Origin of the sequence: Kocuria rosea (genome assembly GCF_023715525.1) — a bacterium.
In the GTDB taxonomy this organism is placed as follows: Bacteria; Actinomycetota; Actinomycetes; order Actinomycetales; family Micrococcaceae; genus Kocuria; species Kocuria rosea_A.
The window spans coordinates 1-44,648 of sequence record NZ_JAMBOG010000024.1 but is presented as its reverse complement, the minus strand read 5'-3'; the positions used below and the strand labels follow the sequence as shown (position 1 = coordinate 44,648).

Annotated in this window: 48 protein-coding genes and 1 pseudogene; 19 read left to right on the top strand and 30 right to left on the bottom strand. The window is 73.6% G+C overall.

What is annotated here, in order from left to right; genetic code table 11:
• Window positions 1-128 precede the first annotated feature (128 nt).
• The 3 genes from M3185_RS14520 to M3185_RS14510 all read right to left on the bottom strand — a co-directional run bounded on the left by M3185_RS14520 (window position 129) and on the right by M3185_RS14510 (window position 2,724).
• Complete coding sequence (locus M3185_RS14520) at window positions 129-1,094, bottom strand: IS481 family transposase (RefSeq protein ID WP_251334393.1); 966 nt, start codon at window positions 1,092-1,094, stop codon at window positions 129-131.
• Between the two features lie 114 nt (window positions 1,095-1,208).
• Window positions 1,209-2,102: an aminotransferase class IV gene (locus M3185_RS14515; protein WP_251334392.1), complete on the bottom strand. Its 894-nt coding sequence runs from the start codon at window positions 2,100-2,102 to the stop codon at window positions 1,209-1,211.
• A 28-nt stretch (window positions 2,103-2,130) separates the two neighbouring features.
• Complete coding sequence (locus M3185_RS14510; protein ID WP_251334391.1) at window positions 2,131-2,724, bottom strand: uridine kinase family protein; 594 nt, start codon at window positions 2,722-2,724, stop codon at window positions 2,131-2,133.
• A 294-nt stretch (window positions 2,725-3,018) separates the two neighbouring features.
• On the opposite strand from M3185_RS14510, the gene dnaK reads away from it, so the two are divergent.
• The 4 genes from dnaK to M3185_RS14490 all read left to right on the top strand — a co-directional run bounded on the left by dnaK (window position 3,019) and on the right by M3185_RS14490 (window position 7,103).
• Entirely contained in the window at window positions 3,019-4,875 is a 1,857-nt protein-coding gene (gene dnaK, locus M3185_RS14505; RefSeq protein ID WP_251334390.1) for a molecular chaperone DnaK, read from the top strand.
• Window positions 4,872-5,504, top strand: a complete 633-nt coding sequence (locus tag M3185_RS14500) for a nucleotide exchange factor GrpE (RefSeq protein ID WP_374238525.1) — start codon at window positions 4,872-4,874, stop codon at window positions 5,502-5,504. The genes dnaK and M3185_RS14500 overlap by 4 nt, the downstream gene beginning before the upstream one ends.
• A 140-nt stretch (window positions 5,505-5,644) precedes the next feature.
• The gene (locus M3185_RS14495) at window positions 5,645-6,652 is read left to right on the top strand and encodes a DnaJ C-terminal domain-containing protein (protein ID WP_251334388.1); all 1,008 of its coding nucleotides are present in this window, start codon (window positions 5,645-5,647) and stop codon (window positions 6,650-6,652) included.
• 1 nt (window position 6,653) lies between these two features.
• Window positions 6,654-7,103 carry a heat shock protein transcriptional repressor HspR gene (locus M3185_RS14490; protein WP_251334387.1) on the top strand — a complete coding sequence of 150 codons (450 nt, stop codon included), beginning with the start codon at window positions 6,654-6,656 and terminating at the stop codon, window positions 7,101-7,103.
• Window positions 7,104-7,224: 121 nt separating this feature from the next.
• Here M3185_RS14490 and trmB read toward each other — a convergent pair whose 3' ends face one another.
• Both trmB and M3185_RS14480 read right to left on the bottom strand, forming a co-directional pair.
• A complete protein-coding gene (gene trmB, locus M3185_RS14485; protein WP_251334386.1) occupies window positions 7,225-8,052 on the bottom strand; it encodes a tRNA (guanosine(46)-N7)-methyltransferase TrmB in 828 nt (275 codons plus the stop codon).
• Between the two features lie 4 nt (window positions 8,053-8,056).
• Complete coding sequence (locus M3185_RS14480; RefSeq protein ID WP_251334385.1) at window positions 8,057-8,665, bottom strand: LOG family protein; 609 nt, start codon at window positions 8,663-8,665, stop codon at window positions 8,057-8,059.
• Between the two features lie 184 nt (window positions 8,666-8,849).
• Here M3185_RS14480 and M3185_RS14475 point away from each other — a divergent pair, with 184 nt between their 5' ends.
• Entirely contained in the window at window positions 8,850-10,295 is a 1,446-nt protein-coding gene (locus tag M3185_RS14475) for an alanine/glycine:cation symporter family protein (protein WP_251334384.1), read from the top strand.
• A gap of 92 nt (window positions 10,296-10,387) precedes the next feature.
• Window positions 10,388-11,260, top strand: a complete 873-nt coding sequence (locus M3185_RS14470) for a D-hexose-6-phosphate mutarotase (protein ID WP_251334383.1) — start codon at window positions 10,388-10,390, stop codon at window positions 11,258-11,260.
• A 171-nt stretch (window positions 11,261-11,431) separates the two neighbouring features.
• On the opposite strand, the gene M3185_RS14465 is transcribed toward M3185_RS14470, so the two are convergent.
• Entirely contained in the window at window positions 11,432-11,827 is a 396-nt protein-coding gene (locus M3185_RS14465) for a hypothetical protein (protein WP_251334382.1), read from the bottom strand.
• Window positions 11,828-12,216: 389 nt separating this feature from the next.
• Between M3185_RS14465 and M3185_RS14460 the strand changes: the two genes are divergently transcribed.
• Window positions 12,217-13,755, top strand: a complete 1,539-nt coding sequence (locus M3185_RS14460; RefSeq protein WP_251334381.1) for a DEAD/DEAH box helicase — start codon at window positions 12,217-12,219, stop codon at window positions 13,753-13,755.
• Window positions 13,756-13,904: 149 nt separating this feature from the next.
• Here the strand turns inward: M3185_RS14460 and M3185_RS14455 are convergent, their stop codons facing one another.
• Both M3185_RS14455 and M3185_RS14450 read right to left on the bottom strand, forming a co-directional pair.
• Window positions 13,905-14,564, bottom strand: a complete 660-nt coding sequence (locus tag M3185_RS14455) for an HAD family hydrolase (RefSeq protein WP_251334380.1) — start codon at window positions 14,562-14,564, stop codon at window positions 13,905-13,907.
• Window positions 14,561-15,274, bottom strand: coding sequence for an HAD family hydrolase (locus M3185_RS14450; RefSeq protein ID WP_251334379.1), 714 nt, complete (start codon window positions 15,272-15,274; stop codon window positions 14,561-14,563). Before M3185_RS14450 ends, M3185_RS14455 begins: the two co-directional genes overlap by 4 nt.
• A 93-nt stretch (window positions 15,275-15,367) precedes the next feature.
• Here M3185_RS14450 and M3185_RS14445 point away from each other — a divergent pair, with 93 nt between their 5' ends.
• From M3185_RS14445 to M3185_RS14435, 3 genes are read left to right on the top strand one after another with little or no spacing between them, the layout of a single operon-like run.
• Window positions 15,368-15,901 carry a hypothetical protein gene (locus M3185_RS14445; protein WP_251334378.1) on the top strand — a complete coding sequence of 178 codons (534 nt, stop codon included), beginning with the start codon at window positions 15,368-15,370 and terminating at the stop codon, window positions 15,899-15,901.
• The gene (locus M3185_RS14440; RefSeq protein WP_251334377.1) at window positions 15,898-16,074 is read left to right on the top strand and encodes a hypothetical protein; all 177 of its coding nucleotides are present in this window, start codon (window positions 15,898-15,900) and stop codon (window positions 16,072-16,074) included. The genes M3185_RS14445 and M3185_RS14440 overlap by 4 nt, the downstream gene beginning before the upstream one ends.
• Before the next feature lie 9 nt (window positions 16,075-16,083).
• Window positions 16,084-16,635: a DinB family protein gene (locus tag M3185_RS14435; RefSeq protein WP_251334376.1), complete on the top strand. Its 552-nt coding sequence runs from the start codon at window positions 16,084-16,086 to the stop codon at window positions 16,633-16,635.
• A gap of 36 nt (window positions 16,636-16,671) precedes the next feature.
• On the opposite strand, the gene M3185_RS14430 is transcribed toward M3185_RS14435, so the two are convergent.
• Window positions 16,672-17,106 (bottom strand): VOC family protein, encoded by a 435-nt coding sequence (locus M3185_RS14430; RefSeq protein ID WP_251334375.1) that lies wholly within the window; start codon window positions 17,104-17,106, stop codon window positions 16,672-16,674.
• Between the two features lie 153 nt (window positions 17,107-17,259).
• On the bottom strand, window positions 17,260-18,798 hold the full coding sequence (locus tag M3185_RS14425) for a SulP family inorganic anion transporter (RefSeq protein ID WP_251334374.1): 1,539 nt from the start codon (window positions 18,796-18,798) through the stop codon (window positions 17,260-17,262).
• A 272-nt stretch (window positions 18,799-19,070) separates the two neighbouring features.
• Between M3185_RS14425 and M3185_RS14420 the strand changes: the two genes are divergently transcribed.
• Window positions 19,071-19,661, top strand: coding sequence for a CDP-alcohol phosphatidyltransferase family protein (locus tag M3185_RS14420; protein ID WP_251334373.1), 591 nt, complete (start codon window positions 19,071-19,073; stop codon window positions 19,659-19,661).
• Window positions 19,662-19,788: 127 nt separating this feature from the next.
• On the opposite strand, the gene M3185_RS14415 is transcribed toward M3185_RS14420, so the two are convergent.
• Entirely contained in the window at window positions 19,789-20,406 is a 618-nt protein-coding gene (locus M3185_RS14415) for a GNAT family N-acetyltransferase (protein WP_251334372.1), read from the bottom strand.
• Between the two features lie 174 nt (window positions 20,407-20,580).
• Between M3185_RS14415 and M3185_RS14410 the strand changes: the two genes are divergently transcribed.
• Both M3185_RS14410 and M3185_RS14405 read left to right on the top strand, forming a co-directional pair.
• A complete protein-coding gene (locus M3185_RS14410; protein ID WP_251334371.1) occupies window positions 20,581-21,186 on the top strand; it encodes a hypothetical protein in 606 nt (201 codons plus the stop codon).
• 89 nt (window positions 21,187-21,275) lie between these two features.
• Window positions 21,276-21,755 (top strand): annotated as a pseudogene (locus M3185_RS14405) (YcnI family copper-binding membrane protein); the annotation flags it as partial.
• Here M3185_RS14405 and M3185_RS14400 read toward each other — a convergent pair.
• From M3185_RS14400 to M3185_RS14360, 9 genes are all read right to left on the bottom strand, one after another.
• A complete protein-coding gene (locus M3185_RS14400; protein ID WP_251334395.1) occupies window positions 21,731-21,901 on the bottom strand; it encodes a hypothetical protein in 171 nt (56 codons plus the stop codon). The pseudogene M3185_RS14405 and the gene M3185_RS14400 overlap by 25 nt on opposite strands.
• Before the next feature lie 62 nt (window positions 21,902-21,963).
• Window positions 21,964-22,803, bottom strand: coding sequence for a hypothetical protein (locus M3185_RS14395; RefSeq protein ID WP_251334370.1), 840 nt, complete (start codon window positions 22,801-22,803; stop codon window positions 21,964-21,966).
• Entirely contained in the window at window positions 22,800-23,594 is a 795-nt protein-coding gene (locus M3185_RS14390) for a ferritin-like domain-containing protein (RefSeq protein ID WP_251334369.1), read from the bottom strand. Before M3185_RS14390 ends, M3185_RS14395 begins: the two co-directional genes overlap by 4 nt.
• A 204-nt stretch (window positions 23,595-23,798) precedes the next feature.
• Window positions 23,799-25,334: an MFS transporter gene (locus tag M3185_RS14385; protein WP_251334368.1), complete on the bottom strand. Its 1,536-nt coding sequence runs from the start codon at window positions 25,332-25,334 to the stop codon at window positions 23,799-23,801.
• A 160-nt stretch (window positions 25,335-25,494) separates the two neighbouring features.
• Complete coding sequence (locus M3185_RS14380; RefSeq protein ID WP_251334367.1) at window positions 25,495-25,953, bottom strand: hypothetical protein; 459 nt, start codon at window positions 25,951-25,953, stop codon at window positions 25,495-25,497.
• 355 nt (window positions 25,954-26,308) lie between these two features.
• Complete coding sequence (locus M3185_RS14375; RefSeq protein ID WP_251334366.1) at window positions 26,309-26,821, bottom strand: hypothetical protein; 513 nt, start codon at window positions 26,819-26,821, stop codon at window positions 26,309-26,311.
• 153 nt (window positions 26,822-26,974) lie between these two features.
• Window positions 26,975-28,333, bottom strand: coding sequence for a copper resistance CopC/CopD family protein (locus M3185_RS14370; RefSeq protein WP_251334365.1), 1,359 nt, complete (start codon window positions 28,331-28,333; stop codon window positions 26,975-26,977).
• Between the two features lie 34 nt (window positions 28,334-28,367).
• Window positions 28,368-29,075: a cation transporter gene (locus tag M3185_RS14365; RefSeq protein ID WP_251334364.1), complete on the bottom strand. Its 708-nt coding sequence runs from the start codon at window positions 29,073-29,075 to the stop codon at window positions 28,368-28,370.
• Entirely contained in the window at window positions 29,072-29,404 is a 333-nt protein-coding gene (locus M3185_RS14360; RefSeq protein WP_251334363.1) for an ArsR/SmtB family transcription factor, read from the bottom strand. Before M3185_RS14360 ends, M3185_RS14365 begins: the two co-directional genes overlap by 4 nt.
• Window positions 29,405-29,626: 222 nt before the next feature.
• On the opposite strand from M3185_RS14360, the gene clpB reads away from it, so the two are divergent.
• Together clpB and M3185_RS14350 are read left to right on the top strand one after the other, a co-directional pair.
• Window positions 29,627-32,242 carry an ATP-dependent chaperone ClpB gene (gene clpB, locus M3185_RS14355; RefSeq protein ID WP_251334362.1) on the top strand — a complete coding sequence of 872 codons (2,616 nt, stop codon included), beginning with the start codon at window positions 29,627-29,629 and terminating at the stop codon, window positions 32,240-32,242.
• 254 nt (window positions 32,243-32,496) lie between these two features.
• Window positions 32,497-32,721, top strand: a complete 225-nt coding sequence (locus M3185_RS14350) for a DUF3073 domain-containing protein (protein WP_251334361.1) — start codon at window positions 32,497-32,499, stop codon at window positions 32,719-32,721.
• Between the two features lie 185 nt (window positions 32,722-32,906).
• On the opposite strand, the gene purM is transcribed toward M3185_RS14350, so the two are convergent.
• From purM to M3185_RS14320, 6 genes are read right to left on the bottom strand one after another with little or no spacing between them, the layout of a single operon-like run.
• On the bottom strand, window positions 32,907-34,067 hold the full coding sequence (purM, locus tag M3185_RS14345; RefSeq protein ID WP_251334360.1) for a phosphoribosylformylglycinamidine cyclo-ligase: 1,161 nt from the start codon (window positions 34,065-34,067) through the stop codon (window positions 32,907-32,909).
• Between the two features lies 1 nt (window position 34,068).
• Window positions 34,069-35,841 carry an amidophosphoribosyltransferase gene (gene purF, locus M3185_RS14340; RefSeq protein ID WP_251334359.1) on the bottom strand — a complete coding sequence of 591 codons (1,773 nt, stop codon included), beginning with the start codon at window positions 35,839-35,841 and terminating at the stop codon, window positions 34,069-34,071.
• Between the two features lie 16 nt (window positions 35,842-35,857).
• Window positions 35,858-36,250, bottom strand: coding sequence for a hypothetical protein (locus M3185_RS14335; protein ID WP_251334358.1), 393 nt, complete (start codon window positions 36,248-36,250; stop codon window positions 35,858-35,860).
• 10 nt (window positions 36,251-36,260) lie between these two features.
• Window positions 36,261-36,626, bottom strand: a complete 366-nt coding sequence (locus M3185_RS14330; protein ID WP_251334357.1) for a sterol carrier family protein — start codon at window positions 36,624-36,626, stop codon at window positions 36,261-36,263.
• A gap of 3 nt (window positions 36,627-36,629) precedes the next feature.
• Window positions 36,630-37,661, bottom strand: a complete 1,032-nt coding sequence (locus M3185_RS14325) for an asparaginase (protein ID WP_251334356.1) — start codon at window positions 37,659-37,661, stop codon at window positions 36,630-36,632.
• 55 nt (window positions 37,662-37,716) lie between these two features.
• Complete coding sequence (locus M3185_RS14320; RefSeq protein WP_251334355.1) at window positions 37,717-38,040, bottom strand: hypothetical protein; 324 nt, start codon at window positions 38,038-38,040, stop codon at window positions 37,717-37,719.
• 167 nt (window positions 38,041-38,207) lie between these two features.
• On the opposite strand from M3185_RS14320, the gene purD reads away from it, so the two are divergent.
• Together purD and M3185_RS14310 are read left to right on the top strand one after the other, a co-directional pair.
• Entirely contained in the window at window positions 38,208-39,530 is a 1,323-nt protein-coding gene (purD, locus tag M3185_RS14315; protein ID WP_251334354.1) for a phosphoribosylamine--glycine ligase, read from the top strand.
• On the top strand, window positions 39,527-40,507 hold the full coding sequence (locus M3185_RS14310) for a phosphoribosylaminoimidazolesuccinocarboxamide synthase (RefSeq protein WP_251334353.1): 981 nt from the start codon (window positions 39,527-39,529) through the stop codon (window positions 40,505-40,507). The genes purD and M3185_RS14310 overlap by 4 nt, the downstream gene beginning before the upstream one ends.
• Here M3185_RS14310 and M3185_RS14305 read toward each other — a convergent pair.
• The 3 genes from M3185_RS14305 to M3185_RS14295 are packed head-to-tail and all read right to left on the bottom strand — an operon-like array spanning window position 40,501 to window position 42,257.
• Entirely contained in the window at window positions 40,501-40,842 is a 342-nt protein-coding gene (locus M3185_RS14305; protein WP_251334352.1) for an MGMT family protein, read from the bottom strand. The two genes, M3185_RS14310 and M3185_RS14305, sit on opposite strands and share 7 nt — an antisense overlap.
• The gene (locus M3185_RS17450) at window positions 40,839-42,071 is read right to left on the bottom strand and encodes a sensor histidine kinase (RefSeq protein WP_251334351.1); all 1,233 of its coding nucleotides are present in this window, start codon (window positions 42,069-42,071) and stop codon (window positions 40,839-40,841) included. Before M3185_RS17450 ends, M3185_RS14305 begins: the two co-directional genes overlap by 4 nt.
• A 30-nt stretch (window positions 42,072-42,101) precedes the next feature.
• Window positions 42,102-42,257: a hypothetical protein gene (locus tag M3185_RS14295; RefSeq protein WP_251334350.1), complete on the bottom strand. Its 156-nt coding sequence runs from the start codon at window positions 42,255-42,257 to the stop codon at window positions 42,102-42,104.
• A gap of 240 nt (window positions 42,258-42,497) precedes the next feature.
• On the opposite strand from M3185_RS14295, the gene M3185_RS14290 reads away from it, so the two are divergent.
• Window positions 42,498-43,175 carry a response regulator transcription factor gene (locus tag M3185_RS14290; RefSeq protein ID WP_308222216.1) on the top strand — a complete coding sequence of 226 codons (678 nt, stop codon included), beginning with the start codon at window positions 42,498-42,500 and terminating at the stop codon, window positions 43,173-43,175.
• Between the two features lie 403 nt (window positions 43,176-43,578).
• Here M3185_RS14290 and M3185_RS14285 read toward each other — a convergent pair whose 3' ends face one another.
• Window positions 43,579-44,328 carry a FadR/GntR family transcriptional regulator gene (locus M3185_RS14285; protein ID WP_374238524.1) on the bottom strand — a complete coding sequence of 250 codons (750 nt, stop codon included), beginning with the start codon at window positions 44,326-44,328 and terminating at the stop codon, window positions 43,579-43,581.
• A 204-nt stretch (window positions 44,329-44,532) separates the two neighbouring features.
• Here M3185_RS14285 and M3185_RS14280 point away from each other — a divergent pair.
• Window positions 44,533-44,648: heterodisulfide reductase-related iron-sulfur binding cluster (locus M3185_RS14280; RefSeq protein ID WP_146200278.1), on the top strand; the 116-nt coding region annotated here is incomplete at its 3' end.

Genomic DNA, 44,648 nt, shown 5'->3' with positions numbered 1-44,648 from the left:
GGACATCGAGGGCCTCCTCGTCGGATGCGGAACCTAGACACTTCCACTCCAACGCAGGAGGCCCTCCTCATGCATCAACCAGCGCAGATAAGTCGCCGCACCTCAACCAACCACCCTGGGCAGTACACCTAGGTGTATTTCCCAGGGAGGTTGTGAACGCGGGCTGCGGGGACGAGGCCTCCGATGCCGGTGTGGGGTCGGTGGTGATTGTAGTGATGCACCCAGTCCGGGTAGGCGGCCGCCCGGGCCTGTTCTGAACTGTAGGGCCGGGCATAGGCCCACTCGGCGGCCAGGGTGCGGTTGAACCGCTCGACCTTGCCGTTGGTCTGGGGCCGATAGGGGCGGGTGCGTTTGTGCGCCACCGCTGGCCCCAGCGCGTTCCGGAAGTCGTGAGAGCGGTAGCAGGCACCGTTGTCAGTGAGCACCCTCGCCACGGTGATCCCGTGACCGGCGAAGAACGCGCTGGCGCGGGTCCAGAAGCCCGCGGCGGTCTCCTTGCGCTCATCGGCGAGGATTTCCGAGTACGCCAGCCGCGAGTGGTCATCCACGGCGTGGTGCAAGAACGCATACCCCAGCCCGGTGCGCGGATTGTTCTTCCGCCCCGCCTCCCGGCCCAGCACCCGGTGCCCGCCACCGTTGGGGATCCGCCCGAGTTTCTTCACATCCACGTGCACCAGGTCCCCGGGCTTCTCGTGCTCGTAGCGCACCACCGCCGGCCGGCGCACCGGCAGGCCGGTGACCTGGTCCAGGTGAGCCAACAGCGGCGCCCGGTGGCGGGCCAGCACCTGCCCGACCGTGGAGTGGGCCAGGCCCAGGTGGTAACCGATCCGGTGCGGGCCCCACCGGCGGGTGACCCGCAGGGCCAGGATCCGCCGCTCGACCCGACGGGGTGTCTGCCGGGGGCTGGTGTGCGGGCGGGAGGAGCGGTCGGTCATGGGTTCCCCGGCCCGGTAGCGGGCGGCCCATTTGGCGGCGGTGGCCGGGGCGCACTGGAAGCGTTCAGCGGCCCGGCGCACCGTCCATCCGTCCTCGACGATCGTACGGGCCAGCCGCAGCCGGCCGGTGGGGGTCAACGGGGCATTAGGGTGAGTCACGAGGACCTCCGGTGGGTCGAGGAAGGTGTGGTAACCCCTTCGATACCGGAGGTCCTCGCCTCATGTGCTCACGCCACGCTGATCACAACCTCCCTGGGAACTACACCTAGGCCCTCAGCTGGCCGGGGCGTCCCCGGTGACCCAGGCGGTGACCAGGCGGGTGAGCTGCGGGTCCACCGGCAGCGGCTGCGCGTCGAGCCGGCGCACCGGCACGGCCAGGCGCACGCTGGAGACGAGCCACACGGCGTCCGCCGTCATGAGGTCCGCGGGGTACAGCGGCCCGTAGCCGAGCTCCCAGCCGTCCCGGCGGGCGGCCGCGAAGATCTTGGCCTGGGTGGTCCCGGGGAGGATCCCGTGCGAGGGCTCGGGCGTCACGAGCGTGCGCGCGCCCTCGCGCACGCGGGCGCAGATCACCGAGGACGTCGCCCCCTCCAGCACCCGCCGGTCCTCCGCGGTGAAGACCGCCTCGTCCGCCCCGAGCGAGCGGGCGTGGCGCAGGGCGGCCATGTTGACGGCGTAGGAGAGGGTCTTGGCGCCGGGCAGCAGCCACGGGTACCCGGCGTCCTGGGCGGGGTCGTGCCCACGCGGCAGCAGGACCGCGTCGACGCCCTCGCGGCGCTGACGGAACGTGGACTCCGGCACGGGGGTCACCGCGATCCACGACCAGGGGCCGTCCTCGGGGGTGCCGCGGCTGACCACGATCTTCACGCTGTGCTCCGCGCCGAGACCGCCCTCCCCGCCGGGGGCGGCGTGGGCGAGGGCCAGCCCGGCCGCCGCCCGGTACACCGCCGCGTCCGGCACCGGCAGCTGCGCCAGCCGGGCGGAGGCGGTCAGGCGCTGGTAGTGGGCCTCGAACTTCTGCACCCGACCGTCGACGGCGCGCATGGTCTCGAACACCCCGTCCCCGCGGGTGAGGCCCTGGTCGTCGATCCGCACGAGCGGGACGGCCGGGTCGACCAGGGCCCCCTCGGGGCGGGCGGCGTCGAGGACGACGACGGTGCTGGTCACGGGCTCTCCTGTCGGTGCGTCCGGTCGTTCAGCTCACGGGGCCCGGGTGCAGGATGTCGACCCGGTCCCACACGGGGTCCTCCGCGAGGTAGGCCTCCTCCTGGGCCGCCCACCGGTCCCAGTGCTTGGCGTAGTAGTGGCCGTCCCGGCTCAGGGCCCGGTCGTAGCGCAGGGCCGTGGGCAGCTCCACCCACACCGAGACGTCCAGCAGCTCGCGGGCCGCGGCGCTGCAGGCGCCCACGCCCTCGAGCACCACGACCTCGGCCACGCGGGTCAGCCGCGGGGTGCCGGGGGTGCCGGTCATCCAGTCCCAGGCCGTCCACTCGGCGTCGCGGCCCTCCCGCAGCGGGGCCAGGACGGTCTCGACGTAGGCGCGGGTCCCGGCCTCGAGCCCGTCCCAGCCGGGGTAGAGGTCCTCCAGGTGGAAGACGGTGACGTCCCGGACGGGCCGCAGCACCGTGCACAGCTGCTCGGCGAGGGTGGTCTTGCCGGCGCCCGAGCGGCCGTCGAGGCCGACGAGATAGGGGCGGCGGCTCGGGCTGGGGAGCAGGCGGGCCAGGTCGATGCCTGCGGCGTTGGACGCGGCGAGCGCCGGGTCCAGCTGGAGGTCGACGTCGATCACCTGCGGTCGCGTCCCCGGGGGCGGGCGGCGACCGCGCGCGGACGTCGGGGGCCGTCCACGCGCACGGGTGCGATCGGATACATAGCGGGCATTGTAAGCCGGGCCGCGCGCCGTCGGGAAGAGCGGGGGCCGTCGACGGGGACGGACCCCTGAATTGAGCGGACCCGACTCAACTTAGGTTGACAATCGGCGCTCATGTGACAGACTTGAGCCAGGAAAACTCAAGCAGTGAGACCTCCGGGTCCCGGGCCCCCGGCCCGCCCGGTACAGCTCGACACGAAGGAGAACACCCGCATGTCCCGTGCAGTAGGAATCGACCTCGGCACCACCAACTCCTGCGTGGCGGTGCTCGAGGGCGGCGAGCCCACCGTCATCGCCAACGCGGAGGGCAACCGCACCACCCCCTCGGTCGTCGCCTTCTCCAAGGACGGCGAGACCCTCGTCGGCGACATCGCCAAACGCCAGGCCGTGACCAACGTGGAGCGCACCATCGCCTCCGTCAAGCGCCACATGGGCACCGACTGGACCAAGGAGATCGACGGCAAGCGGTACACCCCGCAGGAGATCTCCGCACGCATCCTCATGAAGCTCAAGACCGACGCCGAGTCCTACCTCGGCGACAAGGTCACCGACGCCGTGATCACCGTCCCGGCGTACTTCAACGACGCCGAGCGCCAGGCCACCAAGGAGGCCGGCGAGGTCGCGGGCCTGAACGTCCTGCGCATCGTCAACGAGCCCACCGCCGCGGCGCTCGCCTACGGCCTGGAGAAGGGCAAGGAGGACGAGCTCATCCTCGTCTTCGACCTCGGCGGCGGCACCTTCGACGTCTCCCTGCTGGAGGTCGGCAAGGACGAGGACCAGTTCTCGACCATCCAGGTCCGCGCCACCGCCGGTGACAACCGCCTGGGCGGCGACGACTGGGACCAGCGCATCGTCGACTGGCTGCTGTCGCAGGTGCGGTCCAAGACCGGGGCGGACCTGTCCAAGGACAAGATCGCCCTCCAGCGCCTCAAGGAGACCGCCGAGCAGGCCAAGAAGGAGCTGTCCTCCGCGACCAGCACCAACATCTCCCTGCAGTACCTCTCCGTGACCCCCGAGGGCCCGGTGCACCTGGACGAGCGCCTCACCCGCGCCAAGTTCGAGGAGCTCACCCGTGACCTCCTGGAGCGCACCGAGAAGCCGTTCAAGGACGTCATCGCCGAGGCCGGGATCTCCGTGGCGGACATCGACCACGTGGTCCTCGTCGGCGGCTCGACCCGCATGCCCGCCGTCGCCGAGACCGTGCAGCGTCTCGCCGGCAAGGAGCCCAACAAGGGCGTGAACCCGGACGAGGTCGTCGCCGTCGGCGCCGCCATCCAGGCCGGCGTGCTCAAGGGCGACCGCAAGGACGTGCTGCTGATCGACGTGACCCCGCTGTCGCTGGGCATCGAGACCAAGGGCGGCGTGATGACCAAGCTCATCGAGCGCAACACGGCCATCCCGACCAAGCGCTCCGAGACCTTCACCACCGCCGAGGACAACCAGCCGTCCGTGTCCATCCAGGTCTTCCAGGGCGAGCGCCAGTTCACCCGGGACAACAAGAACCTGGGCACGTTCGAGCTGACCGGCATCGCCCCGGCCCCGCGCGGCATGCCGCAGATCGAGGTCACCTTCGACATCGACGCCAACGGCATCGTGCACGTGTCCGCCAAGGACAAGGGCACCGGCAAGGAGCAGTCGATGACCATCACCGGCGGCTCGTCGCTGTCGAAGGAGGACATCGAGCGCATGGTCAAGGACGCCGAGGCCAACGCCGAGGCCGACCGGGTGCGCCGCGAGGCCGCCGACCTGCGCAACAACGCGGAGCAGCAGGCCTACTCCATCGAGAAGCTGCTGAAGGACAACGACGAGAAGCTGCCCGAGGACGTCAAGTCCGAGGTGCGCGGCGACGTCGACGCCCTGAAGAAGGCGCTCGAGGGCGAGGACGACGACGCCGTGAAGTCGGCCTACGAGAAGCTGCAGCAGTCCCAGACCAAGCTCGGCGAGGCGCTCTACGCGCAGCCCTCCGCCGACGGCGCGGAGGGTGCCCCCGGTGCGGGTGCCACGGGCGCGGCCGGCGACGAGGACATCGTCGACGCCGAGGTCGTCGACGACGAGAACGAGAAGAAGTGAGCATGGCCGACCCCACACCCGATCCCGACCAGAACCCGGCGCCCGGCGCCGCGGACGAGGCCGCGCAGGACTCCGGCGCCGACCGGGCCCCCCGGGGCGAGGCCGGCCCGGAGGGGCTGACCGTCGACGACATCCTGGACACCCCCCAGTCCTCCGACGCCGAGTCGGCCGACCGGACGGGGTCCGCGGAGGCCGCGGGCGCGCCGGCGGCGGACGCCCTCGCCGCGGAGCGCCTGGAGGAGCTGCGCCGGCTGCAGGCCGAGTTCGTGAACTTCAAGCACCGCACGGCGCGCGAGAAGGAGCAGCTGCGCACGTTCGTCACGGGCGACCTGCTGCAGGCGCTGCTGCCGGTGTTCGACGACATCGACGCGGCCCGCCAGGCCGGTGACCTCTCGGAGGGCCCGTTCGCGTCCATCGCGAACAAGCTCGAGGAGATCCTGGTCCGCCAGGGCCTGTCCCGCATCGGGGCCGTCGGGGAGAAGTTCGACCCGACCGTCCACGAGGCCGTCCTGCAGCAGCCCACCAGCCAGGTCGAGCCCGACCAGGTCTCCATGGTGCTGCGCTCCGGCTTCAAGATCGGCGAGCGCATCGTGCGGCCAGCCCAGGTCGCCGTCGCGGTCGCCGAGTGAGGCCGGGCACGGCCTGATCCGGGCGACGGGAGGGGAGGTCCGGCAGCGGGCCTCCCCTCGCCGTCCCGGCACCCACCCCAGGACTCCCGTCCGGGCTCTGTCCACAGGGCCCCCGACCGGCCCACCAGAAAGGAGGCGTCATGGCCAGCCAGGACTGGATCGACAAGGACTTCTACAGCATTCTCGGCGTCTCCAAGGACGCGTCCGACGCCGACATCAAGAAGGCGTACCGCAAGCTCGCCCGCCAGTACCACCCGGACCAGAACCAGGGCGACGCGGAGGCCGAGAAGAGGTTCAAGGACATCACGGAGGCGAACTCCGTGCTCTCCGACCCCGAGGAGCGCAAGCAGTACGACGCGATCCGCGCCATGGGCTCCGGCGCCCGCTTCACCGCGGGCGGCCCCGGTGGCGGCGGCGGGTCCGCGAACTTCGAGGACCTCTTCGGCGACCTCTTCAGCGGCGGCGGCGGACGCCGCCGCACCACCTACAGCACCCCCGGCGGCGGCTTCGGGGGCGGCGGCGGCTTCGAGGACCTGTTCACGCAGTTCGGGGGCGCCGGCGGTTACGGCGCCCCGGGCGGCTACCAGGCCCCGCCGGCCCGCGGCGAGGACATCCGCACGGAGACCACCATCCCGTTCCGCTCCGCGGTCCAGGGCACCACGGTCAAGCTGCGCCGCGGCAACGGCCAGGAGACCACGGTGCGCGTGCCGCGCGGCGTGCGCGACGGGCAGAAGCTCAAGCTCGCCGGCAAGGGCCACTCCGGCCCCGGCGGGCCCGGTGACCTCTACGTCACGGTGCACGTGAGCCCCCACCCGGTCTTCACGCGCGTGGAGGGCGCGGACGACGTCGAGCTCACCGTGCCGATCACGTTCCCGGAGGCCGCCCTGGGCGCGACCATCGAGGTGCCCACGCTGGACGGCGCGGCCGTGAAGCTCAAGGTGCCCGCGGGCACGTCGTCGGGCCGGCGCTTCCGCGTGAAGGGCCGCGGCTTCGCCACCGCCAAGGGCACGGGCAACATGATCGTCACCGTCGAGGTGCACGTGCCGGCCGAGCTAGACGAGCCGGCCCGCGCCGCCGTCCGGGCGTTCGCCGAGGCGACCGCGGGCGAGGACCCGCGGGTGGAGCTGGCGCGGAAGGCCAGGGTCTGAGATGGCCCTCGACGCCGACCAGCCGCTGTTCGTGATCTCCGTGGCCGCGGAGATCGCCGAGATGCACCCGCAGACCCTGCGCCAGTACGACCGGCTCGGCCTCGTCAAGCCGTCCCGGGCGCCGGGGAGGGCCCGCCGCTACTCGCAGCGGGACATCGAGAAGCTGCAGCAGATCCAGGTGCTCTCCCAGCAGGGCGTGTCCCTCGAGGGCATCCGGCGGATCCTGCAGCTCGAGAACCAGGTCGCGGCGCTGCAGGCGAGGGTCGCGGAGCTGAGCCAGGAGCTGGAGGAGTCCCGCGAGCGGGCCGAGGAGTCCTCCCGGATCTTCGCCGCCGGCGTCGGGGGGGACATCGTGCGGATGGCCCGCGGCTCGCGCCCGCGCGCCCGCAAGGTCTCCCAGGCCGTCGTGCTCTACCGGCCCCCGCTGCCGGAGCGCCGGCAGGAGCGCTGAGAGGACCGGGCCTGGCGGCCCGGGCTGGGAGGCACGCCGCGCAGACCCCCGCGCCGGGCCTCCGCGCGGGGAGCAGCTGGGGGGACGGCGGCGAAGCCGTCCCCCTCCGGTGCCGCGGCGCTCACGGCAGGCGGCGGTAGGTGAGGTCCCGCGGGATCCGGCCGGCCTCCTGCGCCTTGCGCTCGAAGCTGGTCAGGACCCGGCCCTCCCAGCGCGGGGCCCAGCCCACGTCGGGGTGCTCGTCGTCGGCGAGCGGCCCCGGGTGGAGGTTCTCGAAGCGGGGGGAGGCGTCGAGGACCTCCCGCATCACCACGGCGTACTCCTGCCAGTCGGTGGCCAGCCGCCACAGCCCGCCCGGGCGCAGCACGCGGGCGGCGAGCTCCGCGAACGCGGGCGAGACGAGCCGGCGCTTGTGGTGGCGCGTCTTGTGCCAGGGGTCCGGGAAGAACACCCACAGCTCCTCCACCGAGGCCGGCCCGAGCAGGTGCTCCAGGACCTCCGGGGCGTTGGCCTGCACCACCCGGACGTTGTCCACGCCGGCCTGCCCGGCCTTGAGCAGCAGGTCCGCGATGCCGGGCTTGTACACCTCGACGGCCAGGAAGTCGCGCTCGGGGTGCGCGGCGGCGGCGGCCACGATCGCCTCGCCCAGCCCGGAGCCGACCTCCACCACCAGGGGTGCCTCGCGACCGAAGGCCGCCGCGGCGTCGAAGTCGTGGTCCGGGTGCACCGACGTGTCCGTGCGCACCCGCGGCACGTCCAGCACACGGGTGGGGGCCCAGTCGTCCCAGGCCTTCTGCCGGCGGGCGGTGAGGCGGTCGCCGCGGCGGACGAAGGAGTACGGCTGGCGGTGGAACGCCTCGGGGACGGCACCCGGGACGGGCGCCTGCGCGGGTTCCTGCGCAGGCTCGTCGGCGGGTTCTTCGGCGGGGGAGGGGATCTGCTCGGTCATCGCCCTACATCCTAGGGCCCCGGGCGCCGGAGGCGGCCCCGGGCACGGGCGGCTCCGCCCAACGCCGGCGCGGGGCCTCCCAGGTCGCGAACCGGGCGAGGATGCCGTCGGCGTCCTCGGCGACCACCGCGGCGTCCCGGTACTGCGGGCGCACCAGCCCCGCGGCGGCCATGGAGCCCACCGCCTCCAGCAGCGGCGTCCAGTACCCCGAGACGTTGAGGAAGCCGACCGGCTTGGCGTGCACGCCGACCTGGAGCCAGGTCCACGCCTCGAAGATCTCCTCGAGGGTGCCCAGCCCGCCGGGCAGCGCGACGAACCCGTCGGCGAGCGCGGCCATCTCCGCCTTGCGCTCGTGCATCGTCCGCACGACCCGCAGCTCGGTCAGGCCCGTGTGGGCGGTCTCGTCGTCGACCAGGGACTGCGGCATCACCCCGATCACCTCCCCGCCCGCGGCGAGCGCGGCGTCGGCGACGACGCCCATCAGGCCCACGTGGCCGCCGCCGTAGACGACGCCCACGCCCCGGCGGGCGAGGGTGGTGGCGAAGGCCCGGGCGGCCTCGGTGAACGCGGGGTCGGAGCCGAAGGAGGCCCCGGTGTACACGGCGAGTCTCATGGGGCCATTGTCCCGGGTCCGGCCGTAACAGCCGGGAAACGGCGCGGGACCAGAATGTGGGGGTTCCGGCCGGCCGGTGTCCGGCGCACGGCCCAACGTGTGATTCAATGCCTGCGGCTGAGACGGATATCACAGCCGTTCCGTTCCCGCTTCCCCGATCCACCCGACACCCACGGGAGACCACATGCTCGAGACCATTGAGACCGCCCTCGGCACGCTGGGCGGCATCATCTGGGGGCCCTACGTCCTCATCCCCCTGCTGCTGCTCACCGGCGTCTACCTGACGGTGCGCCTCGGCGGCGTCCAGTTCCGCAAGCTGGGCTCCGCCCTGCGCCTGGCCCTGTTCGACCGCAAGGACGAGGGCGCCGAGGAGGGCGACGTCTCCCAGTTCCAGGCCCTCACCACCGCGCTCGCGGCGACCGTGGGCACCGGCAACATCGTGGGCGTGGCCACCGCGATCTCCATCGGCGGACCCGGCGCCCTGTTCTGGATGTGGGTCACCGGCCTGTTCGGCATGGCCTCGAAGTACTCGGAGGCGTTCCTGGCCGTGCGCTTCCGCACCAAGGACGCCAAGGGCGAGATCTCGGGCGGCCCGCAGTACTACCTCGAGCGCGGCATCCGCAACGGCTTCGGGAAGTTCCTGGCGCTGTTCTTCGCGATCGCGGCGGCCCTGGCCGCCTTCGGGATCGGCAACATGACCCAGGGCAACTCCATCGCCACGAACCTGGAGAGCTCCTTCAGCGTCCCCACCTGGCTCACCGGCGTCGTGCTCACGGTCCTGACCCTGGTGGTCCTCGTGGGCGGGATCAAGTCCATCGGCAAGGTCACCGCCGGCTTCGTGCCGGTCATGATCCTGTTCTACGTCCTGGGGGCGCTCTACATCCTCATCGTCAACGTGACGGAGATCCCCGCCGCGCTGGTCCTCGTCTTCACGGACGCGTTCACCGGCACCGCCGCGACGGGCGGGTTCATCGGCTCCACCCTGGCCCTGGCCGTGCGCTACGGCGTGGCCCGCGGCATCTTCTCCAACGAGTCCGGCATGGGCTCCGCGGCCATCGCCGCCGCCGCCGCGCAGACCACCCACCCGGTCCGCCAGGGCCTGGTCTCCATGACCCAGACCTTCATCGACACCATCATCGTGGTCTCCTGCACCGGCCTGGTCATCGTCACCACCGGCGTGTGGGAGCAGGGCGGGGAGTTCGCCGCGACCATGACCGGTGACGCGTTCACGCACGGCCTGCCCGGCCAGTGGGGGCACGTCGTCGTCACCGTCGGCCTCGTGATGTTCGCCTACTCCACGATCCTCGGCTGGGCCTACTACGGCGAGCGGTGCATGGAGCGGCTCTTCGGCCGTGCCGCGGTGATGCCCTACCGCGTGGTGTTCTCCCTGGTCGTCTACGTGGGCTGCACCGTCCCGCTGGCGGTCGTGTGGAACTTCGCCGACGTCATGAACGGCCTGATGGCGATCCCCAACCTCATCGGCCTGCTCATCCTCTCGGGCCTCGTCGCCCGCGAGACCAAGCACTATCTGAGCAACGACCCGAAGCTGCGCGCCGACCGCCGGCAGGTCGACGCCTTCATGGAGGGCCACCCCGGGGCGATCGACTCCTACGAGCGCACCGGCGTCTGAGCCCGGGCGCGGCGGCGCCGACCGCCGCACCGCCGGGCGCCCGAGGGCCCGGCCTCCTGACGGGGGCCGGGCCCTCCGTCTAGCCTGGGGGCATGAACCCACTCCCCGAGCCCCGCCCCTTCTCCTGCGCGGACGCGACCGGCGCCGTCCACGACCAGGGCGCCCACGTCGTCGAATGGATCCCCACGGGCCACGCCCCGGTGCTGTGGCTGTCCCCGAGCACGGCCCTCGAGCGGGGCCGGCCCATCCGCGGCGGCGTCCCCGTCTGCTTCCCGTGGTTCGCCGACGGGCCCTCGGGCGGGACGGAGCCCAAGCACGGCTTCACCCGGACGCTGCCCTGGCACGTCCTGACGCGGGAGTCCTCCGACCACGAGGCCGTGGTCGTCTACGGGTTCTCCGACGCGGACGTCACGGACCCGGCGCACCGGGAGCTGTTCCCGCACCGCTTCGAGGCCGAGTACGTCGTGCGCTTCGGGCCCGAGCTCGTGCTCGAGCTGAGCGTCACCAACACCGACGACCACGCGTTCGACTTCGAGGAGGCGCTCCACACCTACTTCGTGGTGGGCGACATCCGGCACGTGCGGATCCAGGGGCTGGACGGGGCGACCTACCGGGACAAGGTCACGGGCGAGGACGGGTGCGTGCAGGAGGGGGAGGTGACGTTCGAGGGCGAAACCGACCGGGTCTACGACTCGGCCGGGGAGGTCGCCGTCGTCGACGAGCAGCTCGGCCGCGTCCTGCGGATCCGCAGGACCGGCTCCGCGAACGCCGTGGTGTGGAACCCGTGGGCGGAGAAGGCCGCCGGGCAGCCCGACGTGGGCGACGGCTGGACCGACTTCGTGTGCGTGGAGGGCGCCAACGCCCTGGCCAACGCCGTGCACCTGGAACCGGGCCGGACCCACACCATGGGCTACCGGGTGTCGGTCGAGGCCACGGCCGGGGACGTGGGCGCGTCGCCGGCCTGACGCGGACGGTGCGACCCGGACGGTGCGACCCGGACGGTCGGAACGGCGGGCGGGTCCGGGGCCGTCCTCCCGCCGCCTCCGGCGTCCCGGGCCACGGCCCGCGGCGCGGAAGAACGGGTGCCGCCCGTCCCGCAGGACGAGCGGCACCCGTGGCGGCGCGGGGCGAGGACCCTACTTGGAGACCACCAGGGCCGCGGCGATCGCGGCGAGGAAGACGTCCTTGGACAGGCCCACGCCGGCCTCGCTCGGGCGGACGCCGTCCTCCTGCGTCATGTCCGGGTTGCTGAAGTACAGCGACAGCAGCCCGGCGGAGAACGCGCCGAGCGCCAGGCCGGCCAGGCGCTTGCTGACGAAGGGGGTCAGCAGGGCGGCGCCGATGCCGATCTCGGAGTACGCCACGAACTTGCCGAAGGTGTCCGCGTCCCACTCCTTGAACTGCGGCACGCCGGTCGCGGCGAACTGCTTGAGCCCCTCGGCGGCCTCGGTGGGAAGGTCCTTCTTGCCGTAGCCGGACTGGAGCAGGTAGGCGCCGGAGACGCCGCGCAGGATCGCGTTGGAGAGGCTCATGGTCGGGTCCTTTCAGGAGGGGGCGGGCTCGTGGAGACGTCAACGACACTATCAGGGGCGTTGTTCCCCGGGCCGGGAGAAACCCGGCCCGGCGGGTCCGGGCGGGGCCCGAATGGGGTCGCCACCGTGCTCTCGCCCACACTTCCGCAGCGGTTACCGGCCGGTGCTGTAGGGTGGGCGGTATTGCACATGGCACTGTTGCCCCGACGACGGGGGAACAGGCAGGCGTCGAGCACCCCGTTCTTCTTCGCGCGGCACCGTTCCAGACGGTTTCTGCCCGCTCCTAGGGGCTCCAGGAGTCATTCGGCGCAACCCGGCGCGCTACCCCCTTGCCGGGACATCCGATCGAAAGACGTATCCCAGTTTTGGCTACTTTCACCGACCTTGGCGTGCCCAAGGCCCTTTCCGCCGTCCTCGCCCAGCAGGGCATCGAGTCGGCGTTCCCGATCCAGGAGAAGACCCTCCCCGACTCCCTCGCCGGGCGCGACGTGCTCGGCCGCGGCAGGACCGGCTCCGGCAAGACCGTGGCGTTCGCGCTGCCGCTGGTGTCCCGGCTCGCCGGGCTCACCGGCAACGGCGCCCGCGCCGCCCGCCGCCCGAACCGGCCCACCGGCCTGGTCCTGGCCCCCACCCGCGAGCTCGCCACCCAGATCGACCGGACGATCGCCCCGCTGGCCGAGGCCGCCGGGCTGACCACCACCGTGATCTTCGGCGGCGTCTCGCAGAAGAACCAGGAGAAGGCGCTCGCCAAGGGCGCCGACATCGTCATCGCGTGCCCCGGCCGCCTCGAGGACCTGCTCAAGCAGAACGTCCTCACCCTGGACGACGTCCGGGTGACGGTCATCGACGAGGCCGACCACATGGCCGACATGGGCTTCCTGCCCGTGGTGACCCGCATCCTCAAGCGCACCCCGCAGGGTGGGCAGCGGCTGCTGTTCTCGGCGACGCTCGACGGCGGCGTGGACAAGCTCGTGAAGCAGTTCCTGTCCAACCCGGTCAAGCACTCGGTGGACGCCCCGCAGGCCGCCGTGTCCACCATGGAGCACCACGTGCTCGTCGTGGACGCGGACGAGAAGCAGGAGCTCGTCGAGGCCCTCGCCTCCGGCACGGGCCGCCGCGTGATGTTCACGCGCACCAAGCACCGCGCCAAGAAGATGGCCCGCCGGCTCACGCAGCTGGGCATCCCCGCCGTGGACCTGCACGGCAACCTGTCGCAGAACGCCCGGGACCGCAACCTCGCCCAGTTCTCCGCCGGTGAGGTGCGCGTGCTCGTGGCCACGGACGTCGCCGCCCGCGGCGTGCACGTGGACGAGGTCGAGCTGGTCGTGCACATCGACCCGCCCACCGAGCACAAGTCCTACCTGCACCGCTCGGGGCGCACCGCCCGCGCCGGCGCCTCCGGCTCCGTCGTCACGGTGGCTACCAAGGAGGAGCGCCGCGAGGTCACGCAGCTCATGAAGGCCGCCGGCGTCACGGCGGACTTCGACGCCGTGACCCTCGGCTCGCAGGTCGTCGCCGACCTGATCGGCGAGCGCGCCGAGAAGGTCGACTACGTGCCCCAGCCCGTCCAGGTCCAGGGCGGCGCCCGCTCCGGCGGCGCCCGCACCGGCCAGGGACGCGCCCGCTCGGGCGGCGGCCGCGGCCGCGGCGGCCAGACCCGTGCCGACCAGCCGCGCAGCGCCTCCCGCGATCAGCGCTCCGAGGGCGGCAACCGCGGCGGCTCCCGCCCCGGCACCGGCTCGGCCTCCCGCTCGGCGGCGCCGGCGCGCTCCTCCGCGCCGTCCCGCTCCTCGGCCTCGTCGCGCTCCGCAGCACCGGCGTACTCCACCGAGTCCATGCCGGACCGCGCCACCCAGGCCGCGGCGGCGCGCCGCCGCAGCCGCAGCCCGCGCCGCGCCTCGGCCCCCCAGGGCGCCGCGACGCGCTGAGCCCGCTCCGTCCGCGAGGGCGCACCACCCGCCGACCGGCACCACGCCGGAGCGGGAGGTGCGCCCGCGCGGCCGTCCGGGACACCGGGGACGCCCTCGACGCGGCGGTCGGGTCCTCGCGACGGCCGCGGGCCCGGTGACGGGCTCCGTCAGGCGGAGGGGTCGAGGGAGCGCAGGAACGCCAGCGTGACCTCGGTGTGGGACCGGACGGGCACGAGCCCCGGCGCGGGGTCCACCGTGAGCTCGCCCGGCACCACGACCACCGGCATCCCGGCGGCCGCGGCGCTGGCCGCGCCGGTCTGCGAGTCCTCGACCGCCACGCACCGGGCCGGGTCGACGCCGAGCCGCCGGGCGGCGAGCAGGTAGGGCTCCGGGTGCGGCTTCGCGTGCTCGACGTCCTCCTGGGAGACGACCACGCCCAGCACGCCCGGCGCCCCGGAGGCCGTGCCCTCCGCGACCACGGTGAGGGCGTTGGTGACGACCGCGCCCGGGATCCCGGCCTCCGCCAGCTCGGCCAGCAGCTCGCGCATCCCGGGCAGGAACGGCACCTCGCCCGTGAGCGCGGCCGCCACCTCCCGCCCCAGCTCGGCGGTGATGCCCTCGACCGTGCCGGCCGCGCCGCGCCGGACCATCAGCTCCGCGGACGTGGGGACGGTCTTGCCCAGGGTCGCGAGGTCGTCCTCCGTGCTCCACCCCACGCCGTAGCGGGCGGCGACCGCGCGCTTGGCCACCGCCCACTGCGGCTCGGAGTCCACGAGGGTGCCGTCGTGGTCGAAGAGCACGGCGGCGGGGAATCCGGGGGAGCTCACGGGCGGGCCTCCTGGGCGGGGTGGAAGGGCGACGACGGGGCCTGCGGGTCCAGGGACCGCAGCAGCTCCAGGGTGAGCTCCCGGTGGGAGGACAGGTGCAGCACGCCGGCGCCGGGCTCGACGGGCTGCTCGCCGGGGACCACGACCGTGGGGATGCCCGCCGCGACGCCCGCGGCCGCCCCCGCGGGGGAGTCCTCGACCACGACGCACCGGGCGGGATCCACCCCGAGCCGCCGCGCGGCGGTCAGGTAGGCGTCCGGATCGGGCTTGAGCCGCACGCCCTGCGCGTACTCGTCGGTGCCGATCAGGACCCGGAACAGGCCTGCCGGGGCCATGGACGCGGTGTGCCGGGCCATCGCGGAGGTCGCGTTGGTGACGATGGCCGCCGGGATCCCCGCGGCCGCCAGGTCCTGCAGCAGGGCCTCCACGCCCTCGATGAAGGACAGCTCCGCGCCCTCCAGGACCCGGATGCTGTGCTCGAAGACCGCCTGGAACAGGGCGCGGTCGTCGAGCGGCACCCCGATCCGCTGCATCCGGGAAATCGTCTCGGCGACCGGCCGGCCCAGGGTCGCGTCGGTGTCCTGGGGGGTCCAGACCAGGCCGTGCTCGGCGGCGAGGTTCTGCTTGGCGCGGTCCCACAGGGGCTCGGTGTCGACGAGGGTGCCGTCGTGGTCGAAGAGGACGGCGTGCGGGAAGGCGGGGGACGACATGTGCTCCAGCCTAGCGGGGCGTCCTCCCGGGCCCCCGGCCCGCGCCCGGCAGGCCCGGGCCGGGCGCGCGGGGCCGGACGTAGACTGGCGCGCGTGCACGCACCCCTCGACCCCGTCCCGCGCCGCTCCTCGGGCGTGCAGCGGGCCGTCCCCGTCCTCGCGCTGCCGGCGGCGCTCGTGCTCGGCGTCTGGGTCGCCGCCGGTCGCGGGCTGGCCGGTGCGGCCGGGGACCTCGTGCTCCTCTACGCCGCGCTGCTCGCGGCCCCGCTGACCGTCCTGCTCGCGGCCGCGGCCGTGGTCCTGCGCGGGGACGCCCGGGCGCACGCGCCGGCCGCCGCGTCCCTGCGCTCGACGCTCACGACGCTCACGGCGTGGGGGGTCGTCCTCGCGTTCGGGGCGGTGCTGCCCGACCGGGTCGGCGGCACCGGCGCCTCCCTCCTCACCCGGGTCACCGGCCCCGGGCTGCTGGGGCTGTCCGCCGGGTTCGCCAACACCCTCGGCATCCTCTCGTTCGTGGCGGCGAGCGCCGCCCTGGTCCTCGCGGCGGCCGACCGGCGCCGGACCCGGCGCATCCAGCGCGGGGAACCGCTCACCGAGGACGAGATCCTGGACCGGCAGGGGTGGTGAGCGGCCCGGCCCGCCTCGCCGGGCCGGGCGCGGGGCTGGTCCGCCTCGACGGCCGGCAGTCCTTGCTCCTCAGCGCCGCCCTCATGGCGTTCACCTCGCTCATGGCCGCGGTGGCCGGGAGGCGCCGCCCGTCCCGGCTCCTGCCTCTCGGCACCCGGCGGACGTCCCGGTAGATTGGCCGCATGAGCGCCGAGCGACCCGAGATCCCCGACACCTCGCCCGTTCCGACCGAGACCAAGGACTGGACCGTGGTCCTCACCGAGGGGTGCGCCGACTGCGGCTTCGACCCGGGGTTCGACGTCACGACCACGGGAGAGCGCGTGCGCGCCACGACCGAGCGGTGGGCCGCGGTCCTCGACCGGCTCGGCATGACGGACCGTCCCCGGCCGGGCACGTGGTCCCCGCTCGAGTACGCGTGCCACGTCCGCGACCTCTGCCGCGTGTTCCGGGAGCGGCTGCGGCTCATGCTCACCGAGGAGGACCCCGTCTTCCCCGCCTGGGACCAGGACGCCGACGCGGTCGCGGACCGATACAACCTGCAGGACCCCTACGAGGTCTCCGGGCAGCTGGCCCAGGAGCTGCGCGCCACGGCGGACGCCTTCGACGCCGTCGGCGACGAGCAGTGGTCCCGGCCCGGCCGCCGCGGCGACGGCAAGGACTTCACCGTGGCGAGCTTCGCCGCCTACTTCCTGCACGACGTCGAGCACCACCTGCGCTTCGACGTCCGCGGCTGAGCCGGCGGGGAGGTCCCGGCGCACCCCGGCGGGCGGTCAGCCCAGGTGCACGGTCCCGTCGTCGTCGACGCGCCACCCCGGGTTGTGCGCGATCTCCCACACGACCCCGTTGGGATCCGCGACGTGGGCGTGGAAGACGCCACCGAAGGCCCCGGGCCGCGGGGACGTGAGCACGGTCCCGCCCGCGGCCGCCATCGCCTCGACCACGGCGCGCACCTCGTCGGGTCCGCCCACGTTGTGCGCGAGCGTCACCCCGGACGCACCGGCCGGCACGCCGGCGGGACGACCGAGGTCCGCGGCGAACTTCGCGGCGTCGAACAGGGCGAGCACCTGGCCGGGCGCCACCTGGAAGAACAGGATCTCCCCGGGGACGTCGAGCAGGGGCGCCCAGCCCAGTCCGCGCCCGTAGAAGTCCCGGGCGGCGTCGAGGTCCGGGGTGGCGAGGGTGACGAAGTGGACGCGGGGATCCATGGCGGGCTCCTGGGGTCTCGCATCGGGCCGGGACGAGGGCGCGGGGCGCCTGACGGCCCAGCGTAGGGCGCGGCCGCCCCTCGGCGGCAGGGGCGGCGCCGCCCCGCCGCCCGCGGGCGGTCGGGCACGCTCGGCGGAGCGCTCGCCCCGGGCTCAGCGGCCGCCGGTGTGGAGCGTCCCGGACAGGCGTGCCCGCATCCGGCGGCTGGGCTGGTTCAGGCCCACGATGCGCACGTCCTTGCCGTAGCGGGCGTACTTGTCGGTGACCGAGTCCAGGGCGGCGACGGTGGAGGCGTCCCACAGGTGGGAGCCGGTGAGGTCGATGAGGACCTGCTGCGGGTCGTTGGCGTAGTCGAACATCGTGTAGAGGTCGTTGGAGGAGGCGAAGAACAGCTCCCCGTGGACGGTGTAGACGGCGGTGTCCTTCCCGTCGCGCTGCTCGACGGTCCGGTCCACCGAGACCAGGTGGGCGACCCGGCGGGCGAAGGCGACCATCGCCACGAGCACCCCGACCACCACGCCCAGGGCGAGGTTGTGGGTCCACACCGTCACGGCGACGGTGGAGGCCATCACCAGGGTCTCCGCCACGGGCATCCGGGCGAGGGTGGAGGGGCGGATGGAGTGCCAGTCGAAGGTGGCCCAGGAGACGAAGACCATGACCGCCACCAGCGCGGCCATGGGGATGGCGGCGACGACCTCGCCCAGGGCGACGACGAGGATGAGCAGGAAGATCCCGGCCAGGAACGTGGAGATCCGGGTGCGGGCTCCGGAGGCGCGCACGTTGATCATGGTCTGGCCGATCATCGCGCACCCGCCCATGCCCCCGGAGAACCCGGTGACGACGTTGGCCACGCCCTGGGCCCAGGACTCGCGGGTCTTGTCCGAGCCGGTGTCGGTGACGTCGTCGACGAGCTTGGCGGTCATCAGCGACTCCAGCAGCCCCACCAGCGCCATGGTCAGGGCGTAGGGGGCGATGATCCGCAGCGTCTCCAGGGTGAAGGGCACGTCGGGCAGGACCAGGGAGGGCAGGGAGTCCGGCAGTTCGCCCTTGTCCCCGACGGTGGGCACCTCCAGGCCCAGGGGCACCACGATGGCGGTGATCACCACGATGGCCACCAGCGGTGCCGGCACCACGGTGGTGAGCTTCGGGAAGACGAACACGATGAGCAGCCCCAGGGCCGTCAGGGGGTACACCGCCCAGGGCACCCCGATCAGCTCGGGCACCTGGGAGGTGAAGATCAGGATGGCCAGGGCGTTGACGAAGCCGACCATCACCGACCGGGGCACGAAGCGCATCAACCTCGCAGCGCCGATCAGGGCGAGGACGACCTGGAGGACCCCGGCGAGGATGACGGCGGCGATGAAGTGGTCCAGCCCGTGGGAGGCCACCAGCGGGGCGATCACCAGGGCCACCGCCCCGGTGGCCGCGGAGATCATCGCCGGGCGCCCGCCCAGGACGGCGGTGGTCACCGCCATGGTGAAGGACGCGAACAGCCCCAGCCGGGGGTCGACCCCGGCGATGACCGAGAACGCGATCGCCTCCGGGATCAGGGCCAGGGCCACCACCAGCCCGGCCAGGACCTCGGTCTTCAACCACCGGGGATTCCTCAGCGTGGCCCGCACCGACTGCCGCTGCTCCGGCGAGGGGGCGTGGGGGCCGCCCACCGGGCGGTTCGCTGCGACAGCGGACATGCAGGAGCTCCTGGGGACGAGGGGAGGGCGGGGCGGGCCGCGGGCCCATCGAACCCTAGCCTCAGGTGAGCATCGACGACAACGACGACAAGGGCGAGGAGGACGCAACCGGACCGGCGCCGGAGCGGCGCCGGGGGAAGGTGCCGGGTCTGCCCGGCGTCGCCGACGGGCGCGGACGGGCGGAGCGCGCGGCCCATGGCCTACCCTCGGAAGCAGGGCCTGCGCGGCCCCGACCGGTCCGCGCGGCACGGCGGGAGGAACGGGGCGGACCCATGGAGCACCAGGACACGGCCGAGCCGGTGGAGTCGCCGTACTACCACCGCCGGCTCACGCTGCCGAACGTCGTCTCGGTGGTGCGCTTCTGCCTCATCGTCCCGGCCGTGTTCGCCGTCCTGGACATCCAGGACGAGCCCGTCCGTGCCCTGGTGCTGGTCGCCTCCTTCTCCCTGACCGACTGGGTCGACGGCGTCCTGGCCCGGGCCCTGAACCAGCGCAGCCGGGTCGGGGAGATCATGGATCCCATCGCCGACCGCCTGGGGACCGTGGCGATCGCGGTCGCCGCGAGCGTCGTGGGGCTCTTCCCCTGGTGGGTGCTCGTCGTCGTCGTCGCCGTGGACGTCGTGGTGGGCATCGCCGCGTGGCGGTACAGCTCGTTCGGCGCGCTGCGCGTGACGAAGGCCGGCAAGGTCAAGACCGCGGCGCTGATGGTCGGGTCCGTGCTCATCCTCGCGGGCCCCGCGTTCTCCAGCGCCACGGTGGTCGACGTCGGCCGGGTCCTGGTCCAGGTCGCCGCCGTGCTGCACGTGGTGGCCGGCGTGCAGTACTTCCGCCAGGTCACCGGCCGGCAGGCCCCGCCCGGATAGCACCGTCGCGGCGCACCGGCGCACCGAAACGGCACCGCCCGCGCCGGAACGCGGGCGGCGCCGTCCTGGCGGCGCGGGACGAGCAGGGCCGTCCCCCGGGGACCGCAGGCGCCGGGGCGGGGCCTGCTCAGGGCGCGGGGGGCACCGCCCGTGCCCGTCGGGCCCGCAGCTTCTCGGTCAGGGACAGCCGCACGGTGGGCCACTCGCGGTCGATGACGGAGAAGACGACGACGTCGCGCACGGTCCCGTCACGCCACAGGTCGTGGTTGCGCAGCACCCCGTCCTGCTTGGCACCCAGGGCGGCGATGGCGCGGCGGGAGCGCTGGTTGTGCCAGTGCGTGCGGAACTCCACGGCGATGCAGCCCAGGGTCTCGAAGGCGTGGGCCAGCTGCAGCAGCTTGGCCTCGGTGTTGACCCCCGTGCCCTGGGCGGACGGGGCGATCCAGGTGGAGCCGATCTCCAGGCGCCGGTGGTCGGGACGGATGTTGAGGAACGTCGTCATGCCGACGGCCCGGCCGTCACTGGTGCGGCGGATCGTCCAGGGCACCACCTGGCCTGCGGCGTGCCGGTCCAGCCGGTGCTCGATCTCGGCGACCATCCCCCCGGGGGAGGGCAGGCGGGTGTACCAGAGCTCGTGCAGGTCCTCCTCCGCGACCGCCTGGGCCAGTTCCCCGGCGTGCTCGGGCGCCAGCGGTTCGAGCGTGGTGAGGGCACCGGTGAGCGTGGGGATCGCGAGGAAGTCCATGCCGCCAGGCTAGCGAAGGCCCTCCGGCCGGGGCCCCGTGCCCGGGAGTGCACGGGGCCGCTTTTCCCGCTGCGGCGGGCTGCGGGTAGGTTCGTGGGGGCGGGACCGGTGCGAGTTCCCGCCGGACCTGGTGACGCGCACGGTGGAGGGCAGCGGATGAGGCGGCGTGCCCCTGTGCGACTGCTCCGAGCGCTGCTCGTGACGGCCACCGTGACCTCCCTGGCCGTCGCGGGTCACCTGCTCGGCGGCGGCACCCTCCCGCCCCCGCTCCTCCTGCTCGGTGTGGCGTCGTGCGTGCTGGGCCCGGTGGCCTGGCTGGCCGGGCACCGGCTGACGCCGGCCCGGATGCTGGCGACCGTGGGCATCGCCCAGCTGGGCCTGCACGAGGCGTTCACCGTGCTCTCCGCCCCCACGGCCTGCTCCGCCGGCGGGCACAGCCACCCGGTGGATCCCGCCGCCCCGTCGTGCCTGCCGGGGCTGGCCCCCGGAGCCGGGGGCCACGAGCTGACGGGGCCGGGGCTGGCCATGCTCGGCGGGCACGTCCTGGCGGCCGCGGTCACCGCGGTGCTGCTGTCCCGGGCCGAGGCCGGCCTGTGGTGGGCCCTGGAGTGGCTGCGGCCCCTGCTCGCCCCGTCCCGCCCGCCCCGGCTGCCGCTCGGGACCCCGAGGCCCTGCCCGCCCCCGCCGGAGCCTCCCGCACCGGTGTGGCGGGGCCTGTCCCCGGAGCGCGGGCGCGGACCGCCCGTCCCGGCGGGCCCGTGGGAGACCGGGCGGGCGTGAGCCCGCCGGCTCCGCGACGGGCGCCCCTGCTGCCCCCTGAACTTCCTACGCGCCCCGGGATCCCCGGGGCGGAGCTGAAAGGCACTCCCATGACGAACACCACCACCGCGCGCCTGGTCAAGGGCGCCGGCGCCCTCTCGGTCGCGGCCGGGCTGACGGCCCTCGGGCTGTCCCCGGCCGCCGCCCACGTGACGGCCACCTCGACCACCACGGCGGCCGGGGGCTACACGCAGGTCACCTTCTCGGTGCCCAACGAGTCCGACACGGCCTCCACGAACAAGCTCGAGCTGGAGCTGCCCGCCGGCACGCCCTTCGCCTCCGTGCGCGTGAGGCCCGTCGAGGGCTGGACCGCCGAGCTCGCCGAGGAGGAGCTGGCGAGCCCCGCCACCGTCGGGGAGGGCGCCATCACGGAGGCGGTCTCCACGATCACCTGGACCGCGGACGAGGAGCACACGATCGGCCCGGGCGAGTTCCAGACCTTCACCATCTCGGTGGGCCCGCTGCCGGCCGAGGGGACCGAGATCCTCCTGCCGGTGACCCAGAGCTACACCGACGGACGGACCGTGGCCTGGGAGGAGCCCGCCGTCGAGGGCCAGGAGGAGCCGCAGCACCCGGCCCCCTCGCTGACCACCACCGCCGCCGAGGAGACGGGCCACGACCACGGCACCACGCCGGCGGCCGGCGCGCAGGAGACCGTCTCGCAGGAGGCGTCCACCGGCACCGCGCTGGGCCGGGCGGCGCTGGTCGCCGGCCTGCTCGGCCTGGCCGCGGGCGGGGTCAGGGCAGCACGAGGGTCCCGCGCACCGCGTGCGCGGGACCCTCGGCGGACCGGGGCGCCAGGCGCCCGAGCGCGGTGCGCACCGGGCGGATCCCGGCCAGGCCCGGGAACGCGGCGGCGCCGCTGTCGATCGCGGCCACGCGGGCGCGGCACGCCGGGTCGGCGAGCAGGAGGCCCGCACCGGCCCGGGCCGGTGCGGGCCCGGCGTAGCGGGTGCCCGGCCAGGACCACCGCGCGGTCGCGACCCGGGCGATCCGGCGTGCGCCCGCGCGGGCGGCCAGGCGGGTCGCGGCCTCCTCGGTGTAGAACGCCAGGTGCCGCTCCTTGAGGGCGGCCACGGCACCGGTCAGCTCGCCCAGCGCCGGCTCGGCCGAGCCCAGCCGGCGGTAGTGCAGGGCCAGGACGGCGGTGTCCAGCCAGCTGGTGACCATGTGCGCGCCGGTGACGTCCGCGCCCAGGAGGTTGGTGCCGACCGCGTCCACGGTGGGCCGCAGCCGCTCGTCCCACGCGCGCAGCAGCCCTCCGGGAACCGTGTCCGCCGGTTCCTGCGGGGCGGGGCCGTGGGCGGCCAGGACCGCGCGCAGGGTCTCGGCCAGCCAGTACTGCTCGTAGGACCACGTGGTGAGGAAGGCGGTCACCCGCGACTCGGCATGGGTGGGGGTGAGCAGGACGTCCCGCAGACGCCCCAGCAGGCCGCGTTCGGCGCACCACAGGTGCGCCAACGTCGCGAGCGTCGCGGGGGCGGGCGTGGGCACGGCCTGCGGGTCGAGGTGCGACGGGCGCAGGACGTGCGGGGCGCGCATGTAGGCGCGCACGTCGAAGCCGCTGCCGGCGCTCATGCCGGCACGCCCCGGGCGTCCATGGCGTCGGCGACGACGGTGAGTCCCTCCATCCCCGGCAGTTTCGCGATCTGCCGGTCGATGGCCTCGATCTCCTTGCGCCCCTCCGGGCCGGAGAACAGGTGGGCCATCACGTGGGTGACCTCGTCCTCGTCCGAGACCCCGGACCCGACGGGCTGCCACGCCGTGCGCAGCGCGAGACGGGCCAGCTTCTGCGCCTTGGGGCTCTCCTCCAGCCGGGCGCGGGCCTGCGTGGTGTAGAAGGCGATGTGCTTGGTCTCCTGGGCAGCGATGCGCCGCAGCAGGGGGGCCAGCACGGGGTGGTCCTCGAGGGCGGCCAGCCGCTTGTACCCGGCGTGGGCCGACCGTTCGTTCACCGCGCCCCAGAGCATGTGGACCGCGACGAAGTCCTTGCCGACGAGGTTCGAGAGCACGGACTGCTTGACCGGGCTGATCCGGTCGCGCCAGCCGAGCTTGACCCGCCTGGCCTTGACCTCGTCGAAGGCGACGGTGACGCCGTGCAGCGCCAGGACGTGGGCCAGCGCCTCCCCGTGCCAGAACTCCTCGTGGTTCCACATGGTCATGAAGGTGCTGACCTCGGGGTCCCGTCGGGAGGGGCTGACGAGCATGTCCCGCAGATAGCACACGGTGTGGAACTCGATGTCGCACATGTAGCGCAGCGTGCGCAGGGTGTCCGGGGGCAGCGGATCGTCGCGGAACGCCTCCAGCCCCAGGTCCTCCCAGTTCATGCTCACGGACTCGCGGGCGTATCTGTCGATGTCGAAAGCCATGGTGTCTTTCTCCCTGCTCCGGGTGCGTGCCTGCCGTGTCACCAGGAGTTCGGAGCCGGCGGGGTGCCGGACGGGTCGAGGCACCACGAGTTCTCCCCGCCGCCGTGCCGGGCCGCCCCCCCCGGTGCGGCCCCGGGGACGGGCCGTGATGGCAGGAGCCGCCGCGGACGTCGTCCGCGGCGGCTCCTGCCATCCGGTCCCGGCTCACCGCGCCCTGGACGCCGCGGCCTCCGGCTCGGGCGGCAGCGGCAGCGCCGCGACGTCCAGGTCCGGGTTGGAGTCCTGGGTCTCGACCAGGTCGTGCGCCTCCTGCTCGGTGGCCACGCTGGGCAGCGACCCGGGCAGGGGCCGGTTGGCGGACTCGTGCATGAACCAGATCGCGATCGCTCCGGCCACCGACGTGAACATCAGGTAGAACGCCGGCATGAGCTCGTTGCCGGTGAGCTGGATGAGGCTTTCGATGATCAGCGGGGCGGTGCCCCCGAAGATCGCGACGGCGAAGTTGTAGGCGATGCCCATGCCGCCGTAGCGGCTGGCCGTGGGGAACAGCGCCGGCAGGGCGGAGGCCAGGTTCGCGACGTAGAAGGTCACCGGCAGGGCGATCAGCGCCAGGCCGGCCAGGGTGGTCCACACCTCGCCCACTCCGATGAGCAGGAAGGCCGGCAGGGAGAGCACGATGGTGCACCCGGCTCCGAGCCACAGCACCGGGCGGCGCCCGATCCGGTCCGACAGGCGGCCGGCGAGCGGGATGCACAGGGACATGCCCACCAGCACGGGGATCGTCAGCAGCGTCCCGTGCACCGGGTCGTAGCCCATGGCGTCGGTGAGGTAGGTCGGCATGTAGGAGGTGAGGGCGTAGCCGACGGTGTTGGCCGCGGCCACCAGCACGACCGCCAGCGTGATCTGCCGCCAGTAGGTGCGCACCAGCGAGACGGTGCCGTGGGCGACGCCGTCCGCGTCCTGGCCGTTCGACGACTCCTGGGCGTCCAGGGTGGCCTGGAAGGCGGGGGACTCCTCGATCTTCAGCCGGAAGTAGACGGCGATCAGGCCCAGCGGACCCGCGGCCAGGAAGGGGATCCGCCAGCCCCACTCGAGCATGGCCTGGTCGGTGAGGCTCAGCTGCAGGACGGAGACCACGGCGGCGCCGGCGGCGAAGCCCAGGTAGCTGCCGAGGTCGAGGATGCTGGCGAGGAAGCCGCGCCGCTTGTCGGGGGCGTACTCGCTGACGAACGTGGTGGCGCCGGCGTACTCACCGCCGGTGGAGAAGCCCTGCAGCAGCTTGAGCACCAGCAACAGGACCGGGGCGAGGAACCCGAGGGTGGCGTAGCCGGGCAGGGCGCCGATCAGGAACGTGGACGCGGCCATCAGGATCAGCGTGGTCGCCAGCACCTTCTGCCGGCCCAGCCGGTCGCCCAGGCGTCCGAAGAACACCCCGCCCAGCGGGCGGGCGATGAACGTGGCGGCGAAGACGCCCAGCGAGAAGAGGACCTGCACGGAGCTCTCGGCGTCCGAGAGGAACACCTGTCCCATGGTGACGGCGAGGTAGCCGTACACGCCGATGTCGTACCACTCCATGGCGTTGCCCACCACCGTTCCCGCGACCGCCCGGCGCAGCATCCGCTCGTCGACGACGTTCACGTCGCTCACGCGCAAGCGGCGCGATCTCGGGCGGGTCCGGGCCGCGGGAGCGCTGGTTCGGGGGTGCGGCTGGTGGGGCGGCTGGGAGGTCTGTGTCGGCATGGAGCTGTCTTCCGTCGGGGGCACGGGCACGGTCGGCGGCGCGGAGCCGCACGGACCAGCCGTCCACCCTAGCGGAGTGCGCAGTCCCCTGATGGTTCCCGGCGCCGGTCCCGGGGGCCCACCGGCGCGGGGCACCCGGCCGGCGCCGGGCGGCGTGCGCTCAGGCGCCGTGCTGGAGGACCGGGGCGTGGACGTCGTAGAGGCTCAGGCGCCACCCGCCGCGGTGGTGGTCGAGCCGGGCCGACTTGGTCCCGTCCTCGTCGGTCCAGCGCAGCGCGCCCTCGGCGACCGACAGCGCGTAGCCGCTCTGGCCGGCGACCCACGCGGCCTCCGCGCCGGCGCGGTCACGGCTGGTCGACCACCACCAGCGGCTGATCGCGAGGCCGAGGGCGGCGACGTAGCCGGTGAGGGCGACGAGGAACCCGGTCATGGGGGGAAGGGAGGGGACGACCGTGAGCACGCACGCGCACAGCGTGGCGGTCACGGCGACCGTCATGGGGTGGTTCCACCACCGCGGGGCGGGGGTCCAGGGGGTGTCGGCCACGTCGTCGAAGACCCGCACGGGGACGGGAGCGGTGCGGGTGCGGTCGTGGTCGTCGAGGGACTGCTGCGAGCTCATGAGGATGCTCCTGACGCGCGGAAGTAGGGGAGGGAGGCAGGCGGAGGCGGCTGTCGACGGGCCTGGCCCGGCGCCCGGATCCGCACGGGGCGCCGGTGCGGCATGCCGGGTCCCGGGCAGTGCCTGACTGCCGCGCGGGTCCGGCGTCGCTCGCGCCTTCCTCTCCATTTTCCGGCGGACGGGGCCGTACTCCCCAGTCAAGGCACTATCTGATTGGTCACACCGCGCGGCCGGCGAGCGGAGGACCAGGTCAGGCCCAGGTTCCGGCACCGACGGTGAGGGATGCCACGCCGCCCCGCCCGACGACGGGATCCCCGTGCCCGCGTCCTGGGCACGGGGACCCCGGCGGCGGCCGTCACCCGCCGATGTACTCGCCGGTGATGCTGTCGACGGTGCCGAGCTCGATGCCCTCGCACTGGGAGATCCCGGCCGGGGTCGTGGGGTCGTAGTTGAGGCAGAAGGCGTCGTAGTAGGGCATCCCGTTCTGCCAGGCCGCGTAGGCCTCCTCGTAGGTGAAGTTCTGATCCGGCATCGCACCGGGCATGTCGACCTCGGCGGACGGGTCGGGGGCACCGGCCGAGCCCGGGACCTGGCCCGCGTCGCCGGGGGCGTCGGTGGCGGCGGTGGCCTCCTCCTCGGGGGCGCCGGTCGCGGTCGTCGCCTCGTCGCCGGGGGTGCCGGTGGCGGCGGTGGCCTCGTCACCGGGCGTCTCGGCGGCGGTGGTGGCCGCACCGGCCCGCGAGGCGGTCGCGGAGGCCGCCGGGGGCGTCGTCGGGCTCTGTCCCTCGGCCTGGGGGGAGCCGGAACAGCCGGCCAGCGCGAGGCCGGACGCCAGGGCCAGGGCGGTGAAGACGATCTGCTTGCTCATGGGGGTGCCTCTTCGCGTGGTGCTGTCGGGGAGTTCCAGCGTAGGTCTCCGCCGTGCGGAAACGGGGAACCGGCGCGGGTGCGTCCCGGCCGGACCGCTGCTGTCCCCCCGCCGCTCACCTGGCGGAGCGGATCGGGATCGGCGCGCAGGCCGTCAGGGGCTCAGCGAGGTGAGCACGCCGGTGACGGCCAGCACCAGCACCAGCAGGGCGCCCTCTCCCTGGATCGTCGACTGCAGGTCGGCCAGGACCCGGGAGTCGGGCCGGGTGAGGACGCGGGGGAGGTGGACGAAGCGGTTCCAGGCCGCGACGGCGACCACGCCCAGGACGACGGCGATCTTGAGCAGCAGGATCCGGCCGTACCCGGTGGACACCAGGGCCCCGGGACCGCCCAGGATGCGCCAGCCCAGGAGCAGACCGGTGGCGGCCAGGGCCAGCACCACCCACCCCGCGACGGCGGAGAAGCGGGACAGCGTCAGGGTGGCCTGGCGGGGGGAGGTGTCGGAGGTGCGCCCCAGGACGGTGACCAGCCCGAGGATCCCCCCGACCCACACGAGCCCGGCGGCGACGTGCACGGCATCGGCGGGCACGACGAGCCATGCCGGCTCGGCGCTGCGGGTGTGGCCGATGACCACCAGGGAGGCGCCGGCCAGCCCGGCTCCGCCCAGGGCCGCTCCCCGGGCCAGGCGCCCGCCGCCGCGGCCGGCGGCCCGGGGCGCGGCCAGCGCCGCGGTGAGGACTCCGGCCGTGGTGAGCACGGCGGCCAGGGCGGAGCCGGAGCCGGCGGCGGCACGCCACAGGGCGCCATCCGTGAGGGACACCGGGGCCGCCCCGGCCTGCCACAGCACCGAGGCCAGGACCGAGACGACGGTCCCGGCCACCGCGAGCGCCGCGCCGAGGTGCATCAGCCGGTGCAGCCGGCGGCGGGCACGCAACGCCGTGCCGGGCCGGGGCGCGAACAGCAGGAGGTCGAAGACGACGAGGCCGGAGGTGGCGAGCACCCCGGCGTACGTCAGCGTCTGGGCCGCGTAGTGGGCGGTCGCCGCCGACGGGGCGTGCTGCTGGACCTCGACGGTGGTGGCGGTGGGCTCGCCCACCGAGAACGTGAAGGAGCCCGAGACGGGGTGGCCGTCGGCGGAGGTGACCTGCCAGAGGACGGTGTGCGTCCCGTCCCCGAGGGCGGTCGACGGCGTGAGCCCCACGGTGCTGTCCAGGGCCCGGGCGGTGAGCGGGATCCGGTCCCCGGAGGGGGCGAGCAGCCGGACGGCCTCCGGCGTGGCCCCGACGGGTTCGTTGAAGGACAGGGTGATCGTGGTGGGAGTGCTCTGCAGGACCTGCCCGTCGGCCGGGTCCGTGCCGACCAGTTCCGTGTGCGCCGTGGCCGCCGGTGCGCCCAGGACCGTCAGCAGCGCCGCGAGCGCGGCCACGAGGACGACGCGCAGGCCTCCACGCCGTCGGCGGGCCGGCGCCGGCGGCCTTCCTGCCGGTCCTGTGCCGGGTCCCGTGGAGTCCATGCTCCGAACCCTAGTCGGCCATGGGCCGGGCGGATCAGCGGGCGCAGCAGGAGCAGCCGGAGCCGCACCCGTCGGCGCAGCCCTCGTCCCCGTCGAGGAGCACGGGCAGGGGGGTGCAGCAGGCGTCCCCGCGCCAGGCCTCCAGGCCCTCCTTGAGCGCGACGGCGGCGATGACCAGGGCGGCGATCGGGTCGGCCCAGGACCAGCCCAGGGTGCTGTTGAGCAGCAGCCCCACCAGCAGCACGGCGGAGAGGTAGCTGCACAGCAGGGTCTGCCTGGAGTCGGCCACCGCCGAGGCCGAGCCCAGCTCCCGGCCGGTGCGGCGCTCGAACCAGGACAGGAGGGGCATGATTACCAGGCTCACCGCCGCCAGGGTGATCCCCACCGGGGAGTGCTCGGGCTCGGCCGCCCCGGCCAGGGTGCGCACCGCGTCGACGGTGACGAAGGCGGCCAGGCCGACGAAGGAGAAGGCGATGACCCGCATGGCCGCCCTCTCCCGGCGGTGCGGGTCGGGGGCGGCGAACTGCCAGGCCACCGCCGCCGCGGAGAGGACCTCCACGATCGAGTCCAGCCCGAAGCCGATCAGCGCCGAGGAGGAGGCGATGGTGCCGGCGGTGAGGGCGATGACCGCCTCGAGCACGTTGTAGGCGATCGTGGCGGCCACGATCCGGCGCACCCTCCGGTGCAGGAGCGCCCGGCGGGCCGCGCTGAGGGGCGGGGGCCCGATCGACACGGAGGTCATGAGCAGGTGCATCCTTCCGGGGTGCAGCAGTCCGGGTCCACGGCGACCACCAGCTCCAGCAGGCTCTCCAGGACGTCCCCGAGGCGGGGGTCGGCGAGCCGGTACCAGGTGCTGCGCCCCTCCGGGGTGGCCGCGACCAGTCCGCACCCGCGCAGGCAGGCCAGCTGGTTGGACATCACCTGCTTGGACACCCCCAGGGCCCGGGCCAGCTCCGAGGGCCGGGCCGGGGCGTCCCGCAGGGCCAGCAGGACCCGGGCCCGCGTCCCGTCGGAGAGGGCCTGGCCCAGCCGGGACAGCGCCGTGGTGTGCGTGCGGGTGACCGCGGTCATGCTCGAACGGTACACCGTTCCCTGTACTCCGGGCACGAGCCCGGCCGGGGAGCGAGGGCTGCCCCGTGAACGGCGGGCGTCGGGGCACGGTCCGGGAAATAATCTCTGGTCGCCCAAGGTTGAGTGAGATAGACTCAGGTTAGCTGAACTGCTGGAGCGCACTCGGTGTGGAGCAGCGGCCGGGTCAGTTCGCACCAGCTCGTCCACCGACAAGGAGCCCTCGTGGAGACCAAGTTCACCACCAAGTCGCAGGAGGCCCTCTCCGCAGCCTCGACCAACGCCTCGACCGCGGGCAACCCGCAGATCGAGCCCGCCCACGTCCTCAAGGCCCTGCTGGACCAGCGCGAGGGCGTGGCCGTCGCCGTCCTGAAGGCCGCCGGCGCCGACGTCGACGCCGTCTCGGCCCAGGCCAGCGCGGCCATCAAGTCCCTGCCGTCCGCGTCCGGGTCCTCCACCGCCCAGGCCCAGTTCAACCGCGGCGCCCTCCAGGTCATCCAGGCCGCGGAGCAGTTCGCCAAGTCCCTCGGCGACGAGTACATCTCCACCGAGCACCTCCTGTACGGCCTCGCCCAGCAGGAGGGGAGGGCCGGCGAGATCCTCCGCGGCGCGGGCGCCGGCCCCGACCAGCTCAGGACCACCATCCCTTCCGTGAGAGGAGACCGCCGGGTGACCAGTCCCGACCCCGAAGGCACGTTCCAGGCGCTCGAGAAGTTCGGCACCGACCTCACCGCCATGGCCCGCGAGGGCAAGCTCGACCCCGTGATCGGGCGCGACTCGGAGATCCGCCGCGTGGTGCAGGTGCTGTCCCGCCGCACCAAGAACAACCCCGTGCTGATCGGTGAGCCCGGTGTCGGCAAGACCGCCGTCGTCGAGGGCCTCGCCCAGCGCATGGTCGCCGGGGATGTCCCCGAGTCGTTGCGCGGCAAGACGCTGATCTCCCTGGACCTGGGGTCCATGGTGGCCGGCGCCAAGTACCGCGGCGAGTTCGAGGAGCGGCTCAAGGCCGTGCTCGAGGAGATCAAGCAGTCCGAGGGCCGGATCGTCACCTTCATCGACGAGATCCACACCGTCGTCGGCGCCGGCGCCGCCGAGGGCTCGATGGACGCCGGGAACATGCTCAAGCCCATGCTGGCCCGCGGCGAGCTGCGCCTGATCGGCGCGACCACCCTGGACGAGTACCGGGAGAACATCGAGAAGGACGCCGCGCTGGAGCGCCGCTTCCAGCAGGTCTACGTCGGCGAGCCCTCCGTGGAGGACACCGTCGCGATCCTGCGCGGGCTCAAGGAGCGCTACGAGGCCCACCACAAGGTCCAGATCGCGGACTCCGCCCTGGTGGCGGCCGCCACCCTGTCCAACCGGTACATCCCCGGCCGCCAGCTGCCGGACAAGGCCATCGACCTCGTCGACGAGGCCGCGTCCCGGCTGCGGATGGAGATCGACTCCGCCCCGGAGGAGATCGACCGGCTGCGCCGCGCCGTGGACCGCCTGACCATGGAGGAGCTCGCCCTGGAGCGCGAGACCGACCCCGCCTCGGTCGAGCGCCTGGGGGCGCTGCGGCAGGAGCTGGCCGACAGGAAGGCCGAGCTCGACGCCCTCAACGCCCGCTGGGAGGCGGAGAAGGCCGGGCTGAACCGGGTCGGCGACCTCAAGGAGCGCATCGACAACCTGCGCTCGCAGGCGGAGATGGCCCAGCGCCAGGGCGACCTCGCGGAGGCCTCGCGGCTGCTCTACGGCGAGATCCCGGCCCTGCAGAAGGAGCTCGACGCCGCCCAGGAGCAGGAGGACTCCACGGTCCCGCACGACACCATGGTCTCCGAGGAGGTCACGGCCGACGACGTCGCCGAGGTGATCTCCGCCTGGACCGGCATCCCCGCCGGGCGGATGCTCCAGGGCGAGACCGAGAAGCTGCTGCACATGGAGGAGGTGCTCGGGAAGCGGCTCATCGGCCAGCACCGGGCCGTGCAGGCCGTCGCGGACGCCGTGCGCCGGTCGCGGGCGGGCATCTCGGACCCGAACCGGCCGATCGGCTCGTTCCTGTTCCTGGGCCCCACGGGCGTGGGCAAGACCGAGCTGGCGAAGTCGCTCGCGGAGTTCCAGTTCGACGACGAGCGCGCCCTGGTCCGCATCGACATGTCGGAGTACGGCGAGAAACACACGGTCTCCCGCCTCGTCGGCGCGCCTCCCGGGTACGTCGGCTACGAGGAGGGCGGCCAGCTCACGGAGGCCGTGCGGCGCCGGCCGTACTCGGTGGTCCTGCTCGACGAGATCGAGAAGGCCCACCCGGACGTCTTCGACATCCTCCTGCAGGTGCTCGACGACGGGCGGCTCACCGACGGCCAGGGCCGCACCGTGGACTTCCGCAACGTGATCCTGATCCTCACCTCCAACCTGGGCAGCCAGTTCCTCGTGGACCAGACCATCGACCAGGAGGCGAAGAAGCAGGCGGTGATGAACGTGGTCAACGCCTCGTTCAAGCCCGAGTTCCTCAACCGCCTCGACGACGTCATCCTGTTCGACCCGCTGTCCACGGCGGACCTGGCCAAGATCGTCGACATCCAGGTGGCCCAGCTGGCCGAGCGCCTGGGCCAGCGCCGGCTGACCCTGGAGGTCACCCCGGCGGCGACCGAGTGGCTGGGCCTCACCGGCTACGACCCCGCCTACGGCGCCCGGCCGCTGCGCCGGCTGGTGCAGCGCGAGATCGGCGACAAGCTCGCCCGGGCGATCCTCTCCGGGGCGGTCCTGGACGGCGACACGGTCCGGGTGGACGTCGACGCCGACGTCGTGGCGGACGGGCTCACCGTCTCCGCCGTCCGCGAGGAGGCGCACGCCGCGCGCTGACGCGGCCCCCGCCCGCCGGCGTCCTCCCCGGCGTCCCGCCGCGGCTCGGTCGCCTGTTCGCGCGCGTGGCCCGGGGCGGAGCCCGGGTGCTGCCCGTGACGTTGCCGACAGAGCGCCGTGCCGGAGCCCGGGCGGGCGCACCGGGCGGGCAAACCATGTACCCTGGACCCACGAACCATTCATAAGACATTTCCGGGGCCGTACTCTGTGCCTGTGTACCGCCACCCGGACCAAGAGACAGAGGGGGTCACGCCATGGGGCGCGGCCGTCAAAAGGCGAAGGCGACACGGCAGGCGCGGGAGATGAAGTACTTCAGCCCGCAGACCGATCTGACCGCTCTGCAGCGCGAGCTGCGCGGCAGCGAGCAGTCCTCCCCCGTGGAGGAGCCGGTCCAGGACCGCATCGACGAGGACGAGGACGACTACTCCGTCTACGTCGACAAGTACGCCGACGACTACGACGAGGACTACCGCCGGTAACCACCCGGGAGATCCGCTCGTCTCAACTGCATCAGCGCAACAGAGGTGCCCGTCACGGACGGGCACCTCCTTTGCGTTCCTGCGCGCCCCGCCCGGACCGGGGCGGCGCCGAGGGGCGGCGCCGAGGGGCGCGGGGGAGCCCGCAGCCGCTCGGCCCCGCCCCTCGACGGCCGCCCGGGGCAGGCTCAGCCCGCGTAGGCGTTGACGAGGCGCACCGCGCCGCCGTCGACGCCCTTGGCGCCCTGCACCCAGTCGGGACCGCTGTGGTCGGCCTCCGGGTCGATCGCGCCGACGGTGCCCATGATCCACGCCCCCAGCCCGCGGGCACCGAGGTGGGCCACCGCGTCGTCGGCCACGGCCGGGTCGACGACGGCGACCATGCCCACCCCGAGATTCAGGGTGCGCTCCAGGTCGGGCAGGGGCACGTTGCCCAGCTGGCCGATGAGCTGGAAGATCGCGGGCAGCTCCCACGTGGAGCGGTCCACGGTCGCCTCGAGGCCGGCGGGCAGCACGCGCGCCAGGTTCGCGGCGAGGCCGCCGCCGGTGACGTGGCTGAAGCCGCGCACGCCGTGGCCGGTCGCCCGGTCGGGCCCGTTGACGGGGAAGGCCGCGGCGAGGTCGAGGACGTCGGCGGCGTAGACGCGGGTGGGCTCGAGCAGCTCCTCGCCCAGGGTGCGCCCGAGCTCGGTGACCTGCCGGTCCAGCGACCAGCCGGCGACGTTGACGACCTTGCGCACCAGGGAGTACCCGTTGGAGTGCAGCCCGGAGGAGGCCATGCCGATGACGACGTCGCCCGCCCGCACCCGGTCCGGGCCCAGCAGCTCGTCGGCCTCGACCACGCCGGTGGCCGCGCCCGCGACGTCGTACTCGTCCGGGCGCAGCAGCCCCGGGTGCTCCGCGGTCTCCCCGCCCACGAGGGCGGTGCCCGCCTGCCGGCAGGCCCCGGCGATGCCGCGCACGATGTCCGCGATCCGCTCGGGCACCACGCGGCCCGTGGCGATGTAGTCGGTCATGAACAGCGGCTTGGCGCCGACCACCACGATGTCGTCCACGACCATGCCCACGAGGTCGTAGCCGATGGTGTCGTGGACGTCGAGGGTCTGGGCGATCGCGACCTTCGTGCCCACGCCGTCGGTGGAGGTGGCGAGGTAGGGCCTGCGGTAGGCGAGCAGCTCGGAGACGTCGAAGAGCCCGGCGAAGCCGCCCACGCCCCCGATCACGTTCGCGGTGTGGGTGGCCTTGACCGCGCTCTTCATGAGCTCGACGGCGCGGTCGCCCGCCTCGACGTCCACGCCGGCGCTGGCGTAGGTGACGGTGCGGTTGTCGGGGGCGGGCTGCTGGGCCATGTCAGGCGTCCTTCGGGGTCTCGTTCTGGGGGGCGGGCTCTGCGGTGGGCACGGGGGCGGCGCCGGACCGGGCGGGCACCCGGTCCTCGGGCAGCAGCACGTCCTCGAGGTCGGAGTCGGGCCCCGGGTCGCAGCCCACGGAGCTGTCCTGGATGCCGCTGTCCTCGTCGGAGATGCAGGCGCTGCCGGCGGCGCGGACCCGCCCGTCCGTGGCGGAGGGGTGGGTCTCGATGGACACCGCCGAGGCGTGCTCGGGGCGCCGGGGAACGGCCGGTGCGGCCTGGTCCCGCTGCGCCGAGGAGCCGGCGGGGCGGCGGGACTCGAACACGTTCTTGCCGAGCTTGTCCGCGTCCGGCAGGCGCGTGGGATAGGTGCCGGAGAAGCACGCCGTGCACAGCTCGGCGCGCTCCTGCCGGGTGGCGTCGATCATGCCGTCCTCGGAGATGTAGCCCAGGGAGTCCGCGCCCAGCGAGGCCCGGATCTCCTCGACGCCCAGCCCGTTGGCGATCAGCTCGGCCCGGGAGGCGAAGTCGATGCCGTAGAAGCAGGGCCACTTGATGGGCGGGGAGGAGATGCGCACGTGGATCTCCGCGGCCCCGGCCTCCCGGAGCATCCGGATCAGGGCGCGCTGGGTGTTGCCGCGCACGATCGAGTCGTCGATGACCACCAGGCGCTTGCCCGCCACCACGGACTTCAGCGGGTTGAGCTTGAGCCGGATGCCGAGCTGGCGGATGGTGTCCGAGGGCTGGATGAAGGTCCGGCCCACGTAGGCGTTCTTGACGAGGCCGTTGCCGAACGGGATGCCCGACTCCTCCGCGTAGCCGATGGCCGCGGGCGTCCCGGACTCGGGGGTGGGCATCACGAGGTCGGCGTCGACCGTGTGCTCGCGGGCGAGCCGGCGGCCCATCTCCACGCGCGACTCGTAGACGGAGCGGCCGTTGATCGTGGTGTCCGGGCGGGCCAGGTAGACGTACTCGAACACGCAGGCCGCCCGGCGGGTCTCGGCGAAGCGCTGCGTGCGCAGGCCGTGCTCGTCGATGGCGATGAACTCGCCGGGCTCGATCTCCCGGACCAGGGACGCGCCGACGATGTCCAGCGCGGCGGTCTCGGAGGCGACCACCCAGCCGCGGTCGAGCCGGCCGAGGACCAGCGGGCGGATGCCCTGCGGGTCCCGGGCGGCGTAGAGCGTGTGCTCGTCCATGAACGCCAGGCAGAAGGAGCCCACCAGCTGCGGCAGCAGGTGCATGGCCGCCTCCTCGAGGGAGCCGTGCGGGTGCTCGGCGAGCAGCGCCGTGACCAGGGCCGTGTCCGTGGTGTTGCCCTGCGCCATCTCGCCGCTGGAGGGGAAGCCGGACTTGTCAATGAGCTGGTCGTAGAGCTGCGCGGAGTTGGTGAGGTTGCCGTTGTGCGCGAGCGCCACGGTCCCGTGGGGGGTGGCGCCCAGGGTCGGCTGGGCGTTGGCCCAGTGGGACCCTCCCGTGGTGGAGTACCGGCAGTGGCCCACGGCCAGGTGCCCGGTGAGGGTGTTGAGGGTGGTCTCGTCGAAGACCTGCGAGACGAGGCCCATGTCCTTGTAGACGGCGATGCGCTCGCCGTCGCTCGCGGCGATGCCGGCGGACTCCTGGCCGCGGTGCTGCAGGGCGTAGAGGCCGTAGTAGGCCAGCTTCGCGACGTCCTCGCCGGGGGCCCAGACGCCGAAGACGCCGCACGCGTCCTGGGGGCCCTTCTCGCCGGGGAGGAGGTCGTGGCTGAGTTGTCCATCAGGGCGAATCACGTAGATCGGCCTTCTCTCATGCTTCTGGGCCGTCAGGGGCGTCGGCGTCCCCGTCCACGACCTCGGTGGTGACGGCCCGCGCGCGGGCCACGGAGATCCGGTCCAGCACCAGGGCCGCCGCCGCGCCGGCGGCGAGGCCCAGGATGGCGAAGACCGAGACCATGAACATGACCACGGCCCCCGGGGTGAACTGGGCGCTGCCCGCCCCGAGCAACCCCACGAGCAGGCCGAGGACGACGCCGAGGACGCCCCCGAGCACCACGAACGCCCAGATGTTGGGGGCGCGGCGCAGCATCATCGGCTGGGTGCCCGACGCTGCGAGCGGCACGGCCGCCCGCCCCCGGCGGCGCCGCCGCAAGGACCTCCCCGAGGGCAGGCGCGAGGAAGGGGTCGAGGGTGCGGAGCTCATGCCCTCCAGGTTACCGGCAGAACAGGGGGAGGACCTCCGCGAGGTCGGTCCGTGTGCCCGAGGCCACAACAGATCCCGCCGTGACGGCCTCCGCCCAGGCCACCGAGCCCGTGACGAGGCCCAGCCAGGTGCGGGCGTCGGTCTCGACGACGTTGGGCGGGGTGCCGCGGGTGTGCCGCGGCCCGGTCACGCACTGGGTCACGCCGAAGGGCGGGACGCGCACCTCCACGCTGTTGCCGGGCACGCGCTCGGCGAGCTCCTCGAGGGCGTAGCGCACGGCGGTGGCCACCGTCCGGCGCGGCGCCCCGTCGGGGTCCGCCCGCCAGGCGCTCAGGGCCAGGGTGCCGTCCGCGGGGTCGATCCGGCGGCGGGCCACGGCCTACTCCTGCCCGAGCGCCCGGACCAGCTCCGGGCCGAGCAGCTCCACGAGCGGGTCCGCCAGGCGGATCCGGCCCACGGGGCGGCCCGCGCCGGTGATCGGGCGCACGACCTGCCCGATGACGGCGGCGGCGGCCGGGGCGGGCACGGCCCCGGCGTGGGCGAGCAGGCTCAGCCCGACGAGCGCGTTGGCGCGGGAGCCGCCGTCGAGCACCTTGAGGGCCACCGACCAGCCGTCGCGGGTGCCGAGCGCGAGCACGCCCTCGGCGCCGAGCTTCGCCACGACGTCGAGCTCCTCCATGACCACGGTGTTGTACTTCCCGCGCCCGTGCACGTACTCGGGGTAGTCGAGCATGCACTGGGCCACGGTGGCGGCGCGGGCGTCCGCCGCCAGGTTGCCGGCCGCGCGCCCCAGGGTCGAGTAGGCGCGGGCGAGGCCGGTGAGGGAGATCGCCGCCAGGGGCGCCCCGCAGCCGTCCACGCCCACGTGGGCGACGGGCTCCCCGGCGAACTCCGCGACCGTCTCCAGGACCGTGCGCTGCAGGGGGTGCCCCGGGTCGAGGTAATCCTCGGTCGGCCAGTCGTTCTCCGTGCAGGCCCAGAGGAAGGCCGCGTGCTTGCCGGAACAGTTCATGCAGATCCGGGCCCGCCCGTGCCCGGTGCGCACCAGCTCGGCGCGCACGTCCTCGTCCTCGGGCCAGTCCGGCGGGCACTGCAGGGCGTCCTCGTCCACCCCGGCGGCGTCGAGGATGGAGCGGACGGCCTCGAGCTGCTCGAAGGAGCCGATGTGGGACGCGGAGGCGATGGCCACCTGCGCCCCGCGCAGGGGCACGCCGGCCTTCATGGCGGCGATCGTCTGGAACGGCTTGAGCGTCGAGCGGGGGAAGATCGGCGCGCAGACGTCCCCCAGTTCCACAGCCACCGCCCCGTCGGGGGCGAGGACGACGGCGGATCCGCGGTGGCGGGACTCGACGAAGCCGCTGCGCTCGATCACGGCGAGGTCCACGGCGCGCTCCGAGGTGAAGGTCTGCATCGCCCCAGTATGTCAGCCCCGATGTCACCCCCGCCGGGGCCGCCCCGGGGAGGGCTCAGCCGCCGGTGCCCCCGGTGGCCCCACCCTCGGCGCCCTCGCCGCCGGCGGCTCCGCCGGCGCCGCCGCCCTCGCCGCCGGCCCCGCCCTCGGGCACGGTGCCGTCGGCGCCGGTGTCGCTGGTCTCGTCGCCGGTGCCGGCGCCCATCGTGGCCTCGGGCGCGCCCGTGCCGGCCGTGGCGCCGGTGTTCGCCGTGGTCGCGGCGGAGGTCCCGGCGGGAGTCTCCGGCGTCTGCTCCGTCTCGGTGTTGTCGCAGCTGGCCAGGAGGAGGCCGGCGACCGCGGCGGCCGAGGCCGCCAGCATGCGTGTGCTCGTGTCCATGCGGCCATGGTAGGCCGGTGTGACGGGCCTCACGGGGGTGCCGGCGCGGATTTCCGGGTCCCGGGCCACCCCCTGGGGGAGATCAGGGTGCTTAGCTATCCTGGAGGTTTGGGCCCGGGCGCGGCGACGATGTGTCAACGCCCCCTGCCGAGAACTAGCCTGGGAGCGTGAAGGTTTTGGTACTGGGCCCCGGCGGCCGCGAACACGCAATCATCCGTGCCCTGCTGGCCGATCCGGAGGTCGAGCAGGTGCACTGCGCCCCGGGCAACGCCGGGATCGCGCAGATCGTCCCGGTGCACGCCGTGGACGCGAACGACCCGGCGGCGGCCACCGGGCTGGCGCGCGAGCTGGGGGCCGACCTCGTCGTCGTCGGCCCGGAGGCCCCGCTCGTCGCGGGCGTGGCCGACGCCCTGCGGGAGGCCGGCTTCCCGGTCTTCGGACCGTCGCGGGCCGCGGCCCGGCTCGAGGGCTCCAAAGCGTTCGCCAAGGAGGTCATGGCGGCGGCCGGCGTGCCCACCGCGATGGCGCGCGTGGCCACGACCGAGGCCGAGGCCGCCGACGCCCTCGACGGGTTCGGCGCCCCCTACGTCGTGAAGGACGACGGGCTCGCCGCGGGCAAGGGCGTGGTCGTCACCGCCGACCGCGCCGAGGCCCTCGCCCACGCCGCCGCCTGCTTCGCCGCGGGCGGGTCCGTGGTGATCGAGGAGTACCTCGACGGTCCCGAGGTGTCCCTGTTCGTGCTCACGGACGGCACCCGGGTGATCCCGCTGAGCCCCGCCCAGGACTTCAAGCGCATCTTCGACGGCGACGAGGGCCCCAACACCGGCGGCATGGGCGCCTACACGCCGCTGCCGTGGCTGCCGGACGGTTTCGTGGACGAGGTCGTGGAGCGGGTGGCCCGGCCCACCGTGGACGAGATGCGCCGCCGCGGGACCCCGTTCGTGGGCGTGCTCTACTGCGGGCTCGCCGTCACGCGCCGGGGCCTGCGGGTGATCGAGTTCAACGCCCGGTTCGGGGACCCCGAGACGCAGGCCGTGCTGGCCCGCCTCGCCACCCCGCTGGGCCGGCTGCTGCTCGACGCCGCGACCGGCCGGCTCGACGAGGCCGAGCGGCTGCGCTGGCGCCCCGAGTCCGCCGTGGCCGTCGTCGTCGCGGCGCAGGACTACCCGGGCACCCCCCGCACCGGCGACCCGATCGGCGGGCTCGAGGCGGCGGAGGCGCTCGAGGACGTCCACGTCGTCCACGCCGGCACCGCCGTGGCCCCCGACGGCGAGCACGCCGGTCGCGTCGTCTCGGCCGGCGGCCGCGTGCTCGCCGTCGTCGCCCTCGGGGCCGGCCTCGACCAGGCGCGCGAGCGCGCGTACCGCGGGGTGGAGCTCGTGGCCCTCGAGGGCTCCCAGCACCGCACCGACATCGCCCTGAAGGCGTCCCGCGGTCAGGTCGACCTCCCCACCGTTTCCAATTCCGCCCCCCGGCAGGAGCAGGCATGAGCGAGCACAGCACCGTCACCGTCCCGCCGCAGATCCCCGGGTGGACCCACGTCTACTCCGGCAAGGTCCGCGAGCTCTACGTCCCCGACGAGTCGCGGCTGCGCGCCACGGGCGTGGCGATCTACGACGACGCCGAGTACCGCGCGGGCTCCGTGCTCGTGGTGGCCACGGACCGGATCAGCGCGTTCGACGAGATCCTCCCCACGGAGATCCCCGACAAGGGCAAGATCCTCACGCAGCTGTCCCTGTGGTGGTTCGAGCAGCTCGCCGAGATCCCCAACCACGTCCTGTCCACGGACGTCCACGAGTCCGTGCGGGGCCGGGCCGTGATCTGCAAGAACCTGTCCATGTTCCCGGTGGAGTGCATCGCCCGGGGCTACCTCACCGGCTCCGGGCTCAAGGACTACCGCGCCACGGGTCAGGTCTGCGGGATCGAGCTGCCCCCGGGGCTCGTCGACGGCTCCCGGCTCGCCCCGCCGATCTTCACCCCCACCGGCAAGGCCGCCGTGGGGGAGCACGACATGCCCGTCACCTTCGACGAGATGGCCGACGCCGTGGGCCGCGCCGTCGCGGAACGGCTGCGCGAGCTGACGCTGAAGATCTACACCGCCGCGGAGGAGATCGCCCGCGAGCGCGGGATCGTCGTGGCCGACACCAAGGTGGAGTTCGGGCTGGACTCCTACCGCGGGGCGATCACCCTCGGGGACGAGGTGCTGACCCCGGACTCCTCCCGGTTCTGGGACGCCGAGACCTACGACCCCGGCCGGGCCCAGCCCTCCTTCGACAAGCAGTACGTGCGGGACTGGCTGCGCTCCGAGGCCTCCGGGTGGAGCGGGTCGGGGCCCGTGCCCCCGCTGCCGGAGGACGTGGTCCAGAGGACGCGCGCCCGCTACGTCGAGGCCTTCGAGCGGCTCACGGGCAAGAGCTTCGACCCGGAGGGGAACTTCTTCGAGGTGGCCGGCCCCGCCGACTACTGAGCCCTCCCGGGATCAATCCCGGCGCCGGGGTCCGGGCTCCAGCGGGCGCGGTCCATGTCGACGCGGACCAGGTGCCGGTCGTCCTCGAGCAGGGGGGTGCCCTCGTCGCGGTAGCGCCGGCGGGCCTCGGCCTGCAGGTGGTCGGCCAGGACGCCGTCCCGGTCCACCACGCGCCACCAGGGCAGGGCCGCGCCGGTGGGGTTGCGCGCCATGACCGTGCCCACGGCGCGGGCGGAACGGCACTCGGCCAGCTCGGCCACGTCCCCGTAGCTCAGCACCCGCCCCGCCGGGATCGCCGCGACGACCGCCGCGACGCGCTCGACCAGTGAGCTCACAGGGCCTCGCTGCCGTTCACCGGCAGGCACACCGACAGCACCCAGTGCCCGTCCCGGGGCCCGCTCTCGGCCTGCCCGCCCAGCAGGGACACGCGCTCCGTGATCCCGCGCAGGCCCAGCCCGGAGGACAGCTCGGAGGAGCGGCTGCCGGTGCCGGACCGGGGCAGGGGGTTGCGCACGACCAGGCTCAGCTCCTGCGCGTCGGCCGTCACCTCGATGCCGACCACCGCGCCGCGGGGGGCGTACTTGATGATGTTGGTGACCGCCTCCTGCAGGATGCGGGCGGCCGTGCCCCGCACCGTGGTGGGCGCGGACTCGATGTCGCCGGTGATCACCACCTGCGGGTCGAAGCGCAGGTCCTTGAGGCTGCCCGCCAGGGACGTCACCACGTGCTCGAGGCTGCCGATCGACAGGCCCGCCCCCGTGACGTCGCGCGGGTGGTCGCCGTCGTTCTCGTTGCGCAGCAGCCGCAGCAGGACCCGCAGCTCGTGCAGCGCCGAGCGGGCGGCCCCCTCCACGGTCTCGAGGACCTGGTGCAGCTCCGAGACGTCCCCGGAGCGCCGGCGGCTCATCGTCTGCATCGTGATGAGGGTCAGCTCGTGGGCGACGACGTCGTGCAGGTCGCGGGCCAGTGCCTGGCGCTCGTCCTCCCGCAGGCGCTCGTTGAGGACCTCGAGGTCCCGGACCCGCTCCTCGCTGCGCCGCCGCTGGGTCCGGAAGTACCGCACGGCCGCGCCGATGAGCGCGCCGGCCATCGTGACTGCGATCAGGCTCCAGAAGATGATCGAGTCGTCGGGGTGCTTGAGCGACGACAGCACGATCCATACGCCATAGACGGTCAGGTGGACGGCGATGAAGCGGCGCGTGGCCGTGGCCACGACGGCGACGGTGACCATGCAGGTGCTGAGCGCAGCCATGGGGTATTCATCGATGTGCCACGAGAACGCGAGGCAGCCGATGGAGACGAGGGAGGCCCAGGGCGCGCGCGTGGCGAGCATGCCGATCGCGGCGAAGGCGAGGATGCTGTCGAGCGCCTCCTCCTTGTCGGCCGTGTGGATGGAGCCGTTCAACCACCCCTGGAACAGGTTCCGCAGGTCGTCGATGGCGCCGAAGACCGCGAACAGCAGGAGCACCGTGCTCAGCCACCGGGCCAGGGGCTCGGCGTAGAAGAACGAACTTTTCTCGGCTGTGCGCGGTGCTCGCTGCGGGGTTTCAGTTATGGCGCTCACCCAAAGAGGTGTAGCACAGGGCCCGGGGGACTAGCACCAGAAGGGCACGTAGTAGCAGATCGTGGCGCGGGGACCCATGTTGACGTTGATCATCGGGCCGGCGGTCGCGGGGGCGACGGGGGCGATGATGAAGGAAGCGGCGAGGGTGACGGACGCGATGGCGGTGGTCAGCTTCTTCTTGCTCACGGGGGGCTCCTATGAAGGTCGCGGACGGCACCGGATCGGGGGGATGGCGGGGACCGTGGGGGAGAGGTGTCCCTGCCGAGGGGGGTGTGCTGTCCTGCTGTCCTTTACTTTGCCAAAGTGAACCAAAGGGGTCCATTCACCTTTGTCCAGTCCTTTTGTGACTTAAGTCGAAGATGACGCACTGCAGATATGGGGACGTCGTGTTGCGCATGTAGGCGCATCGAAAAATAGACTGCAGAAGTGACAGATTGCAGAGTGCTCGTCGTGGACGACCAGCCGCTGATGCTGGAGGCCCTGAAGTCCTTCTTCTCCGCCGAGCCGGGGTTCGAGGTGATCGGGACGGCGGCGAACGGCCGTGAGGCCGTGGACCGGTGCCGCGCCTCGGATCCGGACGTGGTGCTGATGGACATGAAGATGCCCGTGATGGACGGGATCGAGGCGACCCGGGAGATCACCCGGAGCAGTCCCCGGTCCAAGGTCCTGGCGCTCACCACGTTCTCGACCCTGGAGTTCGTCGTGCCCGCCCTGCGTGCGGGGGCCGCCGGCTACCTCGTCAAGGACGCCCGGCCCGACGAGATCATCACGGCGGTGCACCAGGTGCTCGACAACGAGATCGCGCTGTCCCCGGCCATCGCCCGGGCGCTCGCCGACAACGTCATCTCGGTCCCCGACCAGCAGCAGCGGCCGGCGGACGACGGCCTGCGGTCCCTGCTCACCGAGCGGGAGATGGAGACCGTCTCCCTCCTCGCGCAGGGGCTCAGCAACCGGGAGATCGCCGAGCAGATGCATGTCTCCGAGGGCAGCGTGAAGGCCTACCTCGGCCGGGTGTGCGAGAAGTTCGGCGTGCGGGACCGCGTGCAGGCGCTGATCAAGGCGTACCAGAGCGGGCTCGTGGACCCCCAGCTGCGGGATCTCTAAGGCCTTCCGCCCAGTTGCGGAGGACCTGCCGCAGGCCGGGACGAACGGCCACCAGGGAGTGGACAAAAGTGCATTCAATTGCATTGTGGTGTCCGGCAGAATCAGTGGTGCGAGCAGAGAAGAACGTCGGTGGACGGGATGAGAGACATCCGTCCGGCGCGGCGCGGCCCGAGTCCCCCCTCAGGGCTCCGCGCAGGACCGGATGGTCCACCGACCTGCTCACGGTAGGGGGCCGCCCCGGGACCGTCCCCCCTGTACCGGGAAGCGGCCGCGCAAGGCTTGGATCACCTTGCAACCCCTCGGCCCTGGGCCCCCTACCGTGCACCACGTGAGCAACGACGGCGGCCCCACCAGATCCCGGTGGGGCCGCCGTCGTGCTGGGGCAGGGGTCCGGTGAGGTCGCTCAGCCGTTGCCGCTCAGGCCGAAGAACCACGTGATGTGCTCCCGCAGCGCCGTCGCGGCGTCCTCGCTCCGCCGCTCCCGGAACGCCCGGAGGATCTCGTGGTGCTGCTGCTGGAGGGTGCGGCGCACCCGGGGCCAGTCCTCGAGGCGCGCGACGGTCTCCTGCACGTAGCCGATCGTGGCCTGGCGCAGCGAGGACATGATCGTCCCGACCACCAGGTTGCCGGCCAGCGAGGACAGCAGCACGTGGAACTCGGCGTCGTGGGCGTGGAAGCGCTCGTCCGGCAGGCCGGGGTCGTCCATGGCCGCGACCAGGGCGGCGGCGTGCTCAAGGGTGGCCGTGCGCTCCGGGGTGTCGGGGGCGGCGGCCGCCTCCCGTGCCGACTGCGTCTCGAGCAGCAGGCGGGTCTGGACGAGGTCCCGCACGGGCAGGGACCGGGTGGCCACGTGCATCCGCAGGGCCCAGGCGAGCGCCGCGGAGGGCTCGGAGATGACGATGGCCCCGGCGCTGGGCCCCGAGCCGGTCGAGGACCGGACCAGGCCCATGGCGTCGAGGATGCGGATCGCCTCCCGGACCGAGGCGCGGGAGATGGCGAACTCCTCGGCGAGCTGGCGCTCCCCCGGCAGCTTGTCGCCCACCGAGATCTCCCCGGAGCGCAGCCGCTCCTCGAGCCAGTCGAGGACGACGGTGTACGTGCGTGAGGCCGCGGGCACGGGCAGCTCCTGAGGGGACGGACGGGTGCGGTTCATTCTAGGGACACCACCGGCGGCCCTGCCGTGCCCGCCGGGCCCATCCCCGGTGCAACGCCGGCGCCTCGAGGCCGGGAGCGGGGCAGGGGCCCCTGTCGGCGAGCCCGATTGTGTGACGGGACTCACCACCCTACTATGGTCAGACCACAGGTGGTGTGTTCGGTGTCGCCCGGGCTCCCCGCTCGTCCCTTCCCCGGAGGCCGCATGAGAATCGCACTGTTCGCCACGTGCATCGTGGACGCGATGTACCCGAGGGTCGCGCTGGCCACCGTGCGCGTGCTGGAGCGGCTGGGCCACGAGGTCGTGTTCCCGCCCGGCCA

Bases quoted from the DNA above. Each gene is read 5' to 3' on its own strand.
- dnaK (WP_251334390.1), top strand. From the start codon at position 3,019: ATGTCCCGTGCAGTAGGAATCGACCTCGGCACCACCAACTCCTGCGTG.
- M3185_RS14495 (WP_251334388.1), top strand. From the start codon at position 5,645: ATGGCCAGCCAGGACTGGATCGACAAGGACTTCTACAGCATTCTCGGC.
- M3185_RS14490 (WP_251334387.1), top strand. From the start codon at position 6,654: ATGGCCCTCGACGCCGACCAGCCGCTGTTCGTGATCTCCGTGGCCGCG.
- trmB (WP_251334386.1), bottom strand. From the start codon at position 8,052: ATGACCGAGCAGATCCCCTCCCCCGCCGAAGAACCCGCCGACGAGCCT.
- M3185_RS14480 (WP_251334385.1), bottom strand. From the start codon at position 8,665: ATGAGACTCGCCGTGTACACCGGGGCCTCCTTCGGCTCCGACCCCGCG.
- M3185_RS14475 (WP_251334384.1), top strand. From the start codon at position 8,850: ATGCTCGAGACCATTGAGACCGCCCTCGGCACGCTGGGCGGCATCATC.
- M3185_RS14470 (WP_251334383.1), top strand. From the start codon at position 10,388: ATGAACCCACTCCCCGAGCCCCGCCCCTTCTCCTGCGCGGACGCGACC.
- M3185_RS14465 (WP_251334382.1), bottom strand. From the start codon at position 11,827: ATGAGCCTCTCCAACGCGATCCTGCGCGGCGTCTCCGGCGCCTACCTG.
- M3185_RS14450 (WP_251334379.1), bottom strand. From the start codon at position 15,274: ATGTCGTCCCCCGCCTTCCCGCACGCCGTCCTCTTCGACCACGACGGC.
- M3185_RS14435 (WP_251334376.1), top strand. From the start codon at position 16,084: ATGAGCGCCGAGCGACCCGAGATCCCCGACACCTCGCCCGTTCCGACC.
- M3185_RS14430 (WP_251334375.1), bottom strand. From the start codon at position 17,106: ATGGATCCCCGCGTCCACTTCGTCACCCTCGCCACCCCGGACCTCGAC.
- M3185_RS14425 (WP_251334374.1), bottom strand. From the start codon at position 18,798: ATGTCCGCTGTCGCAGCGAACCGCCCGGTGGGCGGCCCCCACGCCCCC.
- M3185_RS14420 (WP_251334373.1), top strand. From the start codon at position 19,071: ATGGAGCACCAGGACACGGCCGAGCCGGTGGAGTCGCCGTACTACCAC.
- M3185_RS14415 (WP_251334372.1), bottom strand. From the start codon at position 20,406: ATGGACTTCCTCGCGATCCCCACGCTCACCGGTGCCCTCACCACGCTC.
- M3185_RS14395 (WP_251334370.1), bottom strand. From the start codon at position 22,803: ATGAGCGCCGGCAGCGGCTTCGACGTGCGCGCCTACATGCGCGCCCCG.
- M3185_RS14390 (WP_251334369.1), bottom strand. From the start codon at position 23,594: ATGGCTTTCGACATCGACAGATACGCCCGCGAGTCCGTGAGCATGAAC.
- M3185_RS14385 (WP_251334368.1), bottom strand. From the start codon at position 25,334: ATGCCGACACAGACCTCCCAGCCGCCCCACCAGCCGCACCCCCGAACC.
- M3185_RS14380 (WP_251334367.1), bottom strand. From the start codon at position 25,953: ATGAGCTCGCAGCAGTCCCTCGACGACCACGACCGCACCCGCACCGCT.
- M3185_RS14375 (WP_251334366.1), bottom strand. From the start codon at position 26,821: ATGAGCAAGCAGATCGTCTTCACCGCCCTGGCCCTGGCGTCCGGCCTC.
- M3185_RS14370 (WP_251334365.1), bottom strand. From the start codon at position 28,333: ATGGACTCCACGGGACCCGGCACAGGACCGGCAGGAAGGCCGCCGGCG.
- M3185_RS14365 (WP_251334364.1), bottom strand. From the start codon at position 29,075: ATGACCTCCGTGTCGATCGGGCCCCCGCCCCTCAGCGCGGCCCGCCGG.
- M3185_RS14360 (WP_251334363.1), bottom strand. From the start codon at position 29,404: ATGACCGCGGTCACCCGCACGCACACCACGGCGCTGTCCCGGCTGGGC.
- M3185_RS14350 (WP_251334361.1), top strand. From the start codon at position 32,497: ATGGGGCGCGGCCGTCAAAAGGCGAAGGCGACACGGCAGGCGCGGGAG.
- purM (WP_251334360.1), bottom strand. From the start codon at position 34,067: ATGGCCCAGCAGCCCGCCCCCGACAACCGCACCGTCACCTACGCCAGC.
- M3185_RS14335 (WP_251334358.1), bottom strand. From the start codon at position 36,250: ATGAGCTCCGCACCCTCGACCCCTTCCTCGCGCCTGCCCTCGGGGAGG.
- M3185_RS14325 (WP_251334356.1), bottom strand. From the start codon at position 37,661: ATGCAGACCTTCACCTCGGAGCGCGCCGTGGACCTCGCCGTGATCGAG.
- M3185_RS14320 (WP_251334355.1), bottom strand. From the start codon at position 38,040: ATGGACACGAGCACACGCATGCTGGCGGCCTCGGCCGCCGCGGTCGCC.
- M3185_RS14310 (WP_251334353.1), top strand. From the start codon at position 39,527: ATGAGCGAGCACAGCACCGTCACCGTCCCGCCGCAGATCCCCGGGTGG.
- M3185_RS14285 (WP_374238524.1), bottom strand. From the start codon at position 44,328: ATGAACCGCACCCGTCCGTCCCCTCAGGAGCTGCCCGTGCCCGCGGCC.